A 56,965-nucleotide genomic window follows, 5' to 3' on the forward strand; every position below is an offset into this window, starting at 1 on the left:
GCGGCTGCTGCTGGCCGACGAGGCCACCAGCGCCCTGGACGTCACCACCCAGGCGGAGATCCTCGCCCTCCTGCGCACCCTGCGCGCCGAACGCGGCCTGGGCCTGCTGTTCATCACCCACGATCTGCATCTGGCCGCCGCCTACTGCGACCGGGTGTACGTGATGTACGCGGGCCGGGTCGTCGAGGAACGGACCGCCGGGGACCTGTTCGAGCGGCCCCGCCACCCCTATACCCGGGGGCTGCTGGCCTGTTCCCCGACGCTGGGGGAGGAACACCGCGAGATCCGGCCGATCCCGGGGAAGCCGCCGTCGCTGGCCGACGCCTTCGCGGGCTGCCCCTTCGCCGAACGCTGCCCGGACGCCGAACCGGAGTGCGCCACCTGGCGCCCCGAGCCGGCGCCCCTGGACGACGACGGCGGCACGGGCTCCGCCGCCTGCCGCCGGCTGCCCGAGCTGATCCCCGTACCGAGCCCGCCCCGGCGGACCGGCCCCGTGACCGCGCAGAAGGGCGGCAGCCGATGACGCTCCCCTCGAAGCAGGACCCCGCGCCGCTGCTCGCGGTCGAGGGCCTGCGCAAGACGTACCCGCTGCCCGGGAAGGGCCGCCTCACCGCCGCCGACGGCATCGGCTTCACCGTTCCGGCGGGCGGCTCGCTCGGCATCGTCGGGGAATCCGGCTCCGGCAAGACGACCGTGGCCCGGATGCTGGTGGGCCTGGTCCGCCCGGACGCCGGGACGGTCCGGGTCGAGGGGCGGGCCCGGGGGCTCACCGCCCCGCGCGGGAAGGCGGCGCGGCTGGCCCGGGCGCGGGAGATCCAGATGGTGTTCCAGGACCCCTACCTCTCGCTCGATCCCCGGCTCACCGCCCGCCGCTGCCTGACCACCGCGCTGCGGCTGCACGGCCGCCCGGACGGTCTCGCGGACGGGCTGCTGGACCGGGTCGGCCTCGGGGCGCGCGAGGCGGAGGCCCTGCCGCACGGGCTCTCCGGCGGCCAGCGGCAGCGGCTGGCCATCGCCCGCGCGCTCGCCGTCGACCCGAAGGTGCTGGTGCTGGACGAGGCGGTGGCGGCGCTCGACGTGTCGATCCAGGCCCAGATCCTGCACCTGCTCGACGAGATCCGCCGGGAGACCGGGGTCGCCCTGGTCTTCGTCAGCCACGACCTGGCGGTGGTGCAGCACGTCACCGACGAGGTCGTCGTGATGCGGCGCGGCACGGCCGTCGAACAGGGCCCGACCGCCGACGTGCTGGCCGCGCCCCGCGACCCGTACACCCGGCTGCTGCTCGCCTCGGTGCCGCGCGCGGGCTGGGATCCGGCCGACGCGGTCGCCGCCCGGGCCGCCGCCGTCTGACGGGCGGCCCCGCACGGGCAGGAGCCCCGCTCCTCCGCCGGAGCGGGGGAGCGGGGCTCCTTGGGTACTGCTCTGTGCGACCGCGATCGGCCGACCCGGGCAACTAGGCCGGGGTGACGTTCTCAGCCTGCGGACCCTTGGGCCCCTGAGTGACGTCGAAGTTCACGACCTGGTTCTCCTCGAGGGAGCGGAACCCGGACGCGTTGATCGCGGAGTAGTGAACGAAGACATCCGGGCCGCCGCCGTCCTGGGCGATGAAGCCGAAGCCCTTTTCAGCGTTGAACCACTTGACGGTTCCGGTAGCCATAAGCCCTCCTTGGGCCAAAGGGTTGCCCTGCTCCAGAACCTGCAAACAAGTCTGAAAACTACAAAAGCCTGCGGGTTACATGCTCCGCAGGCTCTGTACTGCAAGGGAAACCAAACTGCAACTTGGCCGCGAGCCTAGCATGGGGGATCCGGAGAGCGGTAGAGGGAAAGATCACTTCACCCGTATGTTTGAACAGCTCCGCAGGACGTTCGGGGAGAGCCGTCCCGGAGCCCCTTCCGGAAGAGGCTCCGGGAGGCGGCGCGGACCGGCGTGCGGGCCCGGCGCGGGAGGGGCGCGCGGCCCCGGTGGCGCCCCCGGGCGGAGGCGGGTCTAGCCTCGCGATGTGGACAATTCAACCGTCTCCCCCCGTGAAGGCGACGAGAACCGTCGCAGCCGGCCCCGTGTCGGCCACATCCAGTTCCTGAACTGCCTCCCGCTCTACTGGGGCCTGGCCCGTACGGGAACCCTGCTCGACCTGGAGCTCTCCAAGGACACCCCGGAGCGGCTCAGCGAGCAGTTGGTCAAGGGAGACCTGGACATCGGTCCGGTCACCCTCGTGGAGTACCTGCGCAACGCCGACGACCTGGTGGCCTTCCCCGACATCGCGGTCGGCTGCGACGGACCCGTCATGTCCTGCGTGATCGTCTCCCAGCTCCCGCTGGAGCAGCTGGACCGGGCCCGCGTGGCGCTCGGCTCGACCTCCCGTACGTCGGTGCGGCTGGCGCAGCTGCTGCTCGCCGAGCGGTACGGGGTCCGGCCCGACTACTACACCTGCCCGCCCGACCTGGGGCTGATGATGCGGGAGGCGGACGCCGCGGTGCTCATCGGCGACGCCGCGCTCCGCGCCAACCTGCACGACGCCCCCCGCCTCGGGCTCCAGGTCCACGACCTGGGCCAGATGTGGAAGGAGTGGACGGGGCTGCCGTTCGTCTTCGCCGTCTGGGCGGCCCGCAAGGACTACCTCGCCGCCCACCCCGAGCAGGCGGCCCGGGTCCACGAGGCGTTCCTGGCCTCCCGGGACCTCTCCCTGGAGGAGGTCGCCAAGGTCGCGGAGCAGGCCGCCCGCTGGGAGGCGTTCGACGCGGAGGTGCTGGAGGAGTACTTCACGACGCTCGACTTCCGCTTCGGGCCGGACCAGCTCGCCGGCGTCCGCGAATTCGCCCGCCGGACGGGACGGGACACCGGCTATCCGGCCGACGTCCGGGTGGAGCTGCTCGGCGGCTGAGCCGTTCCCCGGGGGGAATTCGCTTTTCCCCCGGAAGAGGGCGGGGAGGCGCCGGGGCGGCGGGAGAGGAGAGCCGGACAGGCGTCCGGGAAGAGGGCCTCGCACCGGCGTCCCGATACCGCGCCCGGGAACGGGAAACCGTGTGCGCCATCCGCTCCGGATACCGTTCCGGATAGGGAATGGGGGCGGGGGGACAGCGCATTCGCGCCTTTCCCCCCGGGGAAATGATCCCTTCCTGACCGGAGAAGGGGGAATGGTCCGGCCGTTTCCCGGTGACCGCGCCGGTGGCGCCCCCTAGGCTTCGGTCCGGGCCCGGACCGTCCACCGGCTCCGCCGTCCACGGGTCCACCGTCCGCAGGGTTCACAGGGGGAGTCCAACGATGCAGCCGCTGGAAGCGGGCGAACCGCACACCATCGGCGCCTACCGCCTGCTCGGCAGGCTCGGCGCGGGCGGCATGGGCCGGGTCTATCTGGGGCGCAGCGCGGGCGGACGCACCGTCGCGGTCAAGGTCGTCCACCCCCATTTCGCCCTCGACGAGCAGTTCCGCGCCCGGTTCCGGCGCGAGGTGGAGGCGGCCCGGCGCGTCGGAGCCCAGTGGACCGCGCCCGTCCTGGACGCGGACCCGGACGCGCCGGTGCCGTGGGTGGCGACCGGGTACGTGGCCGGGCCGCCCCTCTCCCAGGCGATCACCGAGCACGGCCCGCTGCCCGAGCACGCGGTACGGACCCTGGGCGCGGGCCTGGCCGAGGCGCTGGCCGCCGTCCACGGCCAGGGCATCGTCCACCGCGATGTGAAGCCGTCCAACGTGCTGCTCGCCCTCGACGGGCCCCGCCTCATCGACTTCGGTATCGCGCGGGCGCTCGGCGCGACCGTCTCGCTCACCTCCACCGGGGTCTCGGTGGGTTCGCCCGGTTACATGGCGCCCGAGCAGATCCGGGGCCGGGACGTCACCGGCGCGGCCGACGTCTTCTCGCTGGGCGCGGTCCTCGCCTACGCGGCGACGGGCGAGGCCCCCTTCCCCGGCGACTCCTCCGCCGTCCTCCTCTACAAGGTGGTCCACGAGGAGCCCGAGCTGGGCGACCTGGAGGGCGAGCTGCGCGAGGTGGTCGCGGCCTGCCTGGCCAAGGACCCGGGGGACCGCCCCGCCCCCGCCGGCCTGGCGCGGGCGCTCGCCCCGGAGGGGGCGGCGGCGATGGTGGCGGGCGGCTGGCTGCCGGGCCGGCTGGTGAGCGAGGTCAGCCGCTCCGCGGTGGCGCTGCTGGACCTGGAGCCGCAGGACGGGCCGGTGCAGTCGGGGCCCGTGCCGTTCAGCAGCGCCTCGCTGGGCGCCGGGCCGGGAACGGCCGCACCGGGCCGGGGCGGCCCGTTCGGACCGCCGGTCCCCCCGCCCCCGCAGGACGCGGCGTACCGGCCGCAGCGCCCGGCGCAGGAGGCGCCGTACGGGCCGCCGCGCCCGCAGGACGAGGCGTACGGGGCGCCCCGCCCGCAGGAAGCACGGCAGGAAGCTCCGCAGGACGCGCCGTTCAGGGCGCCGCACCCGCAGGACGACCTGTACGGCGCACCGCACCCGCAGGACGACGCGTACGGGACGCCGCCCCCGCCTCCGCCCCCGGCACCCCCGCGCGCGCGGCCCGCCTCCGCCTCGCCCCCGCCCCCCACGCACGCCGGGACCTACCGGCAGAGCAACGGCGACCGGGGGGCCGGCCCGGGCGGCCTGCCGGGGCAGCGCACCGCCGACCCCCGCTTCTCGGTGACCGTCGGCGCCGAGGACCGGCGGGGGGCCGGGGAGCGCCGCGGCCGCCGGGTCAGCTGCACCGTCGCCCTGGCCGTGGCGGGCGCGCTCGCCGTCGTCACCCTCGGCACCGGCCTGCTCGACGGCCTCTTCCCGGACGGCGACGCCGACCGGGGCACGGACGCGGCGGGGAAGCCGTCCGCCTCCGCCTCCGTCTCCCCGCCGGCCGGCGAGAAGCCGTCGCCCACCGGCACCGGCGACGCGGGCGGCGCCCCGGTCCGCGCGCTGCCGAAGGCGTACGTCGGCACCTGGCAGGGCCCGGTCACCGAGCGGACGACCGGACAGCCCCACGGCACGCTCACCGCCGTCTTCACCGAGGGGAAGCGCGGCGCGCGGGTCGTCCGGATGAGCACGACGATCTCCCAGTTCGGCACCACCGTCACCTGCAACAGCGTCGGCACCCTCGTCTCCGGCACCGCGAAGGAGCTGAACATCCGCGAGGCCACCGACCCGGACCGCCCCAGCACCCCCGGCCTGTGCACCACCACCGAGGCCGACCTGGTTTTCCGCCTCACCGGTGACGGCGCCCTGGACTACCGCTCGAAGGAACGCGCCGCCGGCCTCCCGTACGGCAGGCTCACCCGGTCCGGCGGCTGATCGCGCAAGGGGCTGGCGTACGCTGGATCGGTCCGTGGATCGTCGAAGAAACCGCCGAAAGGTGACAGCCCGGTGACCGAGAAGGCCGACCTTCAGCCCGTCCTCGACCGAGCCGCCGAAGGCGGTCGGATCACCCCCGAGGAGGCGCTCGACCTCTACCGGTCCGCGCCGCTGCACGCCCTGGGCGCCGCCGCCGACGCCGTGCGCCGCCGCCGCTACGCCGGTACGGAGCACATCGCGACGTACATCATCGAGCGCAACATCAACTACACCAACGTGTGCGTGACGGCCTGCAAGTTCTGCGCCTTCTACGCCCCGCCCAAGGACACCGCCAAGGGGTGGACCCGGGACCTCGACGACATCCTGCGCCGCTGCGCGGAGACCGTGGAGCTGGGCGGCACCCAGATCATGTTCCAGGGCGGCCACCACCCGGACTTCGGCGTGGAGTACTACGAGGAGCACTTCTCCGCGATCAAGAAGGCGTTCCCGCAGCTGGTCATCCACTCGCTGGGCGCCTCCGAGATCGAGCACATGGCCCGGATCTCGAAGGTCTCCGCCGAGGAGGCCATCCGTCGCATCCACGCCGCCGGGCTCGACTCCTTCGCGGGCGCGGGCGCCGAGCTGCTGCCCGCCCGGCCGCGCACCGCCATCGCCCCGCTCAAGGAGTCCGGCGAGCGCTGGCTGGAGATCATGGAGATCGCCCACGGCCTCGGCGTCGAATCGACCTCCACCATGCTGATGGGCACCGGCGAGACCAACGCCGAGCGCATCGAGCACCTGCGGATGATCCGGGACGTGCAGGACCGCACCGGCGGCTTCCGCGCCTTCATCCCGTACACCTACCAGCCGGAGAACAACAAGCTGAAGGGGCAGACGCAGGCGACCCTCTTCGAGTACCTGCGGATGATCGCCATCGCCCGGCTCTTCCTCGACAACGTCGCCCACATCCAGGGCTCCTGGCTGACCACCGGCAAGGAGGTCGGCCAGCTGTCGCTGCACTACGGCGCGGACGACCTCGGCTCGATCATGCTGGAGGAGAACGTCGTCTCCTCGGCCGGGGCCAGGCACCGCTCCAACCGGCTGGAGATCATCGACCTGATCCGCAAGGCGGACCGGGTTCCCGCCCAGCGCGCCACGACGTACGAGCACCTCGTCGTGCACGACGACCCGGCGATGGACCCGGTCGACGAGCGCGTCGTCTCGCACATCTCCTCCGTCGCGATCGAGGGCGGCACGGCCCACCCGGAGCTCAAGCTCCTCAACGCCAACTGACACCCCTGTGCTGACGATCCACGCCGCGCCCCTGGTCCTGCCGGTGGGCGCGGCGGCCGTCGCGGACGGGGCGGTCGCGGTGGACGGGGACCGGATCGCCGCCCTCGGCCCGTACGCGGAGGTCGCCGCCGCCCACCCGGCCGCCCGGGTCCGCCGCTGGCCCGGCCTCCTCACCCCCGGCCTGCGCCAGGACCGCCCCGCCGACCTGCTCGCCCGCTGCTACCACCCGGACCCCCGCGAGGCCGACGAGCTGGGCGAACTCCCGCTGTGGGGTCCGGCGTTCGACCGGATCGCGGCGACGATGGACGCGACCCGGCGGGCGGGCAGCGTCCGGCGCGGTCTCCAGCGGATGCTGCGCCACGGCACCACGCACCTGGCGGGCCCCTTGGGCGCGGACGACCCGGCGCTGCGCACGGCCGTCGCCCGGTCGGGGCTGGTCGTGGTCCCGCCGCCGCCCGTACGCGAGGGCCCGCCGGACCTGGACCCCTTCGCGGCCGGCGGCGGCCTGGCCCGTACGGCGGGCGCCCCGCTGACCGTGGGCGGCCGGGCGGACCTCGCGGTCTTCGACGTGCCCGACGAGGGCGCGCTGTACGCGGCGGGCGCGGGCTCCTGTGTGGCGACGGTCCTCGCGGGGCGGCTGGTGCACCGCGCCCGCTGAGGCCCCGTCGCCCGGAGCCGGCTCCGTACGGGAGGTCAGGTCACGGCACCTTCGGGCCGCCCAGGTAGCGCCCCTTCGCGTCGTACGGCCAGGCGTTGGCGACGCACCCCTTCAACCCGTCGATCTGCTGCATCATCGCGGGCGCGGGGCGGCCCTTCCCCGGGCACGTCTCGTGGCCGCGCCCCAGCCAGTGGCCGACCTCGTGGTTGACGATCAGCGCCCGGTACTCCGCGACGGGCCCGTCGAACTGCGGCGAACCGAGCTGCCAGCGCTTCAGGTTGACCATCACCTTCTCGCCGCCCCGGCAGTTGACCTCGCCGCGCGTCTTGAGGCCGTACGCCCCGCACATCCGGTCCGTGGTCGCCGGGGTGGCGATCCGGATCACCAGCCCGGCCGACCCGTCGGCGACCTGGCGGAACGTGTGCTCCCCGTCGTGGCCCCAGCCGCGCGGATCGGCGAGGACGGCGGCGATCTCCTCGGCGGCCCGGTCGGGGTCGACGCCGATGCCGTCCTCCACCTCCACCCGGTACGCGCTGCCCTCGCCCTTCGGGGCGACGCCCGCCCGGGCCACGGTGAACGTGCCGGGCCCCGAGGCGGGGATGTCCCCGGCGTCCGGATCACCATCGGGCGAAGAGGACGTGGACGGGGTCGGGGCCGGCGGGGGAGGGGGCGCAGAGGCGCCCTCCAGCGGCTCGGACGCGTTGTCCGGTCCGCCCGCCGGAGCCGCGGCGGACGGAGCCGCGTCCACCGGACCGCCCCCGTCCTGCCAGGGCCGGCCGACGAGCAGCGCCGCGCCCGCCAGGACCGCGAGCGCCAGCACGGCGAGCGAGACCGCCCGCCGCCGGTTCCGCTGCTGCCGCCGCCGCACCCGCGACCGCGCGGCCGACCGGGAGCGGGGGGCGGGCGGGGAGCCGGTCCCGGCGCCGCCCGGCGGCCGGGGCGGCGGCACGCGGAGCCGGAACGTTTCCTCGTCGGGGGCGGGCGATCCGTACGCGGGCGGGAGGGTGCCGGTCGTGCGGCGACGCGTCACGCGGCGGCCCCGCTCCACGGCACCGGGTTGGCGTCGGCGTACGCCACCAACTCCCGGAACCGCGGGCTCTGGACGGCCCGGACCAGATCCCCGGCGGTGACCGGGGCGTCGCCCGCACCGGCCGGAGCGGGCGAGACGGAGAGCGACACCGTGCTGCGGCCGTACCGGTAGTGGAGGGACACCTCCGTGCCCGTCCGGCCCTCGGCGGCCTGCCGGTGGACCCGCGCGGGCGTCCCGTCGTCCAGGGCGATGTCCTCGCAGGTCAGCCCCTTCTCCGGGAGGTCGCGGCAGACGGGCTTCGCGCTCCCCGTCTCCGGGTGCACCGACAGGTGGACGGCGCGGACGACGGCGCCGCGCCGCGCCCGGTAGCCCGTCGGGTCGTCGCCGGCCGGCAGGACGGTCCCCACCGAGGCGGGCAGCAGGGCGTCCAGCGCCCCGGCCGCCCACTGCCGGAAGTCCTCCAGGCGCCGGGCCTCCCGGGAACCGCGAGCGGGCGGGGCGGAGAGGGAGGGCGTGGGCGGGCCGGGGGGCACGGGCAGCACGGGGGTGGCGGTGGGGCTCGGCATGTCGGGGCGTGGCTCCGTACGTCGGGGGGTGGGGGTGGTGGGTGTGGGGGCGGGCAGGGAGAGAGACGGCGCGGCTGGTGAGGCGGGTTCCGTGTTCGGGCCCGACAGCAGCCGGGGGCCGAGCACGGAGAGGCCGAGGGTCAGGCCGGTCACCGCGACGAAGGCGCCCGCGACCCTGTACGCCCGGCTCCGGGCGCGCCGCCGGTAGCCCTCGCGTACCGCCTCGGGGACCAGATCGGACGGGAGGGACAGGGGGCCGACGGTCCGGTGCAGCGAGTCCCGGAACAGCTCCTCGTCGGACGGGTCCACGGCGTGGGCGTCCGCACCGGACGTGCGGGGCGTGCCGGGCGTGCCGGGCGGCGGGTACGCGTGCGGTTCAGGGGTCATGGCCGGCCCTCAGCTTCCGGTGGAGTAGAGCTGGACGTCGCCCATCCGGGCGCGGAGGCGGACGAGCGAACGCGAGCACTGGCTCTTGACCGTCGACTCGCTGCACCGCAGCAGCGATGCCACGGTCTCCACGCTCAGGTCGTCCCAGTAGCGCAGGACGACCATCGCCCGTGCCCGGGGCGGGAGTTCGGCGAGCAGGGCGAGCAGGGTGATCCGGAGGTCGGCGCCCGGCGCGGGGTTGGGCTGCGGGCGGTGCGCGATGCGGTGGTGGGCGAGCAGATCCCGTACGGAACGGCGGCGTTCGGCCACGAAGGTGCGGACGAGCACGGTTTTGGCGTAGGCGTCGAGATGGTCGGCCCGGCCGGCCCGGCGCCAGTGCTGGAACAGCTTGGCGAGGGTCGTCTGCGTCAGGTCCTGCGCGCCCTCGACCTCTCCGCACAGCAGGTAGGCCGTCCGGTACAGCCGGCGTTGCGCGTCCCGGGCGTACGCCTCGAACGCGGCGCGCTCGCCGTCCGCCATGGCGGGCTCAGCCTCCGCCGGCATGCGCCCTCCCCTCGCTCGTGCTGCTTCCCCGCCCCCGGCGGCCCTCCCCGGCGACCGCCCCCGGCCGGACTCCCACCCCTTACAGAGCAGCCGTGTGCCGAAAAGGTTGAAGAGTAGTGAAGATCAGTTCGAGGAGGCGTCGGCGGGGTCCGCGTCCGCCCGCCTCCGCCTCGCCGGGTCACGGAGCCCGTCGCCCTCACGGGCGACCGCCCGCGCCGGTCCCGGGGGCCCGGCTGCTTGAATGGAAGGGTGACCCGAGCCTCCCTGGAAAAGCAGCCGCACGAAGTCGCCTCGATGTTCGACGGTGTGGCGGCCAACTACGACCTGACCAACGACGTGATCTCGCTCGGCCAGGCCCGGCTGTGGCGCAAGGCGGTGGCCCGCGCGGTCGACGCCCGCCCCGCCCAGAAGATCCTCGACCTGGCGGCCGGGACGGCGACCTCCTCACAGCCCTTCGTGAAGGCGGGCGCCTACGTCGTGCCGTGCGACTTCTCGCTCGGCATGCTCAAGGTCGGCAAGGAGCGCCACCCCTGGATGCCGTTCACGGCGGGCGACGGCATGAAGCTACCGTTCAAGGACGGGACGTTCGACACCGTCACGATCTCCTTCGGGCTGCGCAACATCCAGGAGACCGAGGTCGCGCTGCGCGAGCTGTACCGCGTGACGAAGCCGGGCGGCCGGGTCGTGATCTGCGAGTTCTCCCAGCCGACCTGGGCGCCGTTCCGCACGGTCTACACGGAGTACCTGATGCGGGCGATCCCGCCGGCCGCCCGCGCGGTCTCCTCCAACCCGGACGCGTACGTCTACCTCGCCGAGTCCATCCGCGACTGGCCCGACCAGCCCGCCCTCGCCGCACTGCTCCAGAAGGCCGGCTGGTCGAAGGTGGCCTGGCGCAACCTGACCGGCGGCGTGGTGGCCCTGCACCGGGCCACCCGCGCCTGACCCCGTCACGGCCGGTACCGCCTGACCCCGTCACGTCCGGAATCATCCGGCCCCGTCACGTCCGGAACCATCCGGCCCCGTCACGTCCGGAACCACCCGGTCCCGTGACGGGCGGTCCTTGCGCCCCCGGCCTCACAGCTCCAGGCGGAAGCAGACGGCCACCTGGCCGCGCGGGGTGTCGTACGACTCGGCGCGCCGCATCCCGAGCCGTTCCGCGACCGCCATCGACCGGGCGTTACGGGAGTGGATCATCGCGACCACCTCGCCCACCCCCGCCGCCCGTACCCGCTCCAGCGTGGTGCGGGCGGCGGCGGAGGCGTACCCGCGCCCCCACGCCGCACGCCCCAGCCGCCAGCCGATCTCGGTCGCGCCGACCGGCCCGTAGTGCGTGTGCGGCCACGGCTGCGCCCCGGTGAAGCCGAGGACCGCGTCCTCCTCGTCCGTGACCGTCCACAGGCAGTAGCCCAGCTCCGCGTCGTGCCGCCGCTGGCGCGCGGTCAGCTCCTCGTACACGCAGAGGTCGGCCCGGCGGCCCCCGAAGAACTCCATCACTTCGGGGTCGTCGAACACCCGGTACCAGCTCAGGGCGTCTTCGTCGGTCGGAACCCGGAGGCGTACGGCGGGGGCCGAGGAGTGGGGCGTGGCAGGCGCGATCGACATGGGGGAGCCCTTCGGAGGGTTGGTCTGCAGGCCCCCATAGACTGCACGGGACATGTGCCGCGCGGCACGCGAATTCGAGTCTTCGGGAGATCCGACCGTGACCGAGCCCCTCTCCGAGAACAGCGCGGACGTGATCGTCGTCGGAGCGGGCCCAGCCGGCTCCACGACCGCTTACTACCTCGCCAAGGCCGGACTCGACGTCCTGCTCCTGGAGAAGACCGCCTTCCCCCGCGAGAAGGTCTGCGGCGACGGGCTCACGCCCCGTGCCACGAAGCAGCTCGTCTCGATGGGGATCGACATCTCCGAGGAGGCGGGCTGGCTGCGCAACAAGGGCCTGCGCATCATCGGCGGCGGCGTCCGGCTCCAGCTCGACTGGCCTGAGCTGGCCTCCTACCCGGACTACGGTCTGGTCCGCAAGCGCGACGACTTCGACGAGCAGCTCGCCCGGCAGGCGCAGAAGGCGGGCGCCCGGCTGTACGAGCGCTGCAACGTGGGCGCGCCCATCCGCGACGAGCGCACCGGCCGCATCACCGGCGTGGAGGCGAAGATCGGCGAGGAGAAGACCCCGGCCACCTTCCACGCCCCGCTCGTCGTCGCCGCCGACGGCAACTCCACCCGGCTCTCCCTCGCGATGGGCCTGCACCGTCGCGAGGACCGCCCGATGGGCGTCGCCGTGCGGACGTACTTCACCTCGCCCCGCCACGACGACGACTACCTGGAGTCCTGGCTGGAGCTGTGGGACCGGCGCGGCGCCGAGGACCGGCTGCTGCCCGGCTACGGCTGGATCTTCGGCATGGGCGACGGCACCTCCAACGTGGGCCTCGGCATCCTCAACTCCTCCTCCGCCTTCAAGGAGCTGGACTGGCGCGAGGTCCTCAAGGCGTGGTGCGCCTCGATGCCGGAGGACTGGGGCTACACCCCGGAGAACATGACGATGCCGATCCGGGGCGCGGCGCTCCCGATGGCCTTCAACCGCCAGCCGCACTACACCAAGGGCCTGCTGCTCGTCGGTGACGCGGGCGGCATGGTCAACCCGTTCAACGGCGAGGGCATCGCGTACGCCATGGAGTCTGGCCAGATCGCGGCCGACGTCATCGTCCAGGCCCACGCCCGCGCCACCCCCGCCCAGCGCGAACTGGCCCTGAACAACTACCCGAAGGTGCTCAAGGAGACCTACGGCGGCTACTACACGATGGGCCGCGCCTTCGTGAAGCTGATCGGCAACCCGAAGGTCATGAAGGTCGCCACCCAGCGCGGCCTGACCCACCCGCTGCTGATGAAGTTCACGCTCAAGATGCTGGCCAACCTGACCGACCCGCAGGGCGGCGACGCGATGGACCGCATCATCAACGGACTGTCGAAGGTGGCCCCGAAGGCGTGACGCCGGCGGGAGCCGGGACCGGCACCGCCGGGACCGGCTCCGGGTCCGTGGCGCCTGCCCGCCCCGCCCCCGGGGCGGTGACGCCCTGCTCCGCCTCGATGGCGTCCGGCTCCGGCGCGGCCGGGCGGTTCCGCTCCGCCCACCGCACCGCCGGCCCCATCGCCGCGCCCGCCGTCAGGAACAGCGCTCCGAGCAGCAGCCAGCCGGGGACGCCCCAGGACACGATCAGCGCGGTCAGCAGCAGCGGCCCGAGCATGCGCGCCACCGGCACCCCCGCCCCGAACAGGCCCTGGTACTGCCCCTGCCGCCCCGCCGGGGCCAGGTCGAAGCTGATCTGCCACGCCCCCGCCGACTGCCGCATCTCGCCCCACACCTGGAGCCCGGCGGCGACCAGCAGCACCGCGAACAGCACCCACAGGGGCGCGTCGAGCGCGGTGAGGGCGAAGGCCGCGCAGGAGGCCAGCATCAGGGCCCCGCCGCTGCGCACCGTCCGGACGGCGCTCGGCAGATCGCGTACGACGGAGGCCGTACGGACCTGGAAGAGCATCACGGCCCCCGTGTTGAGCACCAGGAGCGCCGAGACGGCCCAGCCCGGCGCGGCGGTGCGCTCGGCGATCCAGAGCGGGACGGCGAGGCTGATCAGCGGCATCCGCAGCAGCATGACCATGTTGAGCAGGGCGACCAGCGCGTACGGCCGGTCCCGCAGCACGGTCCGGTCCGCGCCCCGCCGGGGCACGGCCGCCGGGCCCCGGGCGGGCTCCGGCAGCCGGGCGAGGAGCAGGGCGCACCCCGCGAAGGCGGCGGCGTCCAGCGCCAGCGCGGTGAGGTAGGCGCCGGCCGTCCCGATGTGCAGGGCCACCCCGCCCACGGCCGCCCCCAGCGCCAGGCCCGCGTTGAGCGCCGACTGGAGATGGGCGAGCACACCGGTCCGGCCGTCCCGGTCGACCAGCCCGGCCAGCAGCGACTGCCGGGCGGCGGCGAGCCCGCACTGCGCGGTCGCGTAGGCGCAGGCCACCAGGAGGAACGAGGGGAACGACCGTACGAGGAGGAAGGCGGCGACGCTGAGCGCCGTGGCGACGGCCAGCGCCACGGCCGTCCGGCGCGGGCCGACGCGGTCGGCGAGCTGTCCGAGCGGTACCCCCGCGATCGCTCCGACGCCCCAGGCGATCGTCAGCCCGACCCCGATCCGTGCGGCCGGGAGACCGACCACCTGCGAGAAGTACAGCGCGGAGCAGACGTAGTAGGCGCCGTCGCCCAGCGAGTTGACCAGCTGCGCGACCGCCAGGCCGCGCGCCGGCCCGGCGGCGGGAATCCATCGTGCGTGCATGACCGTACCGTCCCCGTCCCGGCGCGTGGCATGGGCAGCCACCTGCGCAGGACTCGAATCTAGGGGAGCAAGTGGCCTCGGCGGCGGGCCACTTGACGACGGAATGGCTGGGCCATTTTCGCGTGACGGGATGAGGTGGTGACGGAGGAGCGGGACGACGGGATGAGGTGGTGACGGAAGGGTGGGACGACGGGGCGGAAGCGCGAGGGGGCGTCAGCTGGGGCGCTCCGCCCCAGCGTTGGCGGCCGCTTCGCGTGCCCGCTCGTAGTGGCGGGCCACCCGCGCGCGGTTTCCGCAGGCGGGGGTGCACCACTCCTGCCGCCCGTGGCTGCGGACGAAGTACCGGACGCAGCGCGGCGCGTGGCAGGCCCGCAGCTGTTCGCGCTGGGGGCCGCTCAGGAAGTCGACGGCGTCGCGCGCCAGCAGGGCGATCAGCCGTACGCGCGGGTCGGCCTCGGTCGACGACAGGGTGGCCGTGGGCGTCCCTTCGGCGGGCCAGCGCAGCTGCGGCACCACCGACTCCCGTGCGGAGGCGGCGTTCAGCGCGGCCAGGGCCTCGTCTGCGGGCATCAGGCGGTGGGCGTCGGCCGGGCTGGGCGGGGCCGGGCTGACCACGCGGGCGAACAGGGACCTCACCGCCCGGCGTACGCCCACGAGTTCCCTCCTCCACTCCTCGTCCACGAGGGGCTCCTCGCCCCCGCCGCCCTCTCCGGCGGGGGCCTCCCCGGGGAAGAGGTCTCCGGGCTGTCGGCGGAGCCACCGGGCCGCCCCGTCGACGGTGTCGAGTTCGTCGAGGACGCCGCCGTCGCCGTCGTGACGGATGGTGCTCACCAGTTCCATCACGGGCCGCTGTGCCATGGGTAGCTCCCCTCGCCGCCTCTTGAACGCCTGCGCCTTCCAGCCTAAAGTCCTAACGGAAGAACAGAAATTAACGTTAGGTGAACGGGGGCTGTTCATGCTGCTGGCCCAGATCAGCGATCTGCACCTGGACGGCGGCGAACGCGCGACACGCCGTGCCGTCCGCGTCATGGAGTACCTGCTGGCGCTGCCCCGCCCGGTCGACGCGCTGCTGGTCACCGGGGACATCGCCGACCACGGGGTCGAGGCCGAGTACGAGGAGGCCGTGCGGCTGCTGGACGCCCCGTTCCCCGTACTCACGTGCCCCGGGAACCACGACGCACGCCCTGCCTACCGCACGTCTTTCCTCGGCGAAGCCCCCGGCGCCGCCCCCGTCAACCGGGTGCACCGCGTCGCCGGGTGCGCCGTCCTGATGTGCGACTCCACGATCCCCGGCCGCGACGAGGGACGGCTCGACGCGGAGACGCTGGACTGGATCGACGCCACGCTCACCGCCCTGCCCGCCGACGTCCCCGCGCTGCTCGCCTTCCACCAGCCGCCCGTCGTACTCCACCACCCGCTGCCGGACTCCGCGCGGCTCCAGGAACCCGAGCGGCTCGCCGCGCTGCTCGCCGCCCACCCCCGGGTCGTCGCCGTCCTCACCGGACACGCTCACACGGCCGCCGTCTCGGCCTTCGGCGGTCGCCCCCTGATCGTCGGCCCCGCCGTCACCTGGACCCTGCGCCTGCCCTGGGAGGGTGACCGGCCTGCGGACCGGGCCCAGCCGCCGGGGCTGGCGTTCCACATCCTGGACGAGGACCGACGGCTGACCACCCACTTCCGCGTCGTCCTCTGACGTCCGCGCACGGCGCCCCGGGCCCCGGAACCCCCTCCGCCCCCCTCCGCTCCACGTTAATCTTCAGCCCCCCGGGGGATCGTGTGCGATGATTTGCGCGCCCCCGGTCGTCGGCAGTCCGAGCCGGCCGGCACCCGCCCGGCCCCGCCCCCAGCGGCGGCACCCGGTGCGCACCACATTTCTTGACGCACGCTCACATCGAACGCAGGCCAGCGGGGTACGGAACAAGCCGATACAGCGCTGCTCGACCCCAAGGACAGACAGCCATGACGACCGTCTCCCCGCCCCAGCACCAGGACCTTTTCCTGGAGCCCCGCTTCGCCGTGGACCCCACCGCGACGGACGACGACGAGGACTTCGACGCGCAGTACGACGCGCTGCCCGCCCCCACCACCTCGGCCAAGGAGCCGCAGCGGGCCCACTCCCGCCCCCGCCGCCGCTGACCGGCGGACCGCCGGAGTGCTCCCCTCCGGGCACTCCGGCCGTTCCTGCGGCCTGAGCGGCCACGGAGGCGAAAGCCACTGGAGACCGCCCCCGCGCGCCCGGTAGCCTCCTGTCCCATGAACAGCCCCGAGTCCGACAGACTCCGGCCACCGGTGCGCCGGTGGCCGTGTTCCCGCTGAGCGTCGCCGGCTGACCCCCCAGGTCCCCGGCCCCCTTCGCCACGGTTCCACGCCTCCCGGCCCACCGCGGGTGCGGGCCGTTCCCCTTCCGCGTACGCGCTGATCCACCGCCGTACGCGGGGTTCGTGCCACCGGCCGACCACCGGCACTCCGCCGGCCGGCCACCGGGCACTCCTCCGCGCCGCCCCTTCCGGTCCGGCCCTCGCCGGCGCCCCGGAAGCAGCCCCGCCGGCCCCGTCCGGCGTCGGCGGCGGGCGTCCGCGCGGCCCGTACCCCGCACTCCGGTCTGTCTGTCCACGCGACGGTTCCGTCCAAGGGGTACCCACCCATGCCATTCGCCGTATACGTCCTGGGCCTCGCGGTCTTCGCCCAGGGCACCTCCGAGTTCATGCTGTCCGGGCTGGTCTCGGGCATCGCCGCCGACCTCGGCGTCTCCCTCTCCGCCGCCGGTCTCCTCACCTCCGCCTTCGCCGTCGGAATGGTCGTCGGCGCCCCCCTCATGGCGCTGGCCGGCCGCACCTGGCCGCGCCGCCGCGCCCTGCTGTTCTTCCTCGCGGTGTTCATCGCCGTCCACGTCGTCGGGGCCCTCACCCCGAGCTACGGCATCCTCCTCGCGACGCGCTTCGTCGGCGCCCTCGCCAACGCGGGTTTCTGGGCGGTGGCCCTGACGACCGCCGTCGCCCTGGTCCCGGACCGGCTGAAGGGCCGGGCCACCGCCGTGGTGGTCGGCGGGGTGACGGTCGCCTGCGTGGTGGGCGTCCCGGCCGGTGCGGTGCTGGGGGAGCGGTGGGGGTGGCGGTCCGCCTTCTGGGCCGTCGCGCTCGTCTCCCTGCCCGCCGTCGTCGCGGTGCTGCGCTCCCTTCCGGGCGGCCGGAGTACGGCGGAGAGCGCCGCGCCCGCGCCCGTGCCCGTACGCGACGAACTGCGGGTGCTCACCGGCCCCCGGTTGCGGCCGGTGCTGCTCACGATGGCCCTGGTGCAGGGGGCGACCTTCTGCGCGTTCTCCTACCTGGAGCCGCTGCTGACCCGCGAGACGGGCCTGGGGGCGGGCTGGGTGCCGGTGGCCCTGGCCCTCTTCGGGGCGGGGGCGTTCGCCGGGGTCACGGTGGCGGGCCGGTTCACGGACGCCCACCCGGTCGCGGTCGTCGCCACGGGCATGACCGCGCTCGTCGTCGGCTGGGCGGCGCTCGCCCTGACGGCGGACCGCCCGGTGTTCGCGCTGGCGCTGGTCCCGCTGCTGGGCCTGCTCGCCTTCGGTACGGGCACCGCGCTGATCACCCGGGTCCTGGGGCTTGCCCCCGGTGCGCCGACGCTGGCCGGGGCCTTCTCGACGACGGCGTTCAACCTCGGGGCGACGGTGGGGCCGTGGGCGGGCGGCCTGACGCTGGACGCCGGGCTCGGCTACCGGGGGCCGGTCTGGGTGAGTGCCCTGCTCGTGGCGCTGGCCCTGCCCACGGCCGGAGCGCGGTGGCTGCTGCGGCGGGTGCGGGGGAGCGCGCGGGAGCGTACGCGTGGGCGTGCCGCGGGGCCGTGCGCGTGAACCAACGCGACAACACCGTGGCGCACGCCCTTGACCAGCGGGGATGTACAGCGGAAAGCCCCGTCCACGCGGTCACGGGGGGAGCGCACGGACGGGGCCGCTCATGGGGCCGCGGAGGGGCTGTCAGGACCCCCCGACGACCGGCACGGGGATGTCCGGCCGGTCGAGCCACACCCGCTCGCCGTCCCCGCCCACGGTCAGGCCGAACCGCTCGAACCCCGGCCGCCCCCTCTCGTCCCACCAGAGGCAAGCCGCGACTACCTCGTTCCAGAGATCATGGGGCCGGACCGGTAGGGCCCGAATTCCTCGTGGCCGGGCACGGAATCGGCCGGTGCCCATGACGTGACTTCCGTGTCCCGGAGCCACCGCGTGTAAGAGCCGTCGTCGTACGACTCCGTCCACGGGGAACTGGCCTGCCGTCCTGACGGACACCGCCCCCGGAGGGCGGCGCGGCACGCCGGTCGGTCGGCGCCGGGCTCCCGCCGGTCTCCCGGAGCACGACGGGCCCGCGCTCCCCTCGGGAGGCGCGGGCTCGTGCCGGTCATCGCGGTGGCGCCGTCTCCGCCGCGTCGGGCGGTTTCGGAACCACACCGTCCAACGGGGTCAGCAGCCAGTGCCCGTCCTCCCAGCTCACCGTCTCCAGGACCTTGACGGGACGGTCCTTCGCACCGGCGGTCCCGGTCAGCCGGACCCGCCAGACGTCCGGGAACTCGGAGGAACGGTTCCAGGTGACGTCCCACTCCTGCCCGCCGTACGCCTCGATCCGGGCGCGGGCGTCCTCCTCACCGTGCGGGTGGTCGTCGAGGAGGTCGGCCAGACCGGCCTCGTCCGCCTCGTTGAGGAGGGACACGTACCGTCCGAGGAAACGGTCCTGGTCCGCCAGGTCCGCCTTCTTCTCCTCCCCGCCGCAGGCGGAGAGCAGCAGCGCGCACAGCGCGGTCGCACCCAGTACCCCGATCCTGGACCTCCGCCCCACCGGATCAGGTGCGGAAGGCGTAGTACGTGGCTCCCCGGTTGGACGCGACAATGCTCGCCACCGACTTCCGGTAGGTGTTGCTGGAGTGGTAGGTGAGGTAGGGGACACCGCTCGAACTCCGATAAGTGGTGATCATCGAGTGGTCCTTGGACCCATTGCTGCTGAAGTCCATCTGAAGGATGTCCCCGACGCCCATGTGGTAGACGTTCGACAGGTTGTACGTCCGCTTGCTGTGGAGCGCGAACGAGGCCCAGTGGTTGACGCTCGTCCAGGACCAGGTCTGGTTCGACGAGTTGTACCACCAGTTCTTGTAACTCTTGTACCAACCGGTGTCGTTCTTCCAGCCGCCGGCCCTCAGCGACTGACTGATGAAGTTGGTGCAGTCCCCGCCCACGCCGTTGAACGTGCGGTAGGACGGGTTGTAGTTCTTCCAGTGCTTCTCCGCGTACTTCGCCAGGGCGGTGTAGTTGTAGCCCGCCATGGCGGAGAGCTTGGGCCGGGGCTGGGCCGGCTCGGCGGGCGGCGTCCAGCAGGGTGTGGGGCCGGGACACCACCAGCACCGTACTGGCGACGGCTCGGCCGTGCCTATGGCGAAGTCGTCGTGCGACGCGAGCGGGGATGCGTCATGACGGCCGTGCCCACCACGATGGGTACCGAGACGGCGGGCACGCACCACCACGGGATGCCGGTCCATACCGCCGCCAGGCCCACCGCGAAACAGACCGCGACGATGGTGACGAGCAGCCGCCGGCCGTACGGCTTCCAGACGAAGGGGTCGTGGTCATATGGCCTGACCAGGCGTACCGCGCCGAAGACGAAGAGTTGCGCCGCGACGAGCGCGGCGATCACGCCGGCAGCGGCGTTCATCTGGACCTCGTCGCGGGGCGCCTCGGAGGTGTTCTGCCCTACGCCGTCCTGGCTGAGCACCACAATGTCGCGCCGCCAGAGAGTGGCCGTGACCTGGTCGCCGCTCTTGAGCCGCTCCAGGAGTGGCCCCGGATCGCCGAAGGACACCGTTCCCCTCCATGAGTCCTGGTCCGTCAGGGTCGCCTCGTAGGAGGACGACTTCCCACCGGACTTGTTCACCGTCTTCTCCACGGTGAGGCGCCAGGTTTTCAGGCAGTCCGTCTGCTCCTTCTCGATGGCGCGGACGGAGCACGGCTCGGCCGCCCGGTACTCCTGGTAGCGGCTCTGATCAGACGGCAACCACCAGCTGAACACCACGGAGGAGGCTGCCGCCGATGTCAGCGACAACAGGATCAGCAGCACGCCCATGAACCACACCCGGCCCGGCGGCCGCCGGGCGGCACCGTTCCCGTCCGGCACCTCGCGCGTGTTGCGCCCCGTCACTCCTGCGCGTTCTGTCATCGCCCACCTCCTGCGCCCCATCGTGCGGCAGCCCGGAAGCGGCGAACAACGGGGTCGGACGGCAACGGACGAGAGATGGCGGCTGCCGTATCCCGGCAAAACCGAGCGCTACGAGACGTAGTTGGAGGTCGGCGTACGGGCTTCTCGTCGCCTCGCGCCTCGACACGTACAGGGCTGGGCCGCACCGACGCGCGCCGGACCACCGCTACCGGCACCCGTCAGTGATCAAGCCGCCGACCGCGCGCCGACCGCGCGACACCTCACCATGCGGGCTCACCGGTCCCAAGGCGGCACACGGCGGAGGCCGCCGCCCCCGAGCGGGGGAGCGGCGGCCTCGGCCGTGCACCGGAGCGCCCGTGGGCGCTTGTGAATCAGAGAACGCGGACCGCGCCGGTCGGCCGGTCGTAGTCCATGGAGCGCTGCACCGTGCCGGTGCCGGAGTTCTGCGCGCCGACGAACTGGCCGTCGCCCACGTAGATCGCGACGTGGTAAGCGCTGCCCGCACCGCCCCAGTACAGGATGTCGCCGGGCTGGAGGTTGTCCAGGGAGACCTGGGTGCCGTAGGTCGACTGCGCCTGGGAGACGCGCGGCAGGTCGATGCCCGCCGTGCGGTAGGCGGCCTGGACCAGACCCGAGCAGTCCCACGCGTTCGGGCCGGTGCCGCCGGAGACGTACGCGTCGCCGACCTGGGCCTTGGCGAACGCCACGATGGAGGCGGCGGAACCGCTCACGTTCAAGGAGGACGACGGGGCGGAGGCGGACGCGGAGCTGCCCGACGAGGAGGAGCCCGAACCACCGGTGGAGGCGCTGAGCGTGGTGCGCTCGGCGGTCCGGGAAGCGCGCTCGGCGCGCTCCTTGGCCTCCGCCTCGGCGCGGGCCTTCGCGGCGGCTTCGGCCTTCTTCTCGGCCTCGTCCTTGCGGACGGCCTCGGCGTGGGCCTTCTTGGCCGCCTTCGCGGCCTTCTCGGCCGCGGCGTCCTGGTCCGCCTGCTTCTCCATGTCGAGGGCGAGCTGCTGCGTGGCCTGGGCGGAGGCGGCAGCGGCGGCGGAGAAACCGGACGCGATGGTGGGCATCTCGATCGTCTGGGTCACCGGCTCGGCCTGGGCCGGACCGGCGGCACCCGCGACCGCGATGGTGCTGAGGAAGCCACCGGCAACTCCGGCTCGCAGAGCCGACTTCGAGGCGCGCTGGCGGGGCTTCCGGTGGCTGGGTATGTGAGCGGTGTGGGACATGAGTACTAGCGCTATCAGGGCTGTAGGGCTCCCATCAAGAAACGTGTGTTGCGACACAGTTACGTTCGGAATCCTTGAATCCGCTTTCTGCACGGCTTTATTGACGCCGTAACGGGCAAATCGGGCAGGCGCGATCAGGGCGGTGATCACCGTCTTTCGGTAATACGCCCGAATTGCCCCTCGCTTACCACCCGTTCGCACCGATGGCCAAGCCCGCTTTTCTGTGAAGCGGCTGAGTGTGGCGCAGGTCACGGCGCGGGTCGGTCGGTCCGGGCAACCCGCGCGGGCGTGGTCCGCGTCCCGGCCCCGGCGGGCCGGTCGGCGGAGGCGGCCCGCCGGGGACGGTCGGCCGGCGTCGGCCCAACCGTCCGCGAGGCGCGCGACCTGACCGCCCGTGAACCGCACCCCCCGGCCGTCCGTGAACCGCTCGTCCCGACGTTCGCGCCGTGCCGCCCCGCCCTCCTCCGGCGGGTCCGTCGGGCGGCCGCGAGGCGGCGACCCGGAACTTCGTGAATGCGGGCACATGTCCCCATCGGTCCTCGGCGCCCCTCGTCCGGGTGAGCGCGAGAGTCGAGTGGACCCCTTATCACCCCGGGGGCGTCCATCGCCAATTTGCTTGTAGAGGCCGTCCATTGATAGCGCAACACCCCTTTGACCAGCGGTAACACCGTCGAATGTCACCTCTCGTGATCACTCGGCCGCTTCGCGTACGAAGATCACCGCTCATACGACTTCATGATCCTTCGTCAGGTGGTGGAGATCACAAAGTCGTTACCGCACCCCGTGTCGCAGATCACAGGGGGCCAGGCATAGGATGCGGGGCAGTCGGGCTTGTGAACTGCCTCACATGTGCACGATCTTGGTGAGGTGGCGAGCCGGTCGCCCGATGCGGTCCACAGGTCAAGGACGACTGGAAGGAGCGAGGAGCGTGAATGCCTACGCGCCCATCCTCGTGCTCGGCGCCCTCGGGGCAGGGTTTGCGATCTTCTCCGTGGTCATGGCCACGCTTATCGGCCCCAAGCGGTACAACCGGGCAAAGCTCGAAGCGTACGAGTGCGGCATCGAACCCACCCCGACTCCGGCCGGAGGCGGCCGCTTTCCGATCAAGTACTACCTGACGGCGATGCTTTTCATCGTCTTCGACATCGAGATCGTCTTCCTCTATCCCTGGGCGGTCTCGTTCGACGCCCTGGGGATCTTCGGGCTCGTGGAGATGCTGCTCTTCGTGCTCACCGTCTTCGTCGCCTACGCGTACGTATGGCGTCGCGGCGGCCTGGAATGGGACTGAGGGGCTGAGGGGCACACCATGGGACTCGAAGAGAAACTGCCGAGCGGCTTCGTTCTGACCACGGTCGAGCAGGCCGCGGGCTGGGTGCGGAAGTCCTCCGTCTTCCCGGCCACATTCGGACTGGCCTGCTGCGCCATCGAGATGATGACGACCGGCGCCGGCCGCTACGACCTCGCCCGGTTCGGGATGGAGGTCTTCCGCGGATCGCCGCGCCAGGCCGACCTGATGATCGTCGCGGGGCGGGTGAGCCAGAAGATGGCGCCCGTCCTCCGGCAGGTCTACGACCAGATGCCGAATCCCAAGTGGGTCATCTCCATGGGGGTTTGCGCTTCATCTGGCGGTATGTTCAACAATTACGCCATTGTGCAGGGTGTTGATCACATTGTTCCGGTCGATATCTATTTGCCGGGTTGTCCGCCACGCCCCGAGATGCTGATGGACGCCATCCTCAAGCTCCACCAGAAGATCCAGGGCTCCAAGCTCGGGGTCAACGCGGAGGAGGCAGCCCGCGAGGCGGAGGAAGCGGCCCTCAAGGCACTGCCCCTGATCGAGATGAAGGGGCTGCTCCGGTGACCGAGAACCCCCACGCGCACGGCGACGAGAGCAACGCCGTACCCGCCCCGCGCGACACCGGCGGCGAGGTCATCCGCGTCCGCAAGGGCATGTTCGGCGCGAACAACGGCGGCGACACCTCCGGCTACGGCGGCCTCATCCGCACCATCACCCTGCCGGGAGCCGCCTCGCGGCCGTACGGCGGCTGGTTCGACGAGGTGGCCGACGAACTCGAAGGCGCCCTGGAGGAACAGGACCTCCTCCCCGAGAACGCCATCGAGAAGACCGTCGTCGACCGCGACGAGCTGACCTTCCACATCGCGCGCGAGCACCTGGTCCAGGTCGCCCGCACCCTGCGCGACGACCCCGCCCTGCGCTTCGAACTCTGCACGGGCGTCAGCGGCGTCCACTTCCCCGGCGACAAGGGCCGCGAGCTCCACGCCGTCTACCACCTGCGCTCGCTCACCCACGGCCGGATCATCCGGCTGGAGGTCTCCGCCCCGGACAGCGACCCGCACATCCCGTCGCTCGTCGCGGTCTACCCGACCAACGACTGGCACGAACGCGAGGCGTACGACTTCTTCGGGCTCATCTTCGACGGGCATCCCGCCCTCACCCGGATCATGATGCCGGACGACTGGCAGGGCTTCCCGCAGCGCAAGGACTACCCGCTCGGCGGCATCCCCGTCGAGTACAAGGGCGCCCAGATCCCGGCTCCGGACCAGCGGAGGTCGTACTCCTGATGACCACTCCCCACTCCCACCCGTCGCCCGGCCACCGCCCCTCGTCGAGTCCCTCCGGGACGCCCCTCTCGGATGCCCGTGCCACGACCGAGGGGACTGTATATACAGTCACCGGCGGCGACTGGGACGAGGTCGTCGAATCCGCGGTGAAGTCCGACGACGAACGCATCATCGTCAACATGGGCCCCCAGCACCCGTCCACCCACGGCGTGCTCCGCCTCATCCTGGAGATCGACGGCGAGACCGTCACCGAGGCCCGCTGCGGCATCGGCTACCTCCACACCGGCATCGAGAAGAACCTCGAATTCCGCAGCTGGACGCAGGGCACCACCTTCGTCACGCGCATGGACTACCTGACGCCGTTCTTCAACGAGACGGCGTACTGCCTGGGCGTCGAGAAGCTCCTCGGCATCGAGGACCAGATCCCCGACCGGGCCACCGTCCTGCGCGTCCTGCTGATGGAGCTCAACCGGCTCTCCTCGCACCTCGTCTGCATCGCCACCGGTGGCATGGAGCTGGGTGCGACCACGATCATGATCTACGGCTTCCGCGATCGTGAACTGGTTCTCGACCTCTTCGAGCTCATCACCGGCCTGCGCATGAACCACGCGTTCGTCCGCCCCGGCGGCCTCGCCCAGGACCTGCCGCCCGGCGCGGTCGACCAGCTGCGCGAGTTCGTGAAGACCATGAAGAAGAACCTGCCGGAGTACGACAAGCTCGCCACCGGCAACCCCATCTTCAAGGCCCGCATGCAGGACGTCGGCTACCTCGACCTCGCCGGCTGCATGGCGCTCGGCGCCACCGGCCCCGTGCTGCGCTCCGCCGGACTCCCGCACGACCTGCGCAAGACCGACCCGTACTGCGGCTACGAGACGTACGACTTCGACGTCCCGACCGCCGACACCTGCGACTCCTACGGGCGCTTCCTCATCCGCCTGGAGGAGATGCGCCAGTCGCTGCGGATCATCGAGCAGTGCATCGAGCGCCTGGAGCCGGGGCCGGTCATGGTCGCCGACAAGAAGATCGCCTGGCCCGCCCAGCTCGCCCTCGGCCCGGACGGACTCGGCAACTCGCTCGACCACATCCGGAAGATCATGGGCACCTCCATGGAGGCCCTGATCCACCACTTCAAGCTGGTGACCGAAGGGTTCCGCGTCCCGCCCGGCCAGACGTACACCGCCGTCGAGTCCCCCAAGGGCGAACTCGGCGTGCACGTCGTCTCCGACGGCGGCACCCGCCCCTACCGGGTCCACTTCCGCGACCCGTCGTTCACCAACCTGCAGGCCATGGCGGCGATGTGCGAAGGCGGCCAGGTCGCCGACGTCATCGTTGCCGTCGCGTCCATCGACCCCGTGATGGGAGGCGTCGACCGGTGACCACCTCACGCCAAGACGTCAGTCTGGGGATGCCGCAGCTCCCCGCCACCCCCTACCCGGCCGAGGTGCGCGCCCGGCTCGACGCGGACGCGAAGGAGGTGCTGGCCCGCTACCCCGGCAGCCGCTCCGCCCTCCTGCCGCTGCTGCACCTCGTGCAGTCCGAGGAGGGGTACGTCTCCCGCACGGGCATCGCCTTCTGCGCCGAGACGCTCGGCCTCACCACCGCCGAGGTCACCGCCGTCGCCACCTTCTACACCATGTACCGGCGCAGGCCGAGCGGCGACTACCAGGTCGGCGTCTGCACCAACACGCTCTGCGCGGTCATGGGCGGCGACGCCATCTTCGACACGCTCAAGGAACACCTCGGGGTCGGCAACAACGAGACCACCGAGGACGGCAAGGTCACCCTCGAACACATCGAGTGCAACGCCGCCTGCGACTTCGCGCCCGTCGTGATGGTCAACTGGGAGTTCTTCGACAACCAGACGCCCGAGAGCGCCACGCGGCTCGTCGACGACCTGATCGCCGGCCGCACCGTGGAGCCCACCCGGGGCGCGCCGATCTGCTCCTACAAGGAGACCGCCCGCATCCTGGCCGGCTTCCCCGACGAGCGCCCCGGCGCCGTCGAGGCGACCGGCGGCGCGGGCCCCGCCTCCCTCGTCGGGCTCAAGCTCGCCAAGGGCGAGGCGCTTCCGAAGGCCCGCGTGGTCTCCCCGCGCGCCGGGCAGCCCCAGAGCGCCCCGCCGCACGACCCTTCGCCGTCCGAGCACCTCAGCTCGCACGACGCACCGCAGCAGACCTCGGCCTCCGACCCGGAGCACCCGGCCGGGCCCGCAGCCGAGGAGGGGGAGTGATGACCTTGGCCGCCGAGATCCACAACGGGACGAGCCCCGAGAAACTGCTCGCCCCCGTGCTCTCCGCCTTCTGGGACCAGCCCGACTCCTGGACCCTGGAGACCTACCGCCGCCACGAGGGGTACGAGGGCCTGCGCAAGGCGCTCGCCATGGACCCCGACGACCTCATCGCGTACGTCAAGGACTCCGGTCTGCGCGGACGCGGCGGCGCCGGCTTCCCCACCGGGATGAAGTGGCAGTTCATCCCGCAGGGCGACGGCAAACCGCACTACCTCGTCGTCAACGCCGACGAGTCGGAGCCGGGGACCTGCAAGGACATCCCGCTCCTCTTCGCCAACCCGCACAGCCTCATCGAGGGCATCGTGATCGCCTGCTACGCGATCCGCTCCTCGCACGCGTTCATCTACCTGCGGGGCGAGGTCGTCCCCGTACTGCGACGGCTGCACGAGGCGGTCCGGGAGGCGTACGAGGCGGGGTACCTGGGGAAGGACATCCTCGGTTCGGGACTCGACCTGGAACTCACGGTCCACGCGGGCGCCGGTGCCTACATCTGCGGCGAGGAGACCGCGCTGCTCGACTCCCTCGAAGGACGGCGCGGCCAGCCCCGGCTGCGTCCGCCCTTCCCCGCGGTCGCCGGTCTGTACGCCTGCCCCACCGTGGTGAACAACGTCGAGTCCATCGCCTCGGTTCCCGCGATCCTGAACAGGGGCAAGGACTGGTTCAAGTCGATGGGCAGCGAGAAGTCCCCGGGCTTCACGCTCTACTCGCTCAGCGGCCACGTCACCAGCCCCGGCCAGTACGAGGCCCCGCTCGGCATCACGCTCCGCCAGCTCCTCGACATGAGCGGCGGCATGCGGGCCGGCCACCGGCTCAAGTTCTGGACCCCGGGCGGCTCCTCCACCCCGATGTTCACCGAGGAGCACCTCGACGTCCCCCTCGACTACGAGGGCGTCGGAGCCGCCGGTTCCATGCTCGGCACCAAGGCGCTCCAGTGCTTCGACGAGACGACCTGCGTGGTGCGGGCCGTCACCCGCTGGACCGAGTTCTACGCCCACGAGTCCTGCGGCAAGTGCACGCCCTGCCGCGAAGGCACGTACTGGCTCGTCCAACTGCTCCGCGACATCGAGGCCGGCAAGGGCGAGATGGCCGACCTCGACAAGCTCAACGACATCGCCGACAACATCAACGGCAAGTCGTTCTGCGCGCTCGGCGACGGCGCGGCCTCGCCGATCTTCTCCTCGCTGAAGTACTTCCGCGAGGAGTACGAGCAGCACATCACCGGCAAGGGCTGCCCCTTCGACCCCGCCCGGTCCACGGCCTGGGCCGACGACAAGAACACCGACGGCAAGAACGCTCACCGGGGGGTGAACGCATGACAGTCACCACGAGTGCGCCCTCCGGGGGCGGCGAGGCGGCCATCCCGCCCGAGGACCTGGTCACGCTGACCATCGACGGCATCGAGATCAGCGTCCCCAAGGGGACCCTGGTCATCCGCGCCGCCGAACTCCTCGGCATCGAGATCCCGCGCTTCTGCGACCACCCGCTCCTCGACCCCGCCGGCGCCTGCCGCCAGTGCATCGTCGAGGTCGAGGGCCAGCGCAAGCCGATGGCCTCCTGCACCATCACCTGCACCGACGGCATGGTCGTCAAGTCGCAGATCACCTCCCCCGTCGCCGAGAAGGCGCAGAAGGGGGTGATGGAGCTGCTGCTGATCAACCACCCGCTGGACTGCCCCGTCTGCGACAAGGGCGGCGAGTGCCCGCTCCAGAACCAGGCGATGTCGCACGGCGACGCCGACTCCCGGTTCGACGGGAAGAAGCGGACCTTCCAGAAGCCCGTCCCGATCTCCACCCAGGTCCTCCTGGACCGCGAACGGTGCGTGCTCTGCGCGCGCTGCACCCGGTTCTCCAACCAGGTGGCCGGCGACCCGATGATCGAGCTGATCGAGCGCGGGGCGCTCCAGCAGGTCGGCACCGGCGAGGGCGACCCCTTCCAGTCGTACTTCTCCGGCAACACCATCCAGATCTGCCCGGTCGGCGCGCTCACCTCGGCGGCGTACCGGTTCCGCTCCCGCCCCTTCGACCTGGTCTCCACCCCCTCGGTCTGCGAGCAGTGCTCGGGCGGCTGCGCCACCCGCACCGACCACCGGCGCGGCAAGGTCGTCCGCCGCCTCGCGGCCAACGAGCCCGAGGTCAACGAGGAGTGGATCTGCGACAAGGGGAGGTTCGGCTTCCGCTACGCCCAGCAGCGCGACCGCCTCACCACCCCGCTCGTCCGCAACGCCGAGGGCGCGCTGGAACCGGCGAGCTGGCCCGAGGCCCTGGAAGCCGCCGCGGCCGGACTCCTCGCCGCCCGCGGCCGTACCGGCGTCCTGACCGGCGGCCGGCTCACCGTCGAGGACGCCTACGCGTACAGCAAGTTCGCCCGCGTCGCCCTCGACACCAACGACATCGACTTCCGCTCCCGGGTCCACAGCGCGGAGGAGGCCGACTTCCTGGCCGCCCGGGTCGCCGGACGCGGCCGGGACCTGGACGGCGAGGGCGTCACGTACACCGCGCTGGAGAAGGCCCCCGCGGTCCTCCTCGTCGGGTTCGAGTCCGAGGAGGAGGCCCCCGGCGTCTTCCTCCGGCTGCGCAAGGCCCACCGCAAGGGCGGCCAGAAGACGTTCGCGCTCGCCTCGCACGCCACCCGGGGCCTGGTGAAGGCGGGCGGCACCCTGCTGCCGGCCGCACCCGGCACCGAGACCGAATGGCTCGACGCGCTCGCGGGCGGCGTCGGCCTGGAGGCCGACGGGGCCGCGGCGGCCGAGGCGCTCCGCGCCGAGCACTCCCTGATCATCGTCGGCGAGCGGCTGGCCGGCGTGCCCGGCGCCCTGTCCGCCGCGATCCGTACCGCCGCCGCCACCGGCGCACGCCTGGTGTGGATTCCGCGCCGGGCGGGCGACCGGGGCGCGATCGAGGCGGGCGCCCTGCCCACGCTGCTGCCCGGCGGCCGTCCGGCCACCGACCCGCGGGCCCGCGACGAGATCGCGGCGCTGTGGCGGCTGGCCGAACTGCCCTCCCGCCACGGCCGCGACACCGGCCAGATCGTCGAGGCCGCGGCCACCGGCGAACTGGGCGCGCTGCTCGTCGCCGGGGTCGGCGTCGAGGACCTGCCCGACCCGGACCGGGCCCTGCGGGCGCTGGACGAGGTCGGCTTCCTGGTCTCCCTGGAGCTGCGGCCGAGCGCGGTCACCGCCCGCGCGGACGTGGTCTTCCCGGTCGCCGCCGTCGCGGAGAAGTCCGGCACCTTCCTCAACTGGGAGGGCCGGGCCCGGATGTTCGAGGCGGCGCTCAAGCCCGAGCAGCTGACCCGGACGCTCGCCCCGACCGACCTGCGGGTGCTGCACATGCTGGCCGACGCCATGGACGTGCACTTCGCCCTGCCGGACCTGGCCTCCGCCCGCCGCGAGCTGGACCGGCTCGGCGGCTGGGAGGGCGGCCGCGCCGACGACCCGCGCGAGGGCGCGCGCCCGCTGCCCCGCCCCGGCGACGGCGAGGCCGTCCTCGCGGGCCACCGCATGCTGCTCGACCTCGGCCGGCTCCAGGAGGGCGACACCGCCCTCGCCGGAACCCGGCACGCGGCCGTCGCCCGGCTGTCGCCGGCCACCGCCGCCGAGAGCGGCGTCGGGGACGGCGACCTGCTCGCGGTCACCGGACCGGCCGGGACCGTCGAACTCCCCCTCGCCGTCACCGACATGCCGGACCGGGTGGTCTGGGTGCCGCTGAACTCGGTGGGACGCGGCATCCCCGCCGACACCGGCGTGACCCCGGGCGGCCTGGTGCGGATCGGCCCGGCCGCCGCACCCGGCGCTCCCGTCGAACCATCGGAGGTACGAGCGTGACTGGCCTCGCCGCACTCACGACGGCGCCCGAGGGCGTCGTCCTCGCCGCCGAGGATCTTTCGATGTTCGGCACCGACCCCTGGTGGCTGGTGGTCGTCAAGGCGGTCTTCTGCTTCGCGTTCCTGATGGTGACCGTGCTGTTCTCCATCGTGTGGGAGCGCAAGGTCGTCGCCTGGATGCAGCTGCGCATCGGCCCCAACCGCAACGGCCCCTGGGGCATGCTCCAGTCGCTCGCCGACGGCATCAAGCTGATGCTGAAGGAAGACGTCATCGTCAAGCGGGCCGACAAGGTCGTCTACGTCCTGGCGCCGATCGTCGCGGCGATCCCGGCGTTCATGGCGATCGCGGTCATCCCGTTCGGCCCCGCCGACAACCAGGTGTCGATCTTCGGCCACCGTACGACGATGCAGCTCACCGACCTGCCGATCGCGATGCTCTACATCCTCGCGGTCGCCTCGGTCGGCATCTACGGGCTCGTCCTGGCGGGCTGGTCCTCCGGATCGACGTACCCGCTCCTCGGCGGTCTGCGCTCCTGCGCCCAGATGATCAGCTACGAGATCGCGATGGGCGCCGCGTTCGCCTCCGTCTTCCTCTACTCCGGGTCGATGTCGACCTCGGCGATCGTGGAGGCGCAGGCGGACCGCTGGTTCGTCGTCCTGCTGCCGGTCTCCTTCATCATCTACATCATCACGATGGTCGGGGAGACGAACCGCGCGCCGTTCGACATGCCGGAGTCCGAGGGCGACCTCGTCGGCGGGTTCAACACCGAGTACTCCTCGATCAAGTTCGCGATGTTCATGCTCGCCGAGTACGTCAACATGGTCACCGTCTCCGCGGTCTCCGTGACCCTCTTCCTCGGCGGTTGGCGGGCCCCGTACCCGGTCAGCACCTTCTGGGAGGGCGCGAACCAGGGCTGGTGGCCGATGCTCTGGTTCGTCCTCAAGGTCCAGCTGCTGCTGTTCTTCTTCATCTGGCTGCGCGGCACCCTGCCGCGGGTCCGCTACGACCAGCTGATGAAGCTCGGCTGGAAGGTCCTCATCCCGGTCTCCGTGGTCTGGCTGATGCTCGTCGCCACCGTCCGCGCGCTGCGCAACGAGGGCTACGACTTCTCCCGGATCGTGCTGTACGTCGGGGCGGCCGTGATCGCGATCCTGCTGATCTCCTTCGTCGTCGACATGTTCCGCGACCGGAAGAACCGGGCCGAGACCGAGGCGGCCGGCCCGGAGCCCGCCTTCGACCCGATGGCGGGCGGGTTCCCGGTGCCTCCGCTGCCCGGCCAGACCCTGCCGCCGGTGCCCCGGCGCACTCCGCGGCGCGAGCGGGAGCTCGTTGTCAGTGGCGGGCCGGATACTCAGAGTGACGGAAACGCGAGTGACGGAAAGGAGGCCGGCGGTGTCTGAGAAACCAGAGCTCACGGGCTCATCGGGAGCCGCTGGGTCCTCGGGCCGGGCGGAGGGGTCGGGGGAGAAGTTCCAGAACCCCGTGGCCGGCTTCGGCGTGACCTTCAAGGCCATGTTCAAGAAGCGGCTCACCGAGCAGTATCCGGAGACGCCGAAGGTGACGGCGCCCCGCTTCCACGGCCGCCACCAGCTCAACCGCCACCCGGACGGTCTGGAGAAGTGCGTCGGCTGCGAGCTGTGCGCCTGGGCCTGCCCCGCCGACGCGATCTACGTGGAGGGCGCGGACAACACCGAGGAGGAGCGCTACTCCCCGGGCGAGCGCTACGGACGCGTCTACCAGATCAACTACGCGCGCTGCATCCTGTGCGGGCTGTGCATCGAGGCGTGCCCCACCCGCGCGCTGACGATGACGAACGAGTTCGAGCTGGCCAACACCACCCGCGAGAGCCTCATCTACACCAAGGACGAGCTGCTCGCGGGGCTGGAGGAAGGCATGGTCGACAGCCCGCACGCGATCTACCCCGGCATGGACGAACAGGACTACTACCGGGGTCTGGTCACCGAGGCCGCCCCCGGCACGGTCCCCCAGCCGGCCGTCTCCCAGGGCGAGCAGGACAAGCTCGACGAGGACCCCCTCGACTCCACCCGGGCCGCCGACGCCACCCGCCCCGGCAAGGGGGTGGACGCGTGAACGCGCTGGCCGCAGCCACCGCCACCTCCACCGGCGAGGCGGTCCAGTTCTGGATCCTGGGCACCGTCGCCGTGATCGGCGCACTCTCCACGGTCCTGCTGAAGAGGGCCGTGCACAGCGCGCTCTCGCTCGCCGGCACCATGATCGTCCTCGCGGTGTTCTACCTCGCCAACGGGGCGTACTTCCTGGGCGTCGTCCAGATCGTCGTCTACACCGGCGCGATCATGATGCTGTTCCTCTTCGTCGTCATGCTCGTCGGCGTCACCGCGGCGGACTCCCTCAAGGAGACCCTGAAGGGGCAGCGCTGGATGGCCCTCGGGTGCGCCCTCGGGTTCGGCACCCTGCTGATCGGCGGCATCGGCCACGCCTCGCTCTCCACCTTCAACGGGCTGGGTGCCGCCAACGCCCGGCACGGGGGCAACGTCGAGGGGCTGGCCAACCTCATCTTCTCCAAGTACGTCTTCGCCTTCGAGATCACCGGCGCCCTGCTGATCACCGCCACGGTCGGCGCGATGGTGCTCACCCACCGCGAGCGCACCGAACGGGCCAAGACCCAGCGGGAGTTGGCCGAGCAGCGGGTCCGCGAGGGCAAGCACCTTCCGCCGCTCCCCGCCCCCGGCGTCTACGCCCGGCACAACGCGGTGGACATCCCCGGCCTGCTCCCCGACGGCACGCCGTCCGAGCTGACCGTCATGCAGACGCTGCGGGAGCGCGGCCAGGTCCGCGACGTCTCGCGGGAAGCCCTCGCCGACCTCAAGGCCCTGGAGCAGCGCTCCGGGGAGCGGCTCGGACGCGAGGACGCGGACGCCGTGGCGCGCGGGGCCGGCCCCGCCTCCGCGGCGGAGAATTCGGAGGCCGCCCAGTGAACCCGGTCAACTACCTCTACCTCGCGGCCCTGCTGTTCGCGATCGGCGCCTCCGGGGTGCTGATCCGGCGGAACGCGATCGTGGTGTTCATGTGCGTCGAGCTGATGCTCAACGCCTGCAACCTGGCGCTCGTCACGTTCTCCCGGATGCACGGCAACCTCGACGGGCAGATCGTCGCGTTCTTCACGATGGTCGTCGCCGCGGCGGAAGTCGTCGTCGGACTCGCGATCATCGTGTCGCTGTTCCGCTCCCGCCACTCGGCCTCGGTCGACGACGCCAGCCTGATGAAGCTGTAAGGGGTCGGAAACGTGGAGAACCTGATTGCGCTGCTCGTCGCGGCGCCCCTGCTCGGAGCGGCGGTCCTGCTCTGCGGCGGCCGCCGGCTGGACCGGACCGGCCACTGGCTCGGTACCGCCCTCGCCGCCGCCTCGTTCGTCGTCGGATTGATCCTCTTCACCGACATGCTGGGGAAGGGCGCCGAGGACCGGGCCCTGCACCAGCACCTGTTCAGCTGGATTCCGGTGGAGGGCTTCCAGGCCGACATCGCCTTCCAGCTCGACCAGTTGTCGATGACGTTCGTCCTGCTCATCACCGGTGTGGGCACGCTGATCCACATCTACTCCATCGGTTACATGGAGCACGACGAGCGCAGGCGCCGCTTCTTCGGCTATCTGAACCTGTTCCTCGCGGCGATGCTCATCCTGGTCATCGCCGACAACTACCTGCTGCTGTACGTCGGGTGGGAGGGCGTCGGTCTGGCGTCGTTCCTGCTCATCGGCTTCTGGCAGCACAAGCCCTCCGCGGCCACCGCCGCGAAGAAGGCGTTCCTGGTCAACCGGGTCGGTGACGTCGGCCTGTCGATCGCCATCATGCTGATGTTCACCACCTTCGGCACCTTCGCCTTCGGGCCGGTGCTGGAGTCGGCGGGCGAGACGGGCCAGGGCAAGCTGACGGCCATCGGGCTGATGCTGCTGCTGGCCGCCTGCGGCAAGTCGGCCCAGGTGCCGCTGCAGTCCTGGCTCGGCGACGCGATGGAGGGCCCGACCCCGGTCTCCGCCCTCATCCACGCCGCGACCATGGTCACCGCCGGCGTCTACCTCATCGTCCGCTCCGGCGCGATCTTCAACGCCGCCCCGGACGCCCAGCTGGTCGTCGTCATCGTCGGCGCGGTCACGCTGATCTTCGGTGCGATCGTCGGTTGCGCGAAGGACGACATCAAGAAGGCGCTCGCCGGTTCGACGATGTCGCAGATCGGCTACATGATCCTGGCCGCGGGCCTCGGCCCCATCGGCTACATCTTCGCGATCATGCACCTGGTGACGCACGGCTTCTTCAAGGCCGGGCTCTTCCTCGGCGCGGGCTCCGTCATGCACGGCATGAACGACGAGGTCGACATGCGCAGGTACGGCGGCCTGCGGACATACATGCCGGTCACCTTCGTCACCTTCGGCCTCGGCTACCTGGCCATCATCGGCTTCCCCGGCCTGTCCGGCTTCTTCTCCAAGGACAAGATCATCGAGGCGGCCTTCGCCAAGGGCGGCGCCGAGGGCTGGATCCTCGGCTCCGTGGCCCTCCTGGGCGCCGCGATCACCGCGTTCTACATGACGCGCGTGATGCTGATGACGTTCTTCGGCGAGAAGCGGTGGCAGCCGGATGCCGAGGGCCGCGAGCCGCACCCGCACGAGTCCCCGAAGTCGATGACGATCCCCATGATCGTGCTGGCCTTCGGCTCGGTCTTCGCGGGCGGGTTCTTCGCGATCGGGGACCGGTTCATCACCTGGCTGAAGCCGGTCACCGGCTACGACCACGGGCACTCCCCGCTGAGCGCGGCCACCGTCACCGGAGCCACCGTCGTGGCCCTGGTCGTCGGCGTCGGGATCGCCTGGGCGATGTACGGCCGCAAGCCGGTCCCGGTGGTGGCCCCGCGCGGTTCGGTCCTCACCCGGGCCGCCCGCCGCGATCTCCTCCAGGACGACTTCAACCACGTGGTCCTGGTCCGCGGCGGCGAGCACCTCACCCGCTCGCTGGTCTACGTGGACCACTCCCTGGTCGACGGCGTCGTCAACGGCACGGCCGCTTCGGTCGGCGGGCTCTCCGGACGGATGCGCAAGCTCCAGAACGGCTACGCCCGCACCTACGCGGTCTCGATGTTCGGCGGTACGGCGGTCGTCATCGCCGCGACCCTGCTGATGAGGGCGGTCTGATCCCATGTCCTTTCCCCTCCTGACGGCGACGGCGGCACTCCCGGCGATCGGCGCGATCGCCACCGCCGCCGTCCCCGCCGCGCGGCGCACCGCGGCCAAATGGCTCGCGCTGCTCTTCTCGCTCGGCACGCTCGTCCTGGCGGCCGTCGTCTTCCTCCGCTTCGAACCGGGCGGCGACCGCTACCAGCTCACCGAGTCCCGCGCCTGGATCGCGGACTTCGGCGTCCGCTACGAACTGGGTGTGGACGGCATCGGGGTGGCGCTCCTCGGCCTCACCGCGCTGCTGATCCCGTTCGTCATCGTCGCCGCCTGGCACGACGCCGACCCCCACGAAACGAAGTCCACGCGCTGGCGTCCGACGCAGGGCTTCTTCGCCCTGATCCTCATGGTCGAGGCCATGGTGGTCCTGTCGTTCGTCGCCACCGATGTCTTCCTCTTCTACATCCTCTTCGAAGCCATGCTCATCCCGATGTACTTCCTCATCGGCGGCTTCGGCGACCGGGCCCACGCGGGCACCGACGAGAGCGCCGCCACCCAGCGCTCGTACGCGGCGGTCAAGTTCCTCCTCTACAACCTGGCCGGCGGGCTGATCATGCTGGCCGCCGTCATCGGCCTCTACGTGGTCGCGGGCAGCTTCTCGCTCTCCGAGATCGCGGCGGCCCGCGCCGACGGCTCCCTGGAGATGGCGACCAGCACCGAGCGGTGGCTGTTCCTCGGGTTCTTCTTCGCCTTCGCGGTGAAGGCCCCGCTGTGGCCGCTGCACACCTGGCTGCCCAACGCGATGGGCGAGGCGACCGCCCCGGTCGCCGTGCTGATCACCGCGATCGTCGACAAGGTCGGCACCTTCGCGATGCTCCGCTTCTGCCTGGGGCTCTTCCCGGAGGCCAGCAAGTGGGCGACGCCGGTGGTCATCACCCTGGCGCTGATCTCCATCGTGTACGGGGCGCTCCTGGCGGTCGGCCAGCGCGACATCAAGCGGCTCATCGCCTACGCCTCGATCTCCCACTTCGGCTTCATCATCCTGGGCATCTTCGCGATGACCAGCCAGGGCCAGTCGGGCGCCACGCTCTACATGGTCAACCACGGCCTCTCCACGGCCGCGCTGCTGCTGGTCGCCGGCTTCCTCATCACCCGGCGCGGCTCGCGGCTCATCGCGGACTACGGCGGGGTGCAGAAGGTCGCCCCCGTGCTGGCCGGGACGTTCCTCATCGGCGGGCTCGCCACCCTGTCGCTGCCCGGACTCGCCCCGTTCGTCAGCGAGTTCCTGGTCCTGGTCGGCACGTTCAGCGCCTACCCGGTGGCCGGTGTGGTCGCCACCTCCGGCATCGTGCTCGCCGCGCTCTACGTCCTGGTGCTCTACCAGCGCACGATGACCGGCCCGGTCCAGGAGTCGGTCCGGTCCATGCCGGACCTCAGGGCCCGTGAGCTGGCGGTCGCGGTGCCGCTGATCGCCGTGCTGATCTTCCTCGGCGTCTTCCCGAAGCCGCTCACCGAGGTCGTCAACCCGGCGGTGGAGCACACCATGTCCGACGTACAGAAGAAGGACCCCCAGCCCGAGGTGGAGGCCGCCAAGTGAGCGCAACAGCTGTCCACAATCTGTGGACGACGGCGAGCGGGGTGACATCGGCGGCGCCGGGCGACTCGTTCACCATGCCGAAGATCGAGTACACCCAGCTCATGCCGGTCCTGATCATCGTGGTCGCGGCCGTCCTGGGCATCCTGGTGGAGGCCTTCGTGCCGCGCCGGGCCCGCTACCACTCCCAGCTCTTCCTGAGCGTGGTGGCGGTCGCCGCCGCGTTCGCCGCGATCGTCGGCCTCGCCGCCGGGGGGTACGGCACCACGAAGGCGCAGATCGCGGCCATGGGGGCCATCGCGATCGACGGCCCCACCCTGTTCCTCCAGGGCACCATCCTCCTGGTCGCCATGGTGGCGGTGTTCACCTTCGCCGAACGCCGGCTCGACCCCGGCAGCGACGGCAACCGCGTCGACTCGTTCGCCGCCCAGCCCGGGGCCGTACCCGGCGGCGAGGGCGAGAAGGCCGCGGTGCGGGCCGGGTTCACCACCACCGAGGTCTTCCCGCTCCTGCTGTTCTCGGTGGCGGGGCTGCTGGTCTTCCCGGCCGCCAACGACCTGCTGACCCTCTTCATCGCGCTGGAGGTCTTCTCGCTCCCGCTCTACCTCCTGTGCGCCGTCGCCCGCCGCAAGCGGCTGATGTCGCAGGAGGCGGCCGTGAAGTACTTCCTCCTCGGCGCGTTCTCCTCGGCGTTCCTGCTCTTCGGGATCGCCCTCCTCTACGGCTACGCGGGCTCCCTGTCGTACGCCGAGATCGCCAACGTCGTCGACGGCTCGGTCCTGGAGATCGACCCGGCCCTCGCCGACACCATGGGCAACGACGCGCTGCTGCTCATCGGCGGCGCGATGATCCTGACCGGTCTGCTCTTCAAGGTCGGCGCCGTTCCGTTCCACATGTGGACCCCGGACGTGTACCAGGGCGCCCCGACCCCGGTCACCGGCTTCATGGCCGCCGCCACCAAGGTCGCCGCGTTCGGCGCGCTGCTGCGCCTGCTGTACGTGGCGCTGCCGGGCCTCACCTGGGACCTGCGGCCGGTCATGTGGGCGGTGGCCATCGTCACCATGCTGGCCGGTGCGATCGTCGCGATCACCCAGACCGACATCAAGCGGCTGCTGGCCTACTCCTCGATCGCACACGCGGGCTTCATCCTCGCGGGCGTCATCGCGGCCAACCCGGAGGGCATCTCCTCGGTCCTCTTCTACCTGCTGGCCTACTCCTTCGTGACGGTCGGCGCGTTCGCCGTCGTCACCCTGGTGCGGGACGCCGGCGGCGAGGCCACCCACCTGTCGAAGTGGGCCGGGCTCGGCCGCCGCTCGCCGCTGGTCGCGGCGGTCTTCGCGGTGTTCCTGCTGGCCTTCGCGGGCATCCCGCTGACCTCCGGGTTCTCGGGCAAGTTCGCGGTGTTCAAGGCGGCCGCCGAGGGCGGGGCCGGGGCGCTGGTCGTCGTCGGTGTGGTCTCCTCGGCCGTCGCGGCGTTCTTCTACATCCGCGTGATCGTCCTCATGTTCTTCAGCGAGCCGAAGGCGGACGGCCCCACGGTCGCCGTCCCGTCCCCGCTGACCATGACGACGATCGCGGTCGGCGTCGCCGTCACCCTGGTGCTGGGGCTGGCCCCGCAGTACTTCCTGGACCTGGCGAGCCAGGCGGGGGTCTTCGTGCGGTAACCCGCGCGGGACGCCCGCGGTAGGCCCGCGGTACGAGTGTCAGCAGCGCCGGACGGTCGGATATCCACAGACCGTCCGGCGTTGTCGTTCCCTCCGCCTATCGTGGACGGGGACGAGAGCAGGACGGACCGGGCCGGGCGAGCGGGCCCCCGGGGGACAGAGCATGAGGCGTGAGCATGGATGAGACCGCGACGGTGACCGGCGTCGACGCCGGCACGGGCGACGAGAGCGAGGCGCGGCGGACGCTGCACCGCGTCTTCGGCTACGAGTCGTTCCGCGGCGAGCAGGGCGCGATCATCGAGCACGTGGTGGCGGGGGGCGACGCGGTCGTCCTCATGCCCACCGGCGGCGGGAAGTCCCTCTGCTACCAGATCCCGTCCCTGGTCCGCCGGGGCACCGGCGTCGTCGTCTCGCCGCTGATCGCCCTCATGCAGGACCAGGTAGACGCCCTGCGCGCGCTCGGCGTCCGGGCCGGCTTCATGAACTCCACGCAGGACTTCGACGAGCGCCGCTCGATGGAGGCGCAGTTCCTCGCGGGCGAGCTGGACATCCTCTATCTGGCGCCCGAGCGGCTGCGCCTGGACTCCACGCTCTCCCTGCTGGCCCGGGGCGAGGTCTCCGTCTTCGCGATCGACGAGGCGCACTGCGTCGCCCAGTGGGGCCACGACTTCCGCCCGGACTACCTGGCCCTGTCCGTGCTCGGCGAGCGCTGGCCGGACGTGCCGCGCATCGCCCTGACGGCGACGGCGACCAACGCCACGCACGAGGAGATCACCCGCCGCCTCTCCATGCCGGACGCGAAGCACTTCGTCGCCAGCTTCGACCGGCCGAACATCCAGTACCGGATCGTGCCGAAGTCCGACCCGAAGAAGCAGCTCCTCTCCTTCCTCCAGGAGGAGCACGCCGGGGACGCGGGCATCGTCTACTGCCTCTCGCGCAACTCCACCGAGAAGATCGCGGAGTACCTCAGCCGCAACGGCGTGGAGGCCGTTCCGTACCACGCGGGTCTGGACGCCCGGACGCGCGCCGCCCACCAAGCGCGGTTCCTCCGTGAGGAAGGGCTCGTCGTCGTCGCGACGATCGCGTTCGGCATGGGCATCGACAAGCCGGACGTCCGCTTCGTCGCCCACGTGGACCTGCCCAAGTCCGTCGAGGGGTACTACCAGGAGACCGGCCGCGCCGGCCGCGACGGGGAGCCGTCCACGGCGTGGATGGCGTACGGGCTCCAGGACGTCGTCCAGCAGCGCAAGCTCATCCAGGGCGGCGAGGGCGACGAGGCGTTCCGCCGCCGGGCCGCCTCCCACCTGGACTCCATGCTCGCCCTGTGCGAGACGGTCCAGTGCCGCCGCGCCCAGCTGCTGACCTACTTCGGCCAGGAGCCCGCGGCCCCCTCCTGCGGCAACTGCGACACCTGCCTCGTCCCGCCGGAGACCTGGGACGGCACGGTCGTCTCGCAGAAGCTGCTCTCCACGGTGGTGCGGCTCAAGCGCGAGCGGAACCAGAAGTTCGGCGCGGGCCAGATCATCGACATCCTGCTGGGCCGCAAGACCGCCAAGGTCATCCAGTTCGACCACGACCAGCTCTCCGTCTTCGGCATCGGCGAGGAGCTGGCCGAGGCGGAGTGGCGCGGTGTGGTCCGCCAGCTGCTGGCGCAGGGGCTGCTCGCGGTCGAGGGGGAGTACGGCACGCTGGTGCTGACCGAGGAGAGCGCGACGGTGCTGGGCCGGGAGCGGGAGGTGCTGCTCCGCAAGGAGCCGAAGAAGCCCACGTCCCGCTCGTCGTCCTCGGCGGGCGGCGGCAAGGGCGGCAAGGGCAAGACGGCCCCCGCCGACCTTCCCGCCTCCGCCGTCCCGGTCTTCGAGGCGCTGCGCGCCTGGCGCGGGGCGACCGCGAAGGAGCAGGGCGTTCCGGCGTACGTGATCTTCCACGACGCGACGCTGCGGGAGATCGCGACCGTCCACCCGACGACGATCGGGGAGCTGGGGGGCGTCAGCGGCCTGGGCGAGAAGAAGCTCGCGACCTACGGGGAGGGCGTGCTGGAGGTCCTGGCCGAGGTGGGCGGCGGGGCGCCGGCCTCTCCGGAAGCGCCGCAGATCCCGGCCCCGGCTCCCGCTCGTACGCAGGCCCCGGCTTCTCGGCCGGCCTCCGCGTCGAGCCAGGCCCCGGCCCCCCGGACGTCTCCGGCCCCGGTTCGTCCGCAGACGCAGGCCGTCCCGGCGGAGCAGTACGGCGACCCCGAGTTCGCCTGGGACGAGGAACCGCCCGAGTACGAGTGAGCCGTACCGGGCGGCGGGGTGGAAGGGCGGCGGGGCCGGAAGGCGGTGGGCCGGAGGGCGACCGGGTCTACCGTGGGTCCGCCGCCCGGCGGCGGGGCGTGATCGCCGTCAGGTCCAGGTCCACGGCGAAGGGCACCGACACCTTCATCCGGTCGTGGAAGATCCCGGTCGAGGTGTAGGCGCCGGTGGCCGGTTCCCGCTCGAAGACGTAGACCACGGCCCGCCCGTCATGGTTCTCCACCCGCCAGTAGTGGGGGATGGCCGCGCGGGCGTACTTCACGGGCTTGGTCTCCCGGTCGCGGGACAGCGAATCCTCGGAGGCCACTTCGACAACCAGCAGCACGGACCCGCCGGGCACGCGTGTCCGGTCCATGCTCCGCACGGCCCCTTCCCGCACGACGATCACATCGGGTTCGGGGCGGTTGTGCCGGTCGATGTCGATCGTGAAGCGGCTGATCGTGTCCGCACCGGGAGGGGCCGCGGCCCGCAGCTGTTCGCCGAAGAAGCTGACCGCTCGCGCGTGGAAGACCGTCTGCGGAGAGGAGAACACCAGGCTCCCGTCGATCAGCTCCGTGTGCGGAGGCAGATCCGGGAGTGTGTCCAGGTCATCGGCGGTCCAGCCGCCCTCGGGCGGAACCGCCCACCGCGGCTCGGACGCCTCGGGTTCGATGCTCATCATTGCTCCCACGGGGAGGAGTCTCGCGGGCCCGACCAGCGTATCCGCCGGGAACGCGACCCGGATGACCCGAACGTGTGAACGGCTCCCGCGTGGCCGACCTGCGCGCTTTCAGTTCTTCCGGAGGCGGCGGGCCTTGGCCACGAGCAGGCGGGGCAGCTTCGGGCCCGCGCACGCGTGGTCGATCAGTTGGTTCCGGTACGTGGGGTTCGTGAGGTGCGGGGCCAGGGCGATCAGGGCCTTCAGCTCCTCGGGAGAGCCGGAGTGACGGGTGCGGTAGGCGGCGCGGGCGGCGCGCAGGGAGACCTCGCCGGGCTCGTGTTCCAGGCCGCGTCCGGCGAGGTCCGCCGCCGCGGCGAAGTCGCCCTGCTCGGCGCGGATGTCCGCCAGGTCCAGGAAGAGGGACCAGTTGGCGGGGTCCAGGGCGACCGCGCTCTCGAAGGCGGCGGCGGCCCGGTCCAGGTCGCCCATCACGCGCCAGGTGGCTCCCCGGGAGACGGCGGTCCACATGACCGGCTCGACGGCGTCGGCGCGGTCGCACAGGGCGAAGGCCAGTTCGTAGCGGCCGCAGGCGCGGGGCAGCCGGGCCATGGACGCCAGCGACTCCGGAACGGGGCGGCTTCCGGAGACCGTCTCGATGGCGTGGAACCAGGGTGCGAACCGCTCTCGCGCCTCCTCGGTGTCCAGGTCGTGGCCGTAGTCCAGCGTCCGCAGACACGCCTCGGCCAACGCCTCGGCGCTCACCGCCCCGAGAAAGCGGTCGTCCCCGAACCAGGGCGCCGCACCCCACCCCACGTCGGGCCGCGCGCCGGTGACCGAGCCGAGGGCCATCGCCGCGTCGTCCATGTCCCCGTCGAGGAAGAAGAAGTACGCCTGAGCGGTGACGGCGCTGACGGAGCCGCTCCCCGCCAGCCCCTTCTCCAGCTCCGGGCGGTGCTCCCGCCACAGGCCGGCGAGGGCCGCGTACGGCTCCGGGGCCGCCGGCGCCGAGGCGACGGCCCTCCCCAGGAGCTCCACGGCGGCCACCGGGTCTCCTCCGCAGTGCGCCGGCACACCGGCGAGGCCCACTTCCGCTGCCACAGACTGATTCGACATGACCGGGAGCGTATCCGCGGCCGAAAACCCCCTGGGCCCCGCCTCCCCTCTCGTGGAAGCGGGCGGTGGCCGGTCCGGCGGGCCCTGTGGCAGGATCGCCGGATGCTGCGACTCACCGACTTCATCATCGACTGCCCCGACACGATGGCACTGGCGGCCTTCTACTCCGAGGTGACGGGGCGTCCGGTCAAGAAGAGCAGCCACGAGGAGTGGGCCGGCATCCAGTTCGGCGAGATCGAACTGGCCTTCATCCGGGTGGAGGACTACCGCGCGCCGCAGTGGCCCGGCAGCGAGCACCCCAAGCAGTTCCACCTCGACTTCGAGGTCGACGACATCGAGGCCGAACAGCGCCGCGTCCTGGCCCTCGGCGCGACCCTGCGACAGGACTGCGTCGGCCCCGAGGGCTACGGCTGGCGCGTCTACACCGACCCCATCGGCCACCCCTTCTGCCTCTGCCGCAACAAGGGCGTCGTCTGGACCGACGAGGGCCCCACCTGGCCCGGGAGGCTCTAGCGGCCTGAAAGGCCCTAGGGTGTGTCCGGCGGATCAGGATCGGAGAGGCCGCGGCGTCTGGTGCGGTGCATCGCAAGGCGCTGGAATGCCTGCATCGCGGAGCGATTCGGGCGTTTCGGCAACGCCGCGAGGTGCTGTGCCGGGCGTCGTGGACCCGGTCAAGATCCGCCGGACACGCCCTAGTCCCCGCCCCCTCCGCAGCCGCCCCCGCCACACCCTCCGCTCCCGCCGTCGCTCCAGCCGTCGCCCCCGCCCCCGCCGCCGCTCGACTGGCTCCGGCGGACGTTGTGGTGGACGGCCGCGGCGATCCAGTGGGTGCGGCGCACGGTCCTCATCGCCGAGCGGCCTTCGTGCCCCTTGGCGGTGAGGACGCCGGCGAGGCCGGACGCCGAGACGAGGCCGGCGAGGACGCGGCTGCGCCGGTCCGGGAAGTTCCGGGCCTCCGCCTGGCCGAAGCGCCACCGCGCGGCGCCGGTCAGGTCGGGGTCGCCGGGGAAGTGCCGCTGGTAGAGGAAGACACCGAGGAAGCGGCGGGTCTCGCGGCGCAGGAGGCCCCGCTCGACCAAGTGGGCCAGGTGGCTTTCCTCGGTGTTCCGGCCGTACTGCCGTATCCAGACCTTGGGGCTGGTGTTGGAGAGGAAGCGGTTCTTCTTGGCCGGTGCGCCGAGTGTCCCCAGCAGCGAGGCGAGCAGGGGGTGGGCCGGGCCCAGGGGGTTGACCACCCGGACCCGGCCGCGCTCCTCGCGGATGCGGCCCTGGAGCTCCAGTTCGGCGAGGACCGCGCCCGCCACGCCGTACCGCAGGTACGCGCGGCTGCAGAGCGGCTTGCCGCGCTCGGTGTCCAGCGCGAGCAGGAGCAGTTCCTCGGGCAGCGTCAGTGTGGAGCCGTCGTCCGTCATGGCGCGGTGACGATCCTTCCGGTCACGTCGCCGAGGCCGACGCGGGTGCCGTGCGGGCCGGGGGCCCAGGCGGTCAGCGTGACCGTGTCCCCGTCCTCCAGGAACGTCCGCTTGCCCTCGGCGAGTTCGAGGGGTTCGCTGCCGTTCCAGGTCAGCTCCAGGAGGGAGCCGCGCTGGGCGGGCTCGGGGCCGCTGACCGTGCCGGAGCCGTACAGGTCGCCGGTGCGCAGCGACGCGCCGTTGACCGTCATGTGGGCGAGCTGCTGGGCGGCCGTCCAGTACATCGAGGCGAACGGCGGCTCGGCGACGACCTGGCCGTTGATCTCCACGGTGATCCGGATGTCGAAGCCGCCCGGCTCCTCCTCCCCGGCGTCGTCGAGGTAGGGCAGGAGCGGGACGTCCCGGGCGGGCGGGGCGGTGCGCGCCGCGTCCAGGGCCTCCAGCGGGGTGACCCACGCGGAGACGGAGGTCGCGAAGGACTTGCCGAGGAACGGGCCGAGCGGCACGTACTCCCACGCCTGGAGGTCGCGCGCCGACCAGTCGTTGAGCAGGAAGAGTCCGAAGACGTGCTCGCGGAAGTCGGCCAGCGGCACCGGGACGCCCTGCGCGGAGGGGACGCCGACGACGAAGCCGACCTCGGCCTCGATGTCGAGCTTCACCGACGGGCCGAAGACGGGCGCCGGGTCGGTGGGGGCCTTGCGCTGGCCGCCGGGGCGCACCACGTCGGTGCCGGAGACCACGACGGTGCCGGAGCGGCCGTGGTAACCGATCGGCAGGTGCTTCCAGTTGGGGGTGAGGGCGTCGCCGTCCGGCCGGAAGATCTTCCCGACGTTGGTGGCGTGGTGCTCGCTCGCGTAGAAGTCGACGTAGTCCGCCACCTCGTACGGCAGGTGCAGGGTCACCGCGTCCACCGGGTGCAGCAACGGCTCGATGTCCGCGCGGTGGGCGGGGACGGTCAGCCAGGCGGTGAGCGCGCGGCGCACGTCGCTCCAGGCGGTGCGGCCCGCCGCGAGCAGCGGCGTCAGACTCGGCTGCGCGAGCAGCTCCGCGTAGGGGGAGCCCAGCGTGTGGGCGGCGGCCCCGGCGTCCAGGACGTGGTCGCCGATGCGGACGCCGACCCGGCGGACGCCGGGGTGGTCGGGGGCGGAGAACACACCGTACGGAAGGTTGTGGGGGCCGAAGGGGTCGCCCTCGGGCAGGTCGAGCGGGCTGCTCTGCTCGGGCATGTGGTGCTGCCTCGCTTTCCAGGTCGTGTTGGGGGACACGTTACGTCGGGGCTCCTCCCCGGCGGCAGTGCCCCGACCGCCCCCAACTGCGCCCAATGCCCGGAAAGTTCCTCGTGTCCCCCGAGAGGCCGGGGGAGCCGTGAGGAGGGGGAAGGCCGCGCCGTTCAGCCCGCCGTGCGCGGGATGCGCTTCTCCCAGGTCCGGTGGAAGACGACCTCCTCGCCGTCCTTGCAGACCACCTCGTCCGACGTGATGAAGTCGTGTTCGTCGGCGGTGATCTCGGAACGGGTCCTGATCTCCACGTCCCACGCGGCCTCCGGCCGGTGCAGCCGGACGCGCCGGTCGGAGCGGGAGCGGGCGGAGAGCGGGTCGTCCTGCTGGATCGTGTACGTCTCCAGGGCGTCCTCGGTGCATGCGAGGCCGTCGGGGTGGACGCGCGTACCGCCGGGGCAGGGGTCGGCCTCCAGCCGCCATTCGCCCTTGGCGACATCGCGGACGACGAGGCGTTCGGGGCGCGGCTCCTCCAGGGGGACGGAGTGGACCACGCCGAGCGGTTCGGCCTGCTCCGGTTCGGCGAAGGCGATCGCCGGGTCCTCGGTGTGGCGGCGCACCGGCAGTTCGACGTAGCTGCCGTCCGCGTCGAGGGTGAAGCCCGCCGCCGACCCGGCCTGGGGCCAGACCCACGGCCAGTACGCGGAGGAGATCGCGATCCGGATGCGGTGGCCGGGGGCGAAGGCGTGGCCGATGCCGTCGAGGTCGAGGACCACGTCCTCCCGCTCGCCCGGCAGCCAGGCGTCGGCGCGGTCGCGGCCGTGCCGGGCGGCGAGGTTGAGGGCGCCCCGGGTGATCAGAGTGGAGGAGCCGTCGGGCGCCACGTCGCAGAGCCGGGCGACGGCCTGGCCGCGCGGCACGTCCATCCGGATGCGGAGCTTCACCCGGGGGCGGCCGAGGATCTCGATCGGCGCGTCCGTGACGGGGAACTCGAACGACACGGACTTGGCGTCCTCGTCCCGCTGGTCCGGCGGCAGGTCCGCGGGGTCGCCGTGCGGGGAGAAGCGGCCCGCGTCGAGCCCGGTCTGCTGCGGCGACGCGACGATCCGCTCGCCGCCCTGGAGGGCGTACGCCACCGGGGTCACGTTCTCCGAGGGCCAGGAGGCGTCCCCGACCCAGCGGCCGGGCAGCGTCCCGTAGACCGTGGCGGGCGGGTGCGGGCCGCTGATCCAGGACCGCAGCAGCGGTTCCCGCATCACGCCCGTCTCCTTGCCCTTGAGGTGCTGGTCCCACCAGCGCAGCGTCTCCTGGAGGAAGCCGATCGCGGGCCCCGGCGGCAGGCCCTGGTCCGGGTACTGGTGCGGCCAGGGCCCGATGATCCCGCGCACCCGTCCCGGTTCCAGGTGCTCCACCAGCCGCAGGACGGTGTCCCGGTACGGGTCGTGCCAGCCGCCGACCGCGAGCACCTCGGCCTTGATCGCGCCGTACTCCTCGCAGACGCTGCCGTGCCTCCAGTAGGCGTCGCGGCTCTGGTGGGCCAGCCAGGTGTGGACGAGGGGCTCCACGGCCTCCAGCCGCTCCCGCCACATCTCCTTCCAGCCGTCGCCGACGTGCGCCGGGTCCGGCGGCCGGCAGGCGGAGGCGAGCAGGGCCGCCGCCCGGGCGGGCATGCCCGCGGCGAGGACCGAGCCGCCCAGGTAGTGCGCGTCGTCGTAGCGGTCGTCGGACGAGCAGACGGTGACGACCGCCTTCAGCGGCTCCGGGGCGAGCGCGGCGATCCGGAGCGCGTTGGCGCCGCCCCAGGAGATCCCGAACATCCCCACCCGGCCCGAGCACCATTCCTGCTGGGCCAGCCAGTGGACGAGGGCCACCCCGTCCTGGAGCTCCTGCGCGTCGTACTCGTCGCCCGGGAGCCCTTCGCTGTTGCCGTGGCCCCGCACGTCCACCCGTACGGAGGCGTAGCCGTGGCCGGCGTACCAGGGGTGGCGCTGTTGGTCGCGGGCGGCGGTCCGGTCGCCGAGGCGGTGGGGCAGGTACTCCAGCAGGGCGGGGACCGGCTCCTCGGTCAGCGGCCGCCAGATCCGGGCGTAGAGCCCCGTGCCGTCGGGCAGCGGGACGTACACGTCCTCGCGGGTGGTCTCGTACGGGAACGCGGTCGTGATGTTCATGGGGCCACCTCGGTGGGGGACGGGGTGTGCGAAGGGCGTGACCCGGGGGCGGTCGGTACGGGGCGTCCGGCGGCCGGCCGGGCCGTCAGGAGGGGGGAGGGCCCGCGGGGGACCGTTCCGGACGCGCTCGGGTCGGAGGCGTGCGGCCGGCGGGCGCCCGTCCTCGCCCCGACGGCGGCGGGGACGGAGGGGGCGTCCTCGGGGGCGGGCGGGGCCGGCCCGGTACCGGCGGGGCTGGGGGACAAAGCGGCGACTCCTGGTCGTATGAGCTGATCCCGAACATACCGGCGGTCATGGGAAGCCGCCCACGGTGATCCACAGCGGACCGGATACGCTGAAGTCGCAGAGAGAGACAGCGACACATCGACATTGCGTGTGATCGTCAGCAGACAGGAGATGTCCCCGTGACCGTCGTCGGGCCGTTCGGACTGCACGTGCGGGACCAGGCTCTTGAGGCCGATGTCCAGTCGGGCCTGGCCGCTGTCGAGGCGGGTCTGCTCGAAGCCACCAAGAGCGATGTCCCGTTCATCACGGAGGCCGCCCAGCACCTGGTGCGGGCCGGGGGCAAACGATTCCGCCCCCTGCTGGTCATGCTCGCGTCACAGTTCGGCGACCCGGGCGCGCCCGGCATCGTCCCCGCCGCCGTCGTCGTCGAGCTGACCCACCTCGCCACCCTCTACCACGACGACGTGATGGACGAGGCCGACGTCCGGCGCGGGGTGCCCAGCGCCAACACCCGCTGGGGCAACTCGGTGGCCGTCCTCACCGGCGACTTCCTCTTCGCCCGCGCCTCCCACATCCTGGCCGACCTCGGCCCCGAGGCCGTCCGCATCCAGGCGGAGGCGTTCGAGCGCCTGGTCACCGGCCAGATCCTGGAGACGGCGGGCCCCCGCGACGGCCGCGACCCGGTCGACCACTACCTCGACGTGCTCAGCGGCAAGACCGGCTCGCTGGTCGCCGTCTCGGGCCGGTTCGGCGCGCTGATGTCCGGGGCCGACGAGCGGACCGTGGACGTCCTCACCCAGTACGGGGAACGGCTCGGCATCGCCTTCCAGCTCGCCGACGACGTGCTCGACATCGCCTCCGACTCCCACGAGTCCGGCAAGACCCCCGGCACCGACCTGCGCGAGGGCATCCCGACCCTCCCGGTCCTGCGGCTGCGCGCCCTGGCGGCGGCCGACGGCAAGCCCGACGACCTGGAGCTGGTCGAGCTGCTCGACGGTGACCTGAGCGGCGACGAGGCGCTGAACGAGGTGCTGCGCCGGCTGCGCGCCCACCCGGCGCTGGAGCAGGCCCGCCAGGACACCGTGCGCTACGCCCAGGAGGCGCGCGCCGCGCTGGCGCCGCTGCCCGAGGGGTACGCGAAGTCCGCGCTGGAGGAGCTGTGCGACGCGGTGGTGCACCGCGCGGGGTGAGGCCGGAACGCCCGCGGGCCGGGGCCGGGAGGCGTGCCGGGGACGTGACGGCGGATCAGCCGGGCGGGGGCGGACCCCTACTGGACGGCGCGGCCGTCCCCTCCGGTTGTCATACCGGAGCAGTAGGCGGAGTTGATCCCCCGGGCTGACGCTTCGCGCCGTCCGATTTGGTCAGATGGTTACCAACGGAAGCCGCCGACCACGGAGGTAGGGCACACCATGGCACCCAACGACAGCGCAGAGAACACCGGCGGGGCGACCAGCACTGCCGTGGGCCGCCGGAAGGCGGCGCGCTACATCGTCCCCGTCGCGGTCGCGGGGGTGGCGGCCGCGACCATCGGCCTCGTTCCGGCGCTCGCGAGCTCCGGCGACCCGGAGCTGCCGAAGATCAGCGCCCAGGAGCTCATCGAGAAGATCGCCGCCTCCGACGAGGAGCGGCTCTCCGGCACCTTCAAGATCAGCACCGACCTGGGTCTGCCCCTCGACGGCCTCGCGGGCTCGCTCGTGCAGGGCGGCGAGCGCGGCGGCGAGGGCGCGGCGGCCCCGCAGGACAAGCTCATGGAGCTGACGTCCGGCACGCACACCCTGCGGGTGGCCGTCGACGGTCCGGAGCGCCAGAAGCTCTCCCTCCTCGGGGACGCGTCCGAGTACAGCGTCATCCACAACCGGGGCGAGGTCTGGGCGTACGACAGCGCGTCCGACGAGGTCTACCACGCCGAGGCCCCCGAGGGCGCCCACGGCCGGGACGCCGGGAAGCGCGCGGAGAAGGCCCCGAAGGGTTCCGAGGGCGTCCCGGCCACCCCGAAGGACTTCGCGGAGCAGGCGCTCGCGGCGGTCGGCGACACCACCTCGGTCACCGTGGACGGCACGGCGCGGGTCGCCGGGCGGGACGCGTACCAGCTCCTGATCAAGCCGAAGCAGTCCGGTTCCACGGTCGGCTCCGTCCGGATCGCCGTGGACGCCGACAACGGCGTACCGCTGAAGTTCACCCTCTCCGCGGCGGACGGCGGCAAGGCCGTGGTCGACGCCGGGTTCACCAAGGTCGACTTCTCCCGGCCCGCGGCCTCCACGTTCGACTACACCCCGCCCCGGGGCGCCGAGGTGACGGAGGCCGACGAGATCGACGACGCCGCGCCCGGCAAGGACGGGCGGGATGCGGTGCGGAAGGCGCTCCCCGGGCAGCTCGCCGAGTTGGAGGGCCTCGCGGGCGAGGAGGGCTTCAACGTCATCGGGGAGGGCTGGACCTCGATCGCCGAGATCAAGGCCCCCGGTGGCGAGGGCCTGCCCCAGACCGGTTCGGGCGACGTCCCGGCCGAGGCGCAGGGCTTCCTGGACGCGCTCGGCGACAAGGTCACCGGGAAGTTCGGCTCGGGCACGGTCTTCACGACGCGCCTGGTCAACGCCCTGCTGACGGACGACGGCTCGGTCTACGTCGGAGCGGTGACGAAGGACGCGCTGGTGCGCGCCGCCGACGCCGCGGGCCGCTAGGACCGTCCGGCCCCCTGCCGAGGAGGACCGCCCTCGGGCCTGCCGCCCCGTCACGCAGCCGCGTGGCGGGGCGGAGCTGCGTGTGAGTACGGGGTGGGGGGGAGGCGGAGCCCTGGAGGCGGCCCGTAGGGGCGGCGCCCGTAGGGGGGGCCGGCGGACGGGGTCCGGCGTGCCGACTGGCTGGAACAGAGCGGTGGGGTCCGCACGCGCCGCCGGCCGCGCGAGCCGTCCCCCGATCGGCTCGTCGCGGCACGAACGGCACGAACGGTGCGGCTACGCGAACGACACGACACGGTACGTTCCGTTTCCGCCTGGGTATTGTTCGGTCTTTGGCGACGAGATGTCAATAAGAGATTGGCTGGAACCCCCCTATGCTCACCGAATGACCACATCGCCGAGCAGTGTGCGCCGCAGCGAACGGTCACGCCGCGCGATCCTGCGGGCCGCTCTCGATCTCTGCACGGAGCGGGGGTACGGGCACGTCACGATCGAGGCCATCGCCGCCGCCGCCGGCGTCAGCAAGAAGACGATCTACCGCTGGTGGCCCTCGAAGGGCGCGGTCCTGCTGGAGGCGTTCACGGACGCGCTGGTCGACGCCACCCCGTTCGTGGACACGGGCGACATCGGCGCGGACCTGCGCACGCATGTCGCCGGGGCGGTGAAGCTGCTCTCGGTCCCGCCGTTCGGCCCCGCCTACGCGGGCATCCTCTCGGAGCTGCACCACGACGACCGCCTGGCCCGGCAACTGCGGGAGCAGCTGGTCGACCCCCGGGTGGAGGAGGCGGTCGGCCGGCTGCGCAGCGCCCAGGAGCACGGCCAGATCCCGCCCGGCGCGGACCTCCCGCTGGCGGTGGAGATGCTGTACGGGCCCCTCTACTACCGCCATGTGCTGCGCAAGCCCGTCCAGGACGAGGAGACGGTCGCCGCCCTCGTGGACCACGTGCTGCGCTCCCTGCGCGCGCCGGGGTACTGAGGCCGACGGGCGGGGCAGCCCCGGCAAGCGCTCCGGACCGGCCGCTACCGGAAGCAGCCCAGGATCAGGGGCAGATCCCGCAACCACTCCTGGAGGCGGCCCCGGCGGCGGGCGGCGATGACGCACGGGTGGGCCGTGCCGTGGTGGAGGTGGACGACGACCCCGAGGTGCTTGGGGCCTTCGGCGGCGTACGTCACGGTGCGGATCTCTTCCCAGGCGTAGTGCGTCTCCGCGTCCTCCGGGCCCAGCGTCACGCCCGTCGCGTCGATCAAGAGGGAACTCCCCGGCCCGACCGCCACGAACGACGGGTCCGGGTCCGCGGCGGCCGGCCCGCCGCCCGCCGCGACGGGCCAGGCCGGGGCCTGGTGCGGCGGGAAGCCGCCGGGCGCGGCCTGCTGGTACGGGGGGAAGCCGCCGACCGGGCCCTGCCGGTACGGCGGGACGGGAGAGGCCGGGCCCTGCTGGTAGGGCGGGAAGGGGGCGGCCGGGCCCTGCTGGTACGGCGGGAAGCCCCCGGCCGGGCCCTGCCGGTACGGCGGGTGGCCCTGGGGCGGGGTGTACGCCGAGGGGGTGTAGGCGGGCGGCGGCGGAGCCACCGCCACCGTGGGGGCGTGCGCCGGACCGGGGGAGGGCGGCGCGGCGTCCGGCACGAACAGGTCCAGCAGCGCCGCCGGGGCGGGCCGCTCCTGCGGAGCCTTGGCCAGACACGCCGAGACGACCGGCCGCAGCCCCTCCGGTACGGCGGCCAGGTCCGGGGGCTCGTGCACCGACCGGTACATCATGCCCATCGGCGTACCCGCCCCGAACGCGCTGCCGCCCGCCGCCGCGACGAGGACCGCCCCCAGCGCGAACACGTCGGCGGCCCCGTCGACCTCCTGCCCCTGCGCCTGCTCCGGCGCGAGGAACCCCGGGGTGCCGAAGGCCGTGCCGGTGGCCGTCAGCCGGGTCGACTCCAGGGCCCGCGCGATGCCGAAGTCCAGGACCCGGGGGCCGTCCGACGCCATGATGATGTTGCCGGGCTTCAGATCGCGGTGCACCAGCCCGCAGCCGTGGATCGCGGCCAGCGCCTCGGCGAGCGCCGCGCCCAGCCCCCGCAACCGCGTCTCGTCCATCGGGCCCTCGGCCTCCAGAAGCGCGGACAGCGTGGGCCCGGGGATGTACGCGGTGGCCAGCCAGGGCGCGGGCGCGTCCGGGTCCGCGTCCACCACGGGCGCCGTGTGGAAGCCGCCCACGCTGCGGGCGGCGGCGACCTCGGCGCGGAACCGCTCCCGGAAATGCGGGTCGCCCGCCAGCTCCGGGCGGGCCACCTTGACGGCCACCGCCCGGCCTCCCCGGGAGCGGGCCAGATAGACGGTGCCCATACCCCCCGCGCCCAGCTCCCGCTCGACGACGTACCCGCCGATACGTTCCGGCAGGCCGCTGCCGTTCGCCCCGTACTCCATGCGCTGAACGCCCCCCTGTGCTCCGGCGGATCAGTATGACGCAGCGCTCCGCCGCTCCGGCCCCCGATGCGCCGTCGCGGCGCGGTGCCCTCCCCGCCCGCGTTCACGCCTCTGCCGTCCCCCGGTGGCGGGCCCCGACCGGGCGGGCGATGCTGGTCCGGCGCGTACCGGATCGGGGCAGCGGTGCGCCGGATCCGGAGGGCGGGTGGAGCCGTGTCGAACGCCGAGACCCCGGCCGACCCCGGCCGGACGGCCGGAACCGGACAGGCGAGCGGCCCCGGGCGGGCGCCCGGAACGGGACGGACGGGCGGCGCGGGAAGCACGCCCGGAACGGGAAGGCCGGGCGGGTCCGGAAGGCCGGCGGGACGGGCGGACGGGCCCGACCGGCTGGACGACGCCGTCCTGGCGACGCTGTTCGACCAGTCGGCCGTCGGCCTGGTCGTGCTCGACCCGCAGCTCCGGCTGGTCCGCGCCAACGCGCTCTTCGAGGGCGCGGAGACCCGGGAGTACATCGGCCGCCGGTTCACCGACGCCTTCCGGCTCGACGACCCGGAGGAAGCCGAGGAGCTGCTGAAGAAGGTGCTCGCCGGGGAGGGCCCCGTCCGCGACCACCTCGTCAGCGGCCGGCTGCGCACGCTCCCCGGCGACCGGCGGTTCCAGGTCTCCGCCTACCGCCTCGACACCCCCGGCGGCGGCCCCGGCGCCCCCGGCACCCCCGGCCTGGGGTTGGTGGCCACCGTCGTCGACGTCACCGAGCGCGAGCGGGCCCGCGCCCGGGAGGCCGCGCTGGCCGCCGTGCGGGACACGGTCGGCGGCTCCCTTGACACCGCCGCCACCTGCCGCGCCCTGGCCGACGCCCTGACGCCCGGCTTCGCCGACCTCGCCGTCGTCGAGGTGGTGGACGACGTCCTGCGCGGCGTCGACCCCCCGGTGGGCCCGCTGCCGCCCGACGCCCCGCTGTGCCGCGCCGCGAGCGGCCGGTGCGACACCCCCAGCGCCACGGCGGAGACCGGGGGCGGGGGCGGAAGCAGCCCGCCGCGTTCGGCGGAGGCCGGAGGCGGAGCGGGCCGGCCGCGTTCGGCGGGGGTCACCCGCCGCCTCCCCCTCCGGACGCCGTTCGCGCTGGCCGTCGCCGACCTGAGGCCCCGACTCGTCCCGCTGAGCCCCGAAACCCCGTGGCTGGAGGCGGACGAGCACGGGGCGCACGCCGTCATGGAGAGGGGCGCGCACTCCCTGATCGTCGTGCCCCTCACCCTGCGCGGCGCGGTCCTCGGCCTGATCAGCCTCTACCGCTGCGGACCGGCCGAACCCTTCGACGAGGACGACGTCACCCTCGCCGGGGCGGCGGCCACCCGCGCCGCCCTCGCCATCGACAACGCCCGCCGTTTCGAACGCGAACACGTCATCGCCTCCACCGTCCAGCGGCGGCTGCTCCCGCAGTCCGCGCGGCAGCAGGCCGCCGTCGAAACCGCGCACGTGCTGCTGCCCGGCCGGGACAGCGGCTGCTGGTTCGACACCATCGCCCTGTCCGGCGCGCGGACGGCGTTCGTGGTGGGCAGCGTCGAGGGCGAGGGCCTGCAATCGGCCATCGTCATGGGCCAGTTGCGTACGGTCATCCAGGCGCTGGCCGATCTCGACCTGGAGCCGGAGGAGGTGCTCGCCCGGCTCAAGGACACCGCCGACCGCCTCGCCCACGAGCGCGACGCGCTGCCCCCGGCCGACACCCTCCAGCGCGAGCCGCTGAGGGCGGGCTGCCTGTACGGGGTGTACGACCCGTTCGCCCGGACCTGCACCGTCGCCCGCGCCGGGGACCCCGCCCCGCTGATCGTCGGCCCCGACGGGCGGGTGGTCCCCTTCGACGTACCGGAGGGGCCCGGCCTCTTCTCCGACGACGGCGCCCTCTTCGCCCCTGCCGTCGCCACCCTGGACGTGGGCAGCCTCCTCGCGTTCTGCACCGCCGATCTGCTCTCCGGCGACCGCGCCGCCGAACGCGTCGCGGAGGCCCTCGCCCGGCCGGGCCGCAGCCTCCGCCAACTGGGCGACGACATCGTGTACGCCCTGCCCGACGACACCCGCGCCGCGGGCGCGGCCCTGCTCCTGGCCCGTACGGGTACGGTCTCCGACCACAAGGTCGCCACCTGGGACCTGTCCCAGGAACGCAGGGCCCCCGCCACCGCCCGGACGCTCGTACGCGACCGGCTCCAGGGCTGGGGCCTGGCCGAGGACACCGTCGAGGCGTCGGAGCTGATCGTCAGCGAGCTGGTCACCAACGCCGTCCGCTACGGCGACCCGCCGCTGCGGCTGCGCCTCCTGCTGGACTCCACGCTCACCTGCGAGGTCCACGACGGCTCCACCGCTTCCCCGCACCTGCGGCACGCCCGGACCGTGGACGAGGGGGGCCGGGGGTTGTTCATCGTCTCCAGCCTGGCGTCCCACTGGGGAGCCCGCCACGGCCCGGACGGCAAGGTGCTCTGGACCGAACAGGACCTGCCCGGCGGCGCGTCGGAGCCCCCGCCCCCGCCGCCGCCCCCCGATCCCTCGGGCCCCTCGGGCCCCTCGGCCCTCTTCCCGGACCCGGGCGGGAATCCGGACCCTGGCGGGAATCCGGGCCCGTAGGCTCCCCCGGGCCCGTGGGCCCCGGCCCGGTAGCTCCGGCCCGGCCCCCGCCCGGCGGGGCCGGGCCGGGCGCGGTCTACGGCAGGACGATGTTCCGGCCGGGGCCCCCGTCCACCGTGTCCTCGCCGGGGCCGCCGCCGATCAGGTCGTGGCCCGCCTCGCCGTGCAGCATGTCGTCGCCGGGGCCGCCGAGCAGGAGGTCGTCGCCGTCGCCGCCCATGACGTGGTCGTCGCCGGGGCCCGCGTGCACGAGGTCCTTGCCGCCGTAGCCCTCGATCATGTCGCCGCCCCGGCCGCCGTACATCCGCTGGCCGCCGTCGTCGCCCATCAGGTGGTCCATGCCCTCGCCGCCGTCCAGGACGACGCGTCCCATGACCATGTCGTCGCCGTCGCCGCCCCGGACCGTGTGCGCGGTGTGAGCGTGCAGGGTGTCGTCGCCGGGCCCGCCGTCGACGGTGGCGACGCCGGGGTCGCTGGTGGCGATCTCGTCGTCGCCGTCGCCGAGGAGGACGTCGATGCGGTCCGGGCGGGCGCGGTCGGTGGGCAGTTCGCAGACGACGTACGTCTCGACGCCCGGTTCCAGGTACGTGCAGTGGTCGCCCGGCCGGAGCGGAACCGCGTCGCGGAAGCCGATGCGCCGGACCCCGTCGCCCCGGTCCATCGGGACCACGTGGAGGTCGTTGGCCTGGCCCGGGGCGGCGGTGAAGGTGATGGACTGCTTCGCCCAGTCGGCGCCGACGCGGGCCCCGCCTCCGGCGGCGGGAGCCGCGACGGCCGGGGAGGCGGCGAGGCCGGTGGCGAGCAGGGCCACGACGGCCGCACGGGCGGTGACTCGGTGGCGGTACATGGGTCCTCATCTCGGTGGGGGGCCGGGGCGCCCGGAGCGAACGGTGCTCTGTCCGCTCCGGGCGCCGGCGAACCGGGTGGTGCGGTCGTGCAGTGGTGCGGTCGTGCGGTGGTGCGGTCGTGCGGTCATACGGTGGTGCGGTCGTGCAGTGGTGCGGTGGTGCGGTGGCGGGTCAGCTCACGTTGACGTCCACGCAGGCGTAGAAGGCGTTGGGCGTGTCGGCGATGTTCCACACGGCCAGGACCTTCTGCTTGCCGGAGAGGCTGCCGAAGTTCACCTGGTGCGTGACGGTCTCACCGGGCCGTGCGCCGCCGTCGTTGAACTCCGCGATCTTCCGGCCGCCGGCGTAGTACTGCCAGGTGCTGGTGGCGTGACGGGCGGTCAGCCGCCAGTTGAAGCTGGTCGTCCGGCTGACCGGGGTCACCTTCCAGCCCTTGGCGTCGTTGTTGAGCTCGGCGAACGCGGCGTTGCCGCCGCTGCAGCTGCTCAGGCCCTTGGGGCCCTCGACGCTCTGCGGCTCGTACTTGATGGAGCCGCACGAGACGGTGCCGGCGGCGCACTGGGCCTGGCGGCTGGGCGGCGAGGAGATGTAGCCGTGCGCGCTCGCGCTGCCGGCCGGCAGGCTGACGGCCAGGAGCGGGGCGATCCCCGCTCCGATGGCGACGGCGAGCATCTTCTTGCTTTTCATGGCAACTCCTTTGTGGGGGTCGGTGCTTTCCCGTGCGGAGCGGAAAGCGTGTGCATGACAAGCAGTGCCGTACGGGGCGGTGGGGCTG

50 protein-coding genes (1 of these 50 cut by a window edge) are annotated in these 56,965 nt (G+C 72.9%); 31 read left to right on the plus strand and 19 right to left on the minus strand.

The window, feature by feature from the left end:
* Together ACH4K1_RS01190 and ACH4K1_RS01195 are read left to right on the plus strand one after the other, a co-directional pair.
* Positions 1-523 carry the 3' portion of an ABC transporter ATP-binding protein gene (locus ACH4K1_RS01190; protein WP_398085222.1) on the plus strand. Its footprint begins 566 nt before the window's first position, so only the last 523 of its 1,089 coding nucleotides appear in the window; its start codon lies off the left edge, out of view; its stop codon occupies positions 521-523.
* On the plus strand, positions 520-1,350 hold the full coding sequence (locus tag ACH4K1_RS01195) for an ABC transporter ATP-binding protein (protein WP_398085224.1): 831 nt from the start codon (positions 520-522) through the stop codon (positions 1,348-1,350). The genes ACH4K1_RS01190 and ACH4K1_RS01195 overlap by 4 nt, the downstream gene beginning before the upstream one ends.
* Positions 1,351-1,453: 103 nt before the next feature.
* On the opposite strand, the gene ACH4K1_RS01200 is transcribed toward ACH4K1_RS01195, so the two are convergent.
* A complete protein-coding gene (locus ACH4K1_RS01200; RefSeq protein WP_003967102.1) occupies positions 1,454-1,657 on the minus strand; it encodes a cold-shock protein in 204 nt (67 codons plus the stop codon).
* Between the two features lie 343 nt (positions 1,658-2,000).
* Between ACH4K1_RS01200 and ACH4K1_RS01205 the strand changes: the two genes are divergently transcribed.
* The 4 genes from ACH4K1_RS01205 (at position 2,001) to ACH4K1_RS01220 (ending at position 7,202) form a co-directional block, all read left to right on the plus strand.
* Positions 2,001-2,882 carry a menaquinone biosynthetic enzyme MqnA/MqnD family protein gene (locus tag ACH4K1_RS01205; RefSeq protein WP_398085227.1) on the plus strand — a complete coding sequence of 294 codons (882 nt, stop codon included), beginning with the start codon at positions 2,001-2,003 and terminating at the stop codon, positions 2,880-2,882.
* A gap of 380 nt (positions 2,883-3,262) precedes the next feature.
* Positions 3,263-5,272, plus strand: a complete 2,010-nt coding sequence (locus ACH4K1_RS01210; RefSeq protein ID WP_398085229.1) for a protein kinase — start codon at positions 3,263-3,265, stop codon at positions 5,270-5,272.
* 72 nt (positions 5,273-5,344) lie between these two features.
* Positions 5,345-6,544, plus strand: a complete 1,200-nt coding sequence (gene mqnC / locus ACH4K1_RS01215; protein WP_398085232.1) for a cyclic dehypoxanthinyl futalosine synthase — start codon at positions 5,345-5,347, stop codon at positions 6,542-6,544.
* A gap of 7 nt (positions 6,545-6,551) precedes the next feature.
* Positions 6,552-7,202, plus strand: coding sequence for an imidazolonepropionase-like domain-containing protein (locus ACH4K1_RS01220; protein ID WP_398085234.1), 651 nt, complete (start codon positions 6,552-6,554; stop codon positions 7,200-7,202).
* 40 nt (positions 7,203-7,242) lie between these two features.
* Here ACH4K1_RS01220 and ACH4K1_RS01225 read toward each other — a convergent pair whose 3' ends face one another.
* The 3 genes from ACH4K1_RS01225 to ACH4K1_RS01235 are packed head-to-tail and all read right to left on the minus strand — an operon-like array spanning position 7,243 to position 9,704.
* On the minus strand, positions 7,243-8,232 hold the full coding sequence (locus ACH4K1_RS01225; protein WP_398085237.1) for a DUF3152 domain-containing protein: 990 nt from the start codon (positions 8,230-8,232) through the stop codon (positions 7,243-7,245).
* Complete coding sequence (locus tag ACH4K1_RS01230) at positions 8,229-9,185, minus strand: hypothetical protein (protein WP_398085240.1); 957 nt, start codon at positions 9,183-9,185, stop codon at positions 8,229-8,231. Before ACH4K1_RS01230 ends, ACH4K1_RS01225 begins: the two co-directional genes overlap by 4 nt.
* Before the next feature lie 9 nt (positions 9,186-9,194).
* Positions 9,195-9,704 (minus strand): SigE family RNA polymerase sigma factor, encoded by a 510-nt coding sequence (locus ACH4K1_RS01235; protein ID WP_398086540.1) that lies wholly within the window; start codon positions 9,702-9,704, stop codon positions 9,195-9,197.
* A gap of 273 nt (positions 9,705-9,977) precedes the next feature.
* Between ACH4K1_RS01235 and ACH4K1_RS01240 the strand changes: the two genes are divergently transcribed.
* Positions 9,978-10,670, plus strand: coding sequence for a demethylmenaquinone methyltransferase (locus tag ACH4K1_RS01240; protein ID WP_398085243.1), 693 nt, complete (start codon positions 9,978-9,980; stop codon positions 10,668-10,670).
* 132 nt (positions 10,671-10,802) lie between these two features.
* Here the strand turns inward: ACH4K1_RS01240 and ACH4K1_RS01245 are convergent, their stop codons facing one another.
* Positions 10,803-11,330, minus strand: a complete 528-nt coding sequence (locus tag ACH4K1_RS01245) for a GNAT family N-acetyltransferase (RefSeq protein WP_398085246.1) — start codon at positions 11,328-11,330, stop codon at positions 10,803-10,805.
* Positions 11,331-11,427: 97 nt separating this feature from the next.
* Here ACH4K1_RS01245 and ACH4K1_RS01250 point away from each other — a divergent pair, with 97 nt between their 5' ends.
* Positions 11,428-12,711, plus strand: a complete 1,284-nt coding sequence (locus ACH4K1_RS01250) for a geranylgeranyl reductase family protein (protein ID WP_398085249.1) — start codon at positions 11,428-11,430, stop codon at positions 12,709-12,711.
* Here ACH4K1_RS01250 and ACH4K1_RS01255 read toward each other — a convergent pair.
* Positions 12,677-14,038: an MFS transporter gene (locus ACH4K1_RS01255; protein ID WP_398085252.1), complete on the minus strand. Its 1,362-nt coding sequence runs from the start codon at positions 14,036-14,038 to the stop codon at positions 12,677-12,679. The genes ACH4K1_RS01250 and ACH4K1_RS01255 overlap by 35 nt on opposite strands.
* A gap of 213 nt (positions 14,039-14,251) precedes the next feature.
* The gene (locus tag ACH4K1_RS01260; RefSeq protein WP_398085255.1) at positions 14,252-14,896 is read right to left on the minus strand and encodes a CGNR zinc finger domain-containing protein; all 645 of its coding nucleotides are present in this window, start codon (positions 14,894-14,896) and stop codon (positions 14,252-14,254) included.
* A 97-nt stretch (positions 14,897-14,993) separates the two neighbouring features.
* On the opposite strand from ACH4K1_RS01260, the gene ACH4K1_RS01265 reads away from it, so the two are divergent.
* From ACH4K1_RS01265 to ACH4K1_RS01275, 3 genes are all read left to right on the plus strand, one after another.
* The gene (locus tag ACH4K1_RS01265) at positions 14,994-15,731 is read left to right on the plus strand and encodes a metallophosphoesterase (RefSeq protein WP_398085257.1); all 738 of its coding nucleotides are present in this window, start codon (positions 14,994-14,996) and stop codon (positions 15,729-15,731) included.
* A gap of 266 nt (positions 15,732-15,997) precedes the next feature.
* Complete coding sequence (locus ACH4K1_RS01270; protein ID WP_398085259.1) at positions 15,998-16,174, plus strand: hypothetical protein; 177 nt, start codon at positions 15,998-16,000, stop codon at positions 16,172-16,174.
* 508 nt (positions 16,175-16,682) lie between these two features.
* Positions 16,683-17,894 (plus strand): Cmx/CmrA family chloramphenicol efflux MFS transporter, encoded by a 1,212-nt coding sequence (locus ACH4K1_RS01275; RefSeq protein ID WP_398085261.1) that lies wholly within the window; start codon positions 16,683-16,685, stop codon positions 17,892-17,894.
* A 541-nt stretch (positions 17,895-18,435) separates the two neighbouring features.
* On the opposite strand, the gene ACH4K1_RS01280 is transcribed toward ACH4K1_RS01275, so the two are convergent.
* The 4 genes from ACH4K1_RS01280 to ACH4K1_RS01295 form a co-directional block, all read right to left on the minus strand.
* Positions 18,436-18,870 carry a hypothetical protein gene (locus tag ACH4K1_RS01280; protein WP_398085264.1) on the minus strand — a complete coding sequence of 145 codons (435 nt, stop codon included), beginning with the start codon at positions 18,868-18,870 and terminating at the stop codon, positions 18,436-18,438.
* A gap of 4 nt (positions 18,871-18,874) precedes the next feature.
* Complete coding sequence (locus tag ACH4K1_RS01285; protein WP_398085265.1) at positions 18,875-19,351, minus strand: amidase domain-containing protein; 477 nt, start codon at positions 19,349-19,351, stop codon at positions 18,875-18,877.
* A 104-nt stretch (positions 19,352-19,455) separates the two neighbouring features.
* Positions 19,456-20,238 carry a hypothetical protein gene (locus ACH4K1_RS01290; protein ID WP_398085268.1) on the minus strand — a complete coding sequence of 261 codons (783 nt, stop codon included), beginning with the start codon at positions 20,236-20,238 and terminating at the stop codon, positions 19,456-19,458.
* 371 nt (positions 20,239-20,609) lie between these two features.
* Positions 20,610-21,470 (minus strand): C40 family peptidase, encoded by an 861-nt coding sequence (locus ACH4K1_RS01295; protein WP_398085270.1) that lies wholly within the window; start codon positions 21,468-21,470, stop codon positions 20,610-20,612.
* Between the two features lie 928 nt (positions 21,471-22,398).
* Here ACH4K1_RS01295 and ACH4K1_RS01300 point away from each other — a divergent pair.
* The 15 genes from ACH4K1_RS01300 (at position 22,399) to recQ (ending at position 40,840) form a co-directional block, all read left to right on the plus strand.
* The gene (locus ACH4K1_RS01300; protein WP_003967084.1) at positions 22,399-22,758 is read left to right on the plus strand and encodes an NADH-quinone oxidoreductase subunit A; all 360 of its coding nucleotides are present in this window, start codon (positions 22,399-22,401) and stop codon (positions 22,756-22,758) included.
* A gap of 18 nt (positions 22,759-22,776) precedes the next feature.
* Complete coding sequence (locus ACH4K1_RS01305; RefSeq protein ID WP_111337185.1) at positions 22,777-23,331, plus strand: NADH-quinone oxidoreductase subunit B family protein; 555 nt, start codon at positions 22,777-22,779, stop codon at positions 23,329-23,331.
* Entirely contained in the window at positions 23,328-24,053 is a 726-nt protein-coding gene (locus ACH4K1_RS01310) for an NADH-quinone oxidoreductase subunit C (RefSeq protein WP_398085274.1), read from the plus strand. Before ACH4K1_RS01305 ends, ACH4K1_RS01310 begins: the two co-directional genes overlap by 4 nt.
* Positions 24,053-25,429 carry an NADH-quinone oxidoreductase subunit D gene (locus ACH4K1_RS01315; protein ID WP_398085277.1) on the plus strand — a complete coding sequence of 459 codons (1,377 nt, stop codon included), beginning with the start codon at positions 24,053-24,055 and terminating at the stop codon, positions 25,427-25,429. Before ACH4K1_RS01310 ends, ACH4K1_RS01315 begins: the two co-directional genes overlap by 1 nt.
* Positions 25,430-25,458: 29 nt before the next feature.
* On the plus strand, positions 25,459-26,283 hold the full coding sequence (nuoE, locus tag ACH4K1_RS01320; RefSeq protein WP_398086541.1) for an NADH-quinone oxidoreductase subunit NuoE: 825 nt from the start codon (positions 25,459-25,461) through the stop codon (positions 26,281-26,283).
* Positions 26,283-27,659: an NADH-quinone oxidoreductase subunit NuoF gene (gene nuoF, locus ACH4K1_RS01325; protein WP_398085280.1), complete on the plus strand. Its 1,377-nt coding sequence runs from the start codon at positions 26,283-26,285 to the stop codon at positions 27,657-27,659. The genes nuoE and nuoF overlap by 1 nt, the downstream gene beginning before the upstream one ends.
* Positions 27,656-30,166 (plus strand): NADH-quinone oxidoreductase subunit G, encoded by a 2,511-nt coding sequence (locus ACH4K1_RS01330; RefSeq protein WP_398085282.1) that lies wholly within the window; start codon positions 27,656-27,658, stop codon positions 30,164-30,166. The genes nuoF and ACH4K1_RS01330 overlap by 4 nt, the downstream gene beginning before the upstream one ends.
* Positions 30,163-31,566: an NADH-quinone oxidoreductase subunit NuoH gene (gene nuoH, locus ACH4K1_RS01335; protein ID WP_398085285.1), complete on the plus strand. Its 1,404-nt coding sequence runs from the start codon at positions 30,163-30,165 to the stop codon at positions 31,564-31,566. The genes ACH4K1_RS01330 and nuoH overlap by 4 nt, the downstream gene beginning before the upstream one ends.
* The gene (nuoI, locus tag ACH4K1_RS01340; protein WP_398085287.1) at positions 31,559-32,257 is read left to right on the plus strand and encodes an NADH-quinone oxidoreductase subunit NuoI; all 699 of its coding nucleotides are present in this window, start codon (positions 31,559-31,561) and stop codon (positions 32,255-32,257) included. Before nuoH ends, nuoI begins: the two co-directional genes overlap by 8 nt.
* A complete protein-coding gene (locus tag ACH4K1_RS01345; protein WP_228989760.1) occupies positions 32,254-33,123 on the plus strand; it encodes an NADH-quinone oxidoreductase subunit J in 870 nt (289 codons plus the stop codon). Before nuoI ends, ACH4K1_RS01345 begins: the two co-directional genes overlap by 4 nt.
* Complete coding sequence (gene nuoK, locus ACH4K1_RS01350; RefSeq protein ID WP_007451729.1) at positions 33,120-33,419, plus strand: NADH-quinone oxidoreductase subunit NuoK; 300 nt, start codon at positions 33,120-33,122, stop codon at positions 33,417-33,419. The genes ACH4K1_RS01345 and nuoK overlap by 4 nt, the downstream gene beginning before the upstream one ends.
* Before the next feature lie 12 nt (positions 33,420-33,431).
* Positions 33,432-35,327, plus strand: a complete 1,896-nt coding sequence (gene nuoL, locus ACH4K1_RS01355; protein ID WP_398085290.1) for an NADH-quinone oxidoreductase subunit L — start codon at positions 33,432-33,434, stop codon at positions 35,325-35,327.
* 4 nt (positions 35,328-35,331) lie between these two features.
* Positions 35,332-36,903, plus strand: a complete 1,572-nt coding sequence (locus ACH4K1_RS01360) for an NADH-quinone oxidoreductase subunit M (protein ID WP_398085292.1) — start codon at positions 35,332-35,334, stop codon at positions 36,901-36,903.
* Positions 36,900-38,564, plus strand: a complete 1,665-nt coding sequence (nuoN, locus tag ACH4K1_RS01365; RefSeq protein WP_398085295.1) for an NADH-quinone oxidoreductase subunit NuoN — start codon at positions 36,900-36,902, stop codon at positions 38,562-38,564. Before ACH4K1_RS01360 ends, nuoN begins: the two co-directional genes overlap by 4 nt.
* 176 nt (positions 38,565-38,740) lie before the next feature.
* Positions 38,741-40,840: a DNA helicase RecQ gene (recQ, locus tag ACH4K1_RS01370; RefSeq protein WP_398085298.1), complete on the plus strand. Its 2,100-nt coding sequence runs from the start codon at positions 38,741-38,743 to the stop codon at positions 40,838-40,840.
* A gap of 67 nt (positions 40,841-40,907) precedes the next feature.
* Here recQ and ACH4K1_RS01375 read toward each other — a convergent pair whose 3' ends face one another.
* Both ACH4K1_RS01375 and ACH4K1_RS01380 read right to left on the minus strand, forming a co-directional pair.
* A complete protein-coding gene (locus ACH4K1_RS01375; protein ID WP_398085299.1) occupies positions 40,908-41,516 on the minus strand; it encodes a Uma2 family endonuclease in 609 nt (202 codons plus the stop codon).
* A gap of 111 nt (positions 41,517-41,627) precedes the next feature.
* Positions 41,628-42,611 (minus strand): tetratricopeptide repeat protein, encoded by a 984-nt coding sequence (locus tag ACH4K1_RS01380; protein ID WP_398085302.1) that lies wholly within the window; start codon positions 42,609-42,611, stop codon positions 41,628-41,630.
* Positions 42,612-42,713: 102 nt separating this feature from the next.
* Between ACH4K1_RS01380 and ACH4K1_RS01385 the strand changes: the two genes are divergently transcribed.
* On the plus strand, positions 42,714-43,124 hold the full coding sequence (locus ACH4K1_RS01385; RefSeq protein ID WP_398085305.1) for a VOC family protein: 411 nt from the start codon (positions 42,714-42,716) through the stop codon (positions 43,122-43,124).
* A 179-nt stretch (positions 43,125-43,303) separates the two neighbouring features.
* On the opposite strand, the gene ACH4K1_RS01390 is transcribed toward ACH4K1_RS01385, so the two are convergent.
* The 3 genes from ACH4K1_RS01390 to ACH4K1_RS01400 form a co-directional block, all read right to left on the minus strand.
* A complete protein-coding gene (locus ACH4K1_RS01390; RefSeq protein ID WP_398085308.1) occupies positions 43,304-44,023 on the minus strand; it encodes a GPP34 family phosphoprotein in 720 nt (239 codons plus the stop codon).
* On the minus strand, positions 44,020-45,249 hold the full coding sequence (fahA, locus tag ACH4K1_RS01395) for a fumarylacetoacetase (RefSeq protein ID WP_398086543.1): 1,230 nt from the start codon (positions 45,247-45,249) through the stop codon (positions 44,020-44,022). The genes ACH4K1_RS01390 and fahA overlap by 4 nt, the downstream gene beginning before the upstream one ends.
* Positions 45,250-45,413: 164 nt before the next feature.
* Positions 45,414-47,408 (minus strand): CocE/NonD family hydrolase, encoded by a 1,995-nt coding sequence (locus ACH4K1_RS01400; RefSeq protein WP_398085310.1) that lies wholly within the window; start codon positions 47,406-47,408, stop codon positions 45,414-45,416.
* Between the two features lie 404 nt (positions 47,409-47,812).
* Here ACH4K1_RS01400 and ACH4K1_RS01405 point away from each other — a divergent pair, with 404 nt between their 5' ends.
* From ACH4K1_RS01405 to ACH4K1_RS01415, 3 genes are all read left to right on the plus strand, one after another.
* The gene (locus ACH4K1_RS01405; protein WP_398085312.1) at positions 47,813-48,823 is read left to right on the plus strand and encodes a polyprenyl synthetase family protein; all 1,011 of its coding nucleotides are present in this window, start codon (positions 47,813-47,815) and stop codon (positions 48,821-48,823) included.
* Between the two features lie 219 nt (positions 48,824-49,042).
* Positions 49,043-50,311: an outer membrane lipoprotein carrier protein LolA gene (locus tag ACH4K1_RS01410; RefSeq protein WP_398085315.1), complete on the plus strand. Its 1,269-nt coding sequence runs from the start codon at positions 49,043-49,045 to the stop codon at positions 50,309-50,311.
* A gap of 382 nt (positions 50,312-50,693) precedes the next feature.
* Complete coding sequence (locus ACH4K1_RS01415; RefSeq protein WP_398085318.1) at positions 50,694-51,284, plus strand: TetR/AcrR family transcriptional regulator; 591 nt, start codon at positions 50,694-50,696, stop codon at positions 51,282-51,284.
* 44 nt (positions 51,285-51,328) lie between these two features.
* On the opposite strand, the gene ACH4K1_RS01420 is transcribed toward ACH4K1_RS01415, so the two are convergent.
* The gene (locus tag ACH4K1_RS01420) at positions 51,329-52,726 is read right to left on the minus strand and encodes a protein kinase (RefSeq protein WP_398085320.1); all 1,398 of its coding nucleotides are present in this window, start codon (positions 52,724-52,726) and stop codon (positions 51,329-51,331) included.
* 387 nt (positions 52,727-53,113) lie between these two features.
* Between ACH4K1_RS01420 and ACH4K1_RS01425 the strand changes: the two genes are divergently transcribed.
* Positions 53,114-55,342 (plus strand): SpoIIE family protein phosphatase, encoded by a 2,229-nt coding sequence (locus ACH4K1_RS01425; RefSeq protein WP_398086545.1) that lies wholly within the window; start codon positions 53,114-53,116, stop codon positions 55,340-55,342.
* Between the two features lie 76 nt (positions 55,343-55,418).
* Here the strand turns inward: ACH4K1_RS01425 and ACH4K1_RS01430 are convergent, their stop codons facing one another.
* Together ACH4K1_RS01430 and ACH4K1_RS01435 are read right to left on the minus strand one after the other, a co-directional pair.
* Positions 55,419-56,189 carry a calcium-binding protein gene (locus ACH4K1_RS01430; RefSeq protein WP_398085323.1) on the minus strand — a complete coding sequence of 257 codons (771 nt, stop codon included), beginning with the start codon at positions 56,187-56,189 and terminating at the stop codon, positions 55,419-55,421.
* Between the two features lie 172 nt (positions 56,190-56,361).
* Positions 56,362-56,877: a lytic polysaccharide monooxygenase auxiliary activity family 9 protein gene (locus ACH4K1_RS01435; RefSeq protein WP_073765036.1), complete on the minus strand. Its 516-nt coding sequence runs from the start codon at positions 56,875-56,877 to the stop codon at positions 56,362-56,364.
* Between the last annotated feature and the right edge of the window lie 88 nt (positions 56,878-56,965).

Origin of the sequence: Streptomyces sp. NPDC017448 (genome assembly GCF_044330565.1) — a bacterium.
In the GTDB taxonomy this organism is placed as follows: Bacteria; Actinomycetota; Actinomycetes; order Streptomycetales; family Streptomycetaceae; genus Streptomyces.

Bases quoted from the DNA above. Each gene is read 5' to 3' on its own strand.
- ACH4K1_RS01230 (WP_398085240.1), bottom strand. From the start codon at position 9,185: ATGACCCCTGAACCGCACGCGTACCCGCCGCCCGGCACGCCCGGCACG.
- ACH4K1_RS01400 (WP_398085310.1), bottom strand. From the start codon at position 47,408: ATGAACATCACGACCGCGTTCCCGTACGAGACCACCCGCGAGGACGTG.
- ACH4K1_RS01435 (WP_073765036.1), bottom strand. From the start codon at position 56,877: ATGAAAAGCAAGAAGATGCTCGCCGTCGCCATCGGAGCGGGGATCGCC.
- ACH4K1_RS01380 (WP_398085302.1), bottom strand. From the start codon at position 42,611: ATGTCGAATCAGTCTGTGGCAGCGGAAGTGGGCCTCGCCGGTGTGCCG.
- ACH4K1_RS01265 (WP_398085257.1), top strand. From the start codon at position 14,994: ATGCTGCTGGCCCAGATCAGCGATCTGCACCTGGACGGCGGCGAACGC.
- nuoE (WP_398086541.1), top strand. From the start codon at position 25,459: ATGCCGCAGCTCCCCGCCACCCCCTACCCGGCCGAGGTGCGCGCCCGG.
- nuoF (WP_398085280.1), top strand. From the start codon at position 26,283: ATGACCTTGGCCGCCGAGATCCACAACGGGACGAGCCCCGAGAAACTG.
- ACH4K1_RS01385 (WP_398085305.1), top strand. From the start codon at position 42,714: ATGCTGCGACTCACCGACTTCATCATCGACTGCCCCGACACGATGGCA.
- ACH4K1_RS01390 (WP_398085308.1), bottom strand. From the start codon at position 44,023: ATGACGGACGACGGCTCCACACTGACGCTGCCCGAGGAACTGCTCCTG.
- ACH4K1_RS01420 (WP_398085320.1), bottom strand. From the start codon at position 52,726: ATGGAGTACGGGGCGAACGGCAGCGGCCTGCCGGAACGTATCGGCGGG.
- ACH4K1_RS01290 (WP_398085268.1), bottom strand. From the start codon at position 20,238: ATGACAGAACGCGCAGGAGTGACGGGGCGCAACACGCGCGAGGTGCCG.
- ACH4K1_RS01315 (WP_398085277.1), top strand. From the start codon at position 24,053: ATGACCACTCCCCACTCCCACCCGTCGCCCGGCCACCGCCCCTCGTCG.
- recQ (WP_398085298.1), top strand. From the start codon at position 38,741: ATGGATGAGACCGCGACGGTGACCGGCGTCGACGCCGGCACGGGCGAC.
- ACH4K1_RS01415 (WP_398085318.1), top strand. From the start codon at position 50,694: ATGACCACATCGCCGAGCAGTGTGCGCCGCAGCGAACGGTCACGCCGC.
- ACH4K1_RS01195 (WP_398085224.1), top strand. From the start codon at position 520: ATGACGCTCCCCTCGAAGCAGGACCCCGCGCCGCTGCTCGCGGTCGAG.
- ACH4K1_RS01210 (WP_398085229.1), top strand. From the start codon at position 3,263: ATGCAGCCGCTGGAAGCGGGCGAACCGCACACCATCGGCGCCTACCGC.
- ACH4K1_RS01295 (WP_398085270.1), bottom strand. From the start codon at position 21,470: ATGTCCCACACCGCTCACATACCCAGCCACCGGAAGCCCCGCCAGCGC.
- ACH4K1_RS01255 (WP_398085252.1), bottom strand. From the start codon at position 14,038: ATGCACGCACGATGGATTCCCGCCGCCGGGCCGGCGCGCGGCCTGGCG.
- ACH4K1_RS01360 (WP_398085292.1), top strand. From the start codon at position 35,332: ATGTCCTTTCCCCTCCTGACGGCGACGGCGGCACTCCCGGCGATCGGC.
- ACH4K1_RS01275 (WP_398085261.1), top strand. From the start codon at position 16,683: ATGCCATTCGCCGTATACGTCCTGGGCCTCGCGGTCTTCGCCCAGGGC.
- ACH4K1_RS01245 (WP_398085246.1), bottom strand. From the start codon at position 11,330: ATGTCGATCGCGCCTGCCACGCCCCACTCCTCGGCCCCCGCCGTACGC.
- ACH4K1_RS01375 (WP_398085299.1), bottom strand. From the start codon at position 41,516: ATGAGCATCGAACCCGAGGCGTCCGAGCCGCGGTGGGCGGTTCCGCCC.
- ACH4K1_RS01430 (WP_398085323.1), bottom strand. From the start codon at position 56,189: ATGTACCGCCACCGAGTCACCGCCCGTGCGGCCGTCGTGGCCCTGCTC.
- ACH4K1_RS01200 (WP_003967102.1), bottom strand. From the start codon at position 1,657: ATGGCTACCGGAACCGTCAAGTGGTTCAACGCTGAAAAGGGCTTCGGC.
- ACH4K1_RS01270 (WP_398085259.1), top strand. From the start codon at position 15,998: ATGACGACCGTCTCCCCGCCCCAGCACCAGGACCTTTTCCTGGAGCCC.
- ACH4K1_RS01305 (WP_111337185.1), top strand. From the start codon at position 22,777: ATGGGACTCGAAGAGAAACTGCCGAGCGGCTTCGTTCTGACCACGGTC.
- fahA (WP_398086543.1), bottom strand. From the start codon at position 45,249: ATGCCCGAGCAGAGCAGCCCGCTCGACCTGCCCGAGGGCGACCCCTTC.
- ACH4K1_RS01235 (WP_398086540.1), bottom strand. From the start codon at position 9,704: ATGGCGGACGGCGAGCGCGCCGCGTTCGAGGCGTACGCCCGGGACGCG.
- ACH4K1_RS01285 (WP_398085265.1), bottom strand. From the start codon at position 19,351: ATGGCGGGCTACAACTACACCGCCCTGGCGAAGTACGCGGAGAAGCAC.
- ACH4K1_RS01410 (WP_398085315.1), top strand. From the start codon at position 49,043: ATGGCACCCAACGACAGCGCAGAGAACACCGGCGGGGCGACCAGCACT.
- ACH4K1_RS01330 (WP_398085282.1), top strand. From the start codon at position 27,656: ATGACAGTCACCACGAGTGCGCCCTCCGGGGGCGGCGAGGCGGCCATC.
- ACH4K1_RS01260 (WP_398085255.1), bottom strand. From the start codon at position 14,896: ATGGCACAGCGGCCCGTGATGGAACTGGTGAGCACCATCCGTCACGAC.